Origin of the sequence: Microbacterium sp. NPDC064942 (genome assembly GCF_049545525.1) — a bacterium.
Lineage (GTDB): Bacteria > Actinomycetota > Actinomycetes > Actinomycetales > Microbacteriaceae > Microbacterium > Microbacterium gawkjiense.
In genome coordinates, this window is sequence record NZ_JBMWDR010000008.1 from 1 (window position 1) to 55,943 (window position 55,943).

The 55,943-nt window shown below is 69.7% G+C and carries 52 protein-coding genes, 1 tRNA gene and 1 pseudogene (1 of these 54 running past the window's edge); 25 read left to right on the forward strand and 29 right to left on the reverse strand.

What is annotated here, in order from left to right:
- Positions 1-427: 427 nt before the first annotated feature.
- The 9 genes from ACPEH2_RS12825 to ACPEH2_RS12865 form a co-directional block, all read right to left on the reverse strand.
- Positions 428-1,270 carry a DeoR/GlpR family DNA-binding transcription regulator gene (locus ACPEH2_RS12825; RefSeq protein ID WP_359920562.1) on the reverse strand — a complete coding sequence of 281 codons (843 nt, stop codon included), beginning with the start codon at positions 1,268-1,270 and terminating at the stop codon, positions 428-430.
- A 1-nt stretch (position 1,271) separates the two neighbouring features.
- Positions 1,272-2,018 (reverse strand): triose-phosphate isomerase family protein, encoded by a 747-nt coding sequence (locus ACPEH2_RS12830; RefSeq protein WP_359920559.1) that lies wholly within the window; start codon positions 2,016-2,018, stop codon positions 1,272-1,274.
- 31 nt (positions 2,019-2,049) lie between these two features.
- Complete coding sequence (locus tag ACPEH2_RS12835; protein ID WP_359920556.1) at positions 2,050-2,523, reverse strand: ribose-5-phosphate isomerase; 474 nt, start codon at positions 2,521-2,523, stop codon at positions 2,050-2,052.
- A complete protein-coding gene (locus ACPEH2_RS12840) occupies positions 2,523-4,277 on the reverse strand; it encodes a dihydroxyacetone kinase family protein (protein WP_359920554.1) in 1,755 nt (584 codons plus the stop codon). Before ACPEH2_RS12840 ends, ACPEH2_RS12835 begins: the two co-directional genes overlap by 1 nt.
- A gap of 96 nt (positions 4,278-4,373) precedes the next feature.
- Positions 4,374-5,363 (reverse strand): D-ribose ABC transporter substrate-binding protein, encoded by a 990-nt coding sequence (locus tag ACPEH2_RS12845; protein WP_359920551.1) that lies wholly within the window; start codon positions 5,361-5,363, stop codon positions 4,374-4,376.
- A gap of 55 nt (positions 5,364-5,418) precedes the next feature.
- The gene (locus tag ACPEH2_RS12850; RefSeq protein ID WP_423718848.1) at positions 5,419-6,537 is read right to left on the reverse strand and encodes an ABC transporter permease; all 1,119 of its coding nucleotides are present in this window, start codon (positions 6,535-6,537) and stop codon (positions 5,419-5,421) included.
- A gap of 22 nt (positions 6,538-6,559) precedes the next feature.
- Positions 6,560-8,086: a sugar ABC transporter ATP-binding protein gene (locus ACPEH2_RS12855; protein WP_359920545.1), complete on the reverse strand. Its 1,527-nt coding sequence runs from the start codon at positions 8,084-8,086 to the stop codon at positions 6,560-6,562.
- Positions 8,083-8,736: a DUF2291 family protein gene (locus tag ACPEH2_RS12860; RefSeq protein ID WP_359920542.1), complete on the reverse strand. Its 654-nt coding sequence runs from the start codon at positions 8,734-8,736 to the stop codon at positions 8,083-8,085. The genes ACPEH2_RS12855 and ACPEH2_RS12860 overlap by 4 nt, the downstream gene beginning before the upstream one ends.
- A complete protein-coding gene (locus ACPEH2_RS12865; RefSeq protein ID WP_359920540.1) occupies positions 8,733-9,764 on the reverse strand; it encodes a zinc-dependent alcohol dehydrogenase family protein in 1,032 nt (343 codons plus the stop codon). The genes ACPEH2_RS12860 and ACPEH2_RS12865 overlap by 4 nt, the downstream gene beginning before the upstream one ends.
- Before the next feature lie 220 nt (positions 9,765-9,984).
- Between ACPEH2_RS12865 and tkt the strand changes: the two genes are divergently transcribed.
- The 4 genes from tkt to ACPEH2_RS12885 are packed head-to-tail and all read left to right on the forward strand — an operon-like array spanning position 9,985 to position 15,180.
- A complete protein-coding gene (gene tkt, locus ACPEH2_RS12870; RefSeq protein WP_359920537.1) occupies positions 9,985-12,066 on the forward strand; it encodes a transketolase in 2,082 nt (693 codons plus the stop codon).
- Positions 12,066-13,181 (forward strand): transaldolase, encoded by a 1,116-nt coding sequence (gene tal, locus ACPEH2_RS12875; protein WP_359920535.1) that lies wholly within the window; start codon positions 12,066-12,068, stop codon positions 13,179-13,181. The genes tkt and tal overlap by 1 nt, the downstream gene beginning before the upstream one ends.
- A gap of 11 nt (positions 13,182-13,192) precedes the next feature.
- Positions 13,193-14,212: an NAD(P)-dependent alcohol dehydrogenase gene (locus ACPEH2_RS12880; RefSeq protein WP_423718886.1), complete on the forward strand. Its 1,020-nt coding sequence runs from the start codon at positions 13,193-13,195 to the stop codon at positions 14,210-14,212.
- 29 nt (positions 14,213-14,241) lie between these two features.
- Positions 14,242-15,180: a ribokinase gene (locus tag ACPEH2_RS12885; RefSeq protein WP_359920529.1), complete on the forward strand. Its 939-nt coding sequence runs from the start codon at positions 14,242-14,244 to the stop codon at positions 15,178-15,180.
- 233 nt (positions 15,181-15,413) lie between these two features.
- On the opposite strand, the gene ACPEH2_RS12890 is transcribed toward ACPEH2_RS12885, so the two are convergent.
- Positions 15,414-15,731 carry a hypothetical protein gene (locus ACPEH2_RS12890; RefSeq protein WP_359920526.1) on the reverse strand — a complete coding sequence of 106 codons (318 nt, stop codon included), beginning with the start codon at positions 15,729-15,731 and terminating at the stop codon, positions 15,414-15,416.
- Between the two features lie 104 nt (positions 15,732-15,835).
- On the opposite strand from ACPEH2_RS12890, the gene ACPEH2_RS12895 reads away from it, so the two are divergent.
- Positions 15,836-16,387 (forward strand): hypothetical protein, encoded by a 552-nt coding sequence (locus ACPEH2_RS12895; RefSeq protein WP_359920523.1) that lies wholly within the window; start codon positions 15,836-15,838, stop codon positions 16,385-16,387.
- Here ACPEH2_RS12895 and ACPEH2_RS12900 read toward each other — a convergent pair.
- The 3 genes from ACPEH2_RS12900 to ACPEH2_RS12910 form a co-directional block, all read right to left on the reverse strand.
- Positions 16,376-16,449, reverse strand: a tRNA-Gly gene (locus ACPEH2_RS12900). The genes ACPEH2_RS12895 and ACPEH2_RS12900 overlap by 12 nt on opposite strands.
- 73 nt (positions 16,450-16,522) lie before the next feature.
- A complete protein-coding gene (locus ACPEH2_RS12905) occupies positions 16,523-16,819 on the reverse strand; it encodes a hypothetical protein (RefSeq protein ID WP_064002639.1) in 297 nt (98 codons plus the stop codon).
- 27 nt (positions 16,820-16,846) lie between these two features.
- Positions 16,847-18,019, reverse strand: a complete 1,173-nt coding sequence (locus ACPEH2_RS12910; protein ID WP_423718849.1) for an MFS transporter — start codon at positions 18,017-18,019, stop codon at positions 16,847-16,849.
- A gap of 69 nt (positions 18,020-18,088) precedes the next feature.
- On the opposite strand from ACPEH2_RS12910, the gene ACPEH2_RS12915 reads away from it, so the two are divergent.
- A complete protein-coding gene (locus ACPEH2_RS12915) occupies positions 18,089-18,961 on the forward strand; it encodes a LysR family transcriptional regulator (protein WP_423718850.1) in 873 nt (290 codons plus the stop codon).
- A gap of 51 nt (positions 18,962-19,012) precedes the next feature.
- A complete protein-coding gene (locus tag ACPEH2_RS12920) occupies positions 19,013-20,050 on the forward strand; it encodes a zinc-dependent alcohol dehydrogenase family protein (protein ID WP_423718851.1) in 1,038 nt (345 codons plus the stop codon).
- Here ACPEH2_RS12920 and ACPEH2_RS12925 read toward each other — a convergent pair.
- Positions 20,031-20,639, reverse strand: a complete 609-nt coding sequence (locus ACPEH2_RS12925) for a TetR/AcrR family transcriptional regulator (RefSeq protein WP_217528544.1) — start codon at positions 20,637-20,639, stop codon at positions 20,031-20,033. The two genes, ACPEH2_RS12920 and ACPEH2_RS12925, sit on opposite strands and share 20 nt — an antisense overlap.
- A gap of 61 nt (positions 20,640-20,700) precedes the next feature.
- Between ACPEH2_RS12925 and ACPEH2_RS12930 the strand changes: the two genes are divergently transcribed.
- The 4 genes from ACPEH2_RS12930 (at position 20,701) to ACPEH2_RS12945 (ending at position 25,533) form a co-directional block, all read left to right on the forward strand.
- On the forward strand, positions 20,701-22,722 hold the full coding sequence (locus ACPEH2_RS12930) for a beta-galactosidase (RefSeq protein WP_359920484.1): 2,022 nt from the start codon (positions 20,701-20,703) through the stop codon (positions 22,720-22,722).
- 28 nt (positions 22,723-22,750) lie between these two features.
- Positions 22,751-23,356 (forward strand): dCTP deaminase, encoded by a 606-nt coding sequence (dcd, locus tag ACPEH2_RS12935; RefSeq protein ID WP_217528540.1) that lies wholly within the window; start codon positions 22,751-22,753, stop codon positions 23,354-23,356.
- 85 nt (positions 23,357-23,441) lie between these two features.
- Positions 23,442-23,792 carry a MarR family winged helix-turn-helix transcriptional regulator gene (locus tag ACPEH2_RS12940; protein WP_359920481.1) on the forward strand — a complete coding sequence of 117 codons (351 nt, stop codon included), beginning with the start codon at positions 23,442-23,444 and terminating at the stop codon, positions 23,790-23,792.
- A gap of 70 nt (positions 23,793-23,862) precedes the next feature.
- Positions 23,863-25,533 carry a BCCT family transporter gene (locus tag ACPEH2_RS12945; RefSeq protein ID WP_359920479.1) on the forward strand — a complete coding sequence of 557 codons (1,671 nt, stop codon included), beginning with the start codon at positions 23,863-23,865 and terminating at the stop codon, positions 25,531-25,533.
- 18 nt (positions 25,534-25,551) lie between these two features.
- Here ACPEH2_RS12945 and ACPEH2_RS12950 read toward each other — a convergent pair.
- From ACPEH2_RS12950 to ACPEH2_RS12965, 4 genes and pseudogenes are all read right to left on the reverse strand, one after another.
- Positions 25,552-25,704: pseudogene (locus ACPEH2_RS12950) on the reverse strand (hypothetical protein); the annotation flags it as partial.
- 207 nt (positions 25,705-25,911) lie between these two features.
- A complete protein-coding gene (locus tag ACPEH2_RS12955; protein ID WP_359920476.1) occupies positions 25,912-26,670 on the reverse strand; it encodes a glucosamine-6-phosphate deaminase in 759 nt (252 codons plus the stop codon).
- A complete protein-coding gene (locus tag ACPEH2_RS12960; protein WP_359920473.1) occupies positions 26,667-27,611 on the reverse strand; it encodes a BadF/BadG/BcrA/BcrD ATPase family protein in 945 nt (314 codons plus the stop codon). Before ACPEH2_RS12960 ends, ACPEH2_RS12955 begins: the two co-directional genes overlap by 4 nt.
- The gene (locus tag ACPEH2_RS12965; protein WP_359920471.1) at positions 27,604-28,761 is read right to left on the reverse strand and encodes an ROK family transcriptional regulator; all 1,158 of its coding nucleotides are present in this window, start codon (positions 28,759-28,761) and stop codon (positions 27,604-27,606) included. The genes ACPEH2_RS12960 and ACPEH2_RS12965 overlap by 8 nt, the downstream gene beginning before the upstream one ends.
- 199 nt (positions 28,762-28,960) lie before the next feature.
- Here ACPEH2_RS12965 and ACPEH2_RS12970 point away from each other — a divergent pair, with 199 nt between their 5' ends.
- Together ACPEH2_RS12970 and ACPEH2_RS12975 are read left to right on the forward strand one after the other, a co-directional pair.
- Positions 28,961-31,309, forward strand: coding sequence for a glycoside hydrolase family 95 protein (locus ACPEH2_RS12970; RefSeq protein ID WP_423718852.1), 2,349 nt, complete (start codon positions 28,961-28,963; stop codon positions 31,307-31,309).
- Between the two features lie 59 nt (positions 31,310-31,368).
- On the forward strand, positions 31,369-32,004 hold the full coding sequence (locus ACPEH2_RS12975; RefSeq protein WP_423718853.1) for an NADPH-dependent F420 reductase: 636 nt from the start codon (positions 31,369-31,371) through the stop codon (positions 32,002-32,004).
- 81 nt (positions 32,005-32,085) lie between these two features.
- On the opposite strand, the gene ACPEH2_RS12980 is transcribed toward ACPEH2_RS12975, so the two are convergent.
- Positions 32,086-33,492 (reverse strand): MFS transporter, encoded by a 1,407-nt coding sequence (locus ACPEH2_RS12980; protein ID WP_423718854.1) that lies wholly within the window; start codon positions 33,490-33,492, stop codon positions 32,086-32,088.
- Between the two features lie 191 nt (positions 33,493-33,683).
- Between ACPEH2_RS12980 and dnaK the strand changes: the two genes are divergently transcribed.
- From dnaK to ACPEH2_RS13005, 5 genes are all read left to right on the forward strand, one after another.
- On the forward strand, positions 33,684-35,543 hold the full coding sequence (gene dnaK, locus ACPEH2_RS12985; protein WP_217528520.1) for a molecular chaperone DnaK: 1,860 nt from the start codon (positions 33,684-33,686) through the stop codon (positions 35,541-35,543).
- A 2-nt stretch (positions 35,544-35,545) separates the two neighbouring features.
- Positions 35,546-36,145: a nucleotide exchange factor GrpE gene (locus ACPEH2_RS12990; RefSeq protein WP_363380079.1), complete on the forward strand. Its 600-nt coding sequence runs from the start codon at positions 35,546-35,548 to the stop codon at positions 36,143-36,145.
- Positions 36,146-36,160: 15 nt separating this feature from the next.
- A complete protein-coding gene (locus ACPEH2_RS12995; protein WP_423718855.1) occupies positions 36,161-37,141 on the forward strand; it encodes a DnaJ C-terminal domain-containing protein in 981 nt (326 codons plus the stop codon).
- A 10-nt stretch (positions 37,142-37,151) separates the two neighbouring features.
- Positions 37,152-37,592 (forward strand): heat shock protein transcriptional repressor HspR, encoded by a 441-nt coding sequence (locus ACPEH2_RS13000; protein ID WP_423718856.1) that lies wholly within the window; start codon positions 37,152-37,154, stop codon positions 37,590-37,592.
- Positions 37,593-37,755: 163 nt separating this feature from the next.
- Complete coding sequence (locus ACPEH2_RS13005) at positions 37,756-38,682, forward strand: hypothetical protein (RefSeq protein WP_423718857.1); 927 nt, start codon at positions 37,756-37,758, stop codon at positions 38,680-38,682.
- A gap of 41 nt (positions 38,683-38,723) precedes the next feature.
- Here ACPEH2_RS13005 and ACPEH2_RS13010 read toward each other — a convergent pair whose 3' ends face one another.
- Positions 38,724-39,314 (reverse strand): hypothetical protein, encoded by a 591-nt coding sequence (locus tag ACPEH2_RS13010; RefSeq protein WP_423718858.1) that lies wholly within the window; start codon positions 39,312-39,314, stop codon positions 38,724-38,726.
- 31 nt (positions 39,315-39,345) lie between these two features.
- Between ACPEH2_RS13010 and ACPEH2_RS13015 the strand changes: the two genes are divergently transcribed.
- The 3 genes from ACPEH2_RS13015 to ACPEH2_RS13025 all read left to right on the forward strand — a co-directional run bounded on the left by ACPEH2_RS13015 (position 39,346) and on the right by ACPEH2_RS13025 (position 43,001).
- Positions 39,346-40,557 carry an endonuclease/exonuclease/phosphatase family protein gene (locus ACPEH2_RS13015; RefSeq protein WP_423718859.1) on the forward strand — a complete coding sequence of 404 codons (1,212 nt, stop codon included), beginning with the start codon at positions 39,346-39,348 and terminating at the stop codon, positions 40,555-40,557.
- Between the two features lie 148 nt (positions 40,558-40,705).
- Positions 40,706-41,905: a glycosyltransferase gene (locus tag ACPEH2_RS13020; protein ID WP_423718860.1), complete on the forward strand. Its 1,200-nt coding sequence runs from the start codon at positions 40,706-40,708 to the stop codon at positions 41,903-41,905.
- 1 nt (position 41,906) lies between these two features.
- Complete coding sequence (locus ACPEH2_RS13025; RefSeq protein ID WP_423718861.1) at positions 41,907-43,001, forward strand: glycosyltransferase; 1,095 nt, start codon at positions 41,907-41,909, stop codon at positions 42,999-43,001.
- Between the two features lie 19 nt (positions 43,002-43,020).
- Here ACPEH2_RS13025 and ACPEH2_RS13030 read toward each other — a convergent pair whose 3' ends face one another.
- Together ACPEH2_RS13030 and ACPEH2_RS13035 are read right to left on the reverse strand one after the other, a co-directional pair.
- On the reverse strand, positions 43,021-43,389 hold the full coding sequence (locus ACPEH2_RS13030; RefSeq protein ID WP_359920445.1) for a hypothetical protein: 369 nt from the start codon (positions 43,387-43,389) through the stop codon (positions 43,021-43,023).
- A gap of 26 nt (positions 43,390-43,415) precedes the next feature.
- Positions 43,416-43,547, reverse strand: coding sequence for a hypothetical protein (locus tag ACPEH2_RS13035; protein WP_423718862.1), 132 nt, complete (start codon positions 43,545-43,547; stop codon positions 43,416-43,418).
- A 93-nt stretch (positions 43,548-43,640) separates the two neighbouring features.
- Here ACPEH2_RS13035 and ACPEH2_RS13040 point away from each other — a divergent pair, with 93 nt between their 5' ends.
- Genes ACPEH2_RS13040 through ACPEH2_RS13050 form a run of 3 tightly spaced genes read left to right on the forward strand, consistent with a single transcriptional unit; the run spans position 43,641 to position 47,423 of the window.
- Positions 43,641-44,627: a GlxA family transcriptional regulator gene (locus tag ACPEH2_RS13040; protein WP_423718863.1), complete on the forward strand. Its 987-nt coding sequence runs from the start codon at positions 43,641-43,643 to the stop codon at positions 44,625-44,627.
- Between the two features lie 52 nt (positions 44,628-44,679).
- A complete protein-coding gene (locus ACPEH2_RS13045) occupies positions 44,680-46,893 on the forward strand; it encodes an ATP-dependent Clp protease ATP-binding subunit (RefSeq protein ID WP_423718864.1) in 2,214 nt (737 codons plus the stop codon).
- Complete coding sequence (locus ACPEH2_RS13050; protein WP_423718865.1) at positions 46,890-47,423, forward strand: GNAT family N-acetyltransferase; 534 nt, start codon at positions 46,890-46,892, stop codon at positions 47,421-47,423. Before ACPEH2_RS13045 ends, ACPEH2_RS13050 begins: the two co-directional genes overlap by 4 nt.
- A gap of 228 nt (positions 47,424-47,651) precedes the next feature.
- On the opposite strand, the gene ACPEH2_RS13055 is transcribed toward ACPEH2_RS13050, so the two are convergent.
- A complete protein-coding gene (locus tag ACPEH2_RS13055; RefSeq protein ID WP_423718866.1) occupies positions 47,652-49,085 on the reverse strand; it encodes a DUF222 domain-containing protein in 1,434 nt (477 codons plus the stop codon).
- Positions 49,086-49,347: 262 nt separating this feature from the next.
- Between ACPEH2_RS13055 and ACPEH2_RS13060 the strand changes: the two genes are divergently transcribed.
- A complete protein-coding gene (locus ACPEH2_RS13060; protein WP_423718867.1) occupies positions 49,348-50,178 on the forward strand; it encodes a UbiA family prenyltransferase in 831 nt (276 codons plus the stop codon).
- 59 nt (positions 50,179-50,237) lie between these two features.
- Here the strand turns inward: ACPEH2_RS13060 and ACPEH2_RS13065 are convergent, their stop codons facing one another.
- The 6 genes from ACPEH2_RS13065 to ACPEH2_RS13090 all read right to left on the reverse strand — a co-directional run.
- Entirely contained in the window at positions 50,238-51,359 is a 1,122-nt protein-coding gene (locus ACPEH2_RS13065; protein WP_423718868.1) for an FAD-dependent oxidoreductase, read from the reverse strand.
- Positions 51,352-52,044: a methyltransferase domain-containing protein gene (locus ACPEH2_RS13070; protein ID WP_423718869.1), complete on the reverse strand. Its 693-nt coding sequence runs from the start codon at positions 52,042-52,044 to the stop codon at positions 51,352-51,354. Before ACPEH2_RS13070 ends, ACPEH2_RS13065 begins: the two co-directional genes overlap by 8 nt.
- Positions 52,041-53,159, reverse strand: coding sequence for a type III polyketide synthase (locus tag ACPEH2_RS13075; RefSeq protein ID WP_311861222.1), 1,119 nt, complete (start codon positions 53,157-53,159; stop codon positions 52,041-52,043). The genes ACPEH2_RS13070 and ACPEH2_RS13075 overlap by 4 nt, the downstream gene beginning before the upstream one ends.
- A 77-nt stretch (positions 53,160-53,236) precedes the next feature.
- Entirely contained in the window at positions 53,237-53,929 is a 693-nt protein-coding gene (locus tag ACPEH2_RS13080) for a hypothetical protein (RefSeq protein WP_423718870.1), read from the reverse strand.
- A 61-nt stretch (positions 53,930-53,990) separates the two neighbouring features.
- Positions 53,991-54,563 (reverse strand): nitroreductase family protein, encoded by a 573-nt coding sequence (locus ACPEH2_RS13085; protein WP_359920420.1) that lies wholly within the window; start codon positions 54,561-54,563, stop codon positions 53,991-53,993.
- 43 nt (positions 54,564-54,606) lie between these two features.
- On the reverse strand, positions 54,607-55,943 hold the 3' portion of the coding sequence (locus ACPEH2_RS13090; protein ID WP_423718871.1) for a glucose-6-phosphate dehydrogenase. It continues 28 nt past the right edge of the window; 1,337 of the gene's 1,365 nt are visible here — the last part of the coding sequence; its start codon lies beyond the right edge, outside the window — the gene reads right to left on this strand; the stop codon is at positions 54,607-54,609.

Genomic DNA, 55,943 nt, shown 5'->3' on the forward strand with positions numbered 1-55,943 from the left:
GAGCAACGACCACTGAGCATCCGAGAGCACCTGAAACCGCGTCACGACCTCAGACTCTCAGCGCGCCGCCGAACTATTTGTCAGACACGCCCTAGCGGATGAGGCAGGTGTCCCGTCGCGAACCGGCCACCTTGCGCTCGAAGAACTCATCCAGGTCGGCGCCGTCCAAGCTCGCTCACGACGGGCCGTTACGACGACTCCCGACAAGGTCCTCACCATACTCGCCGCGCATCGCAACCTTGCACGAGATTCCTTCGCCACCACGCGGGCCGAGGAGCTTCGCCGAGCGCCCTGGGCTCGATGTTTCTCCGGCCCTGACCGGGACCAGCAGGGACCGATCAAAGCCGTAGCGCCCCCATTAGGACCGGTAGGGAACCAGTTTCCTCCGCTCGCGTGGCCTGCGACGGATGACGTTCTGGGACCAAACCTAGGCTGCCTGTCGCGGCGATCTGGTCACAACGACGTCGACACCCTGATCGCGGAGCCGTGAAACCTCACGCCGATCGGTCGCGTTGTCCACAATGACCGTATCGAACGCGGTTAGAGGCATGAGCGCGTGAAGCGCTCGCTTTTGGAACTTCGTGTGGTCGACAACCAGAATCCGCCTCGTCGACGAAGCAAACATCGCGCGCTTCACCTCGTTGGTTTCTAGTGACTGGTGGAAGACAACGTCGTCTGTGATTGCCGCCGCCGACATAATGAACAGATCTGCGCGCAGCGCGCCGATCGCGGCAGTGGTGATTCCTCCCATGAAGGCACTGCACCAGTTGAAGTACTGTCCGCCGAGACCGAGTAGCGTGATCCCGCTCGCAGACCGCAGTTCGTCCATGATTGTCAGGGTGTTGGTGATCACCGTTAAAGGACGACGGGTGCGCAGATGAGGTACCAGGTGGAATGTTGTGGTCGAATCATCCAACATGAGAGCCTGGCCCGGTTCGATGAACTCCAACGCGGCCAGAGCGAGCGCCTCCTTCTCGGCGGTCTCGCGGTTCGAACGGTAGACGTCGCTTGACTCAACGAGAGACGTCGACATGGCAGTCGCGACGCCGCGGCTCTTGCGCAGCAGGCCGCGACTTTCGAGCTCGTCGAGATCGCGGTGCACGGTCATCACGCTGATGCCGAACCGCTCAGCGAGCTGCTCTATGCGAACTGTTCCCTCGGCCATGACGACCTCGGTGATTGCCTGTTGCCGTGCCGCTTGGCGGGATTGGCGCGGCTCGGCGTCAATGGATATCTCTGTCATGGCCTTCTCCGCACTGCTGCCGCTCATCTCAAACTAGCGCAACGGCCTCGTCGAGGATGCGCGCGAACTGGCGGGGGTCATGCGCGAAGCGGCCAAGGAACAGCCCATCCACCGCACCCCCGAGTTGAGTGAGCGATCCCGGCTGCGCCGAGCCTCCGTAGATCACCCGGGTCGTGTCGAAGCGGGAGTCATCGTGCAACCGCTTCCGTAGCGCTGTCACGACGGCGACGACATGGTCGGTCGCGGCTGCCTCGCCCTGCCCGATTGCCCACGCCGGTTCGTACGCGACGATGATGTCCGCATCGGAGGTGTCGCTTGCCTGCAGTGCACTCTCTACTTGCGCGACGCAGACGGCTGCGGCGTCCAACGCGCTGATCCGGTCGTGCTCGCCGACGCATAGAACGGGAACGAGATGGTTGCGAAAAGCAGCCGCGACCTTATTAGTGATCGTCTGATCGCTCTCGCCGAAGATAGTCCGTCGCTCAGCGTGACCGACCTCGACGAGCGCACATCCGACTGCGCGCAGGTCCTCACCACTGATGGCGCCAGTGTAGGCCCCTCGGTCGTCCCAATGCAGGTCCTGGGCACCGACGCGCACAGGTGTATCGGCAAACTCCTGTAGTACCTGTGGAAGCGATGGAAGGGAAGGCAGCACAAAGACTTCCACCCTGCGCCCGACCACTGCGGGGTGCCACTTGCAGAGCGCAGCCACCTCGCGGGCCCAGCGCGCCGTCTGCTCAACATCAAGATAGAGCTTCAGACTGACCCCGAGCATTACTGGCCGCGCTGCTACTGCGGAGCCAAGCTCAACCACAAGCGCCTGTTTGCTCGTATTCGCCGATCAGCTTCACCTTCTCGGCAGACGCTGACCCCTCGTCGAACACGTAATCAAGCCACTCCCGCGCCAGTCGCCGTGCGAGTTCGAGCCCGACGACGCGTTGCCCGAATGTGAGGACCTGAGCGTTATTGCTGAGGACGCTCCGTTCAACGCTGAAGCTGTCGTGGGCGGTGACGGCGCGAACACCCGGAACTTTATTCGCGGCGATGGCGACGCCCAATCCTGTGCCGCAGATAAGCAGAGCACGGTCGGCCGTACCGTCCTTGATCCGCTCGGCCGCTTCGATCGCGACACGCGGGTAGGCGGTGTTGCCGTTCGAGTCGACGCCGACATCGACTACTGACTGGACTCGTGGATCCTTCAATAGGTCGGCTTTCAGCGCTTCCTTGTATTCGTAACCCGCGTCGTCCGATCCGACAACGATGCGCCACTGGTGAGTCATTAGTGCTCCTTCTGCATGTGTTCTTCGTATGCCCGCTGCAGTACTCGGGCTACCTCGGACATCGAGCGGGCGAGTGAGATCGCGCCGGGATCAGGGGTGCCGAGACTCCTCTCCATGTGAGGACGAGCGCGGCCCATCCTCGGCAGGAGGTCCGCCGTCGCGGCTGCGGCCACTGCGGCGACCGCAGCCGCATCGGCCCAGGCCGCGCGCAGTGTCGTTCCCTCTGTGACACGCTCGTCGAGGGTGTGGGCGAACGGCACCAGCGCATCTACGAGCGTTTTGTCGCCCACGTCAGCCTTACCAAAGCCCTGAACGGCCTCTCGTGCGGCGTTCACTCCCGCTGCCACCGTCCGCGCGTTCGGTGCGCGGTCGTCGCCGATCGCGTCGCCGATGGCGCGCAGCCCCATGCCCCATAGTGCGCCCGAAGTGCCGCCGGCGCGGTCGGCCCACGCGTCACCGGCGTGAGTTAGCACGGTTCCTGCCCCGGCATCGAGGGCTACAGCGGCTGCCGCCGCCTCCGCGGCGGCACGGGCGCCGCGCTGCATACCGATGCCGTGGTCCCCGTCGCCCGCGATGGCGTCAAGGCGGCCGAGTTCGTCCACGTCACGGTCGATAAGGTCGCGGATCGCCGCGATCGCAGTCGCCACGACACGGCCCGCGGCAGATGATTCAGGCGACGCGCCTTTGATGCTCACCGGCGTGGTCACTTCGCTGTCAACGGCTTCGACGTCCACACCCGATATATCGATCTTCCCCTTGCGGTATGCCGGGGTGTAGGTCGGTGAGGTCCACGCCCTTTCGAGTTGCTCGTCGAGCCAGAAGAGTGTGAGCGACAGGCCAGCCATCTCGAAGCTCGTCGCGTACTCGCCGACTTCAGGGTCGACGATCCCGATCCCTTTCATCGAGAGCTGGCGGGCGACCGCGCGATAGACGACGAAAAGCTCTTCGGCCTTGACCGCGCCCAAACCGTTGATGATGACGCCGACACGCGCGCCCTCGATGTTCGTCACGCTCGCAGGGATCTCGCCAAGGAGCCCGTCGACAAACAGCGTGGCTATTTCGTCAGCAGTACCGAGGGGGCGAACTTCGATGCCCGGTTCACCATGGATGCCCATGCCGATCGCCATCTGCCCTGCGGGAACCGTGAAAAGTGGATCGGAGGCGCCAGGCAAAGTGCACCCGGAGAAGGCGACACCCAGTGAACGCGTGTTCTCGTTCGCGTGCTCAGCGATCTCTGCGACGGTGTTGAGGTCGAACCCTTGCGATGCCGCCCACCCGGCGGCACGGAACACCGCGAGGTCACCGGCGATTCCGCGGCGACGGGCCCGCTCGTCGGGACCAGCGCTGTAGATGTCATCTGTGACACGGACGGTTCGGCAGGGAATCCCCTCGGAGCGCAGGCGTTGCTGCGCTAGGTCAAAGTTCAAGGCATCGCCCGCGTAGTTCCCATAGCTGAGCAGGACGCCGGCGTCGGTCGCGACGGATTTCGCGACGGTGTAAATCTGTTGGCTGCTAGGCGATGCGAACACATTCCCCATAGCGGCAGCGTGTGCGAGGCCGGGACCGACCAGACCGGCGAAGGCGGGATAGTGACCCGACCCGCCACCGATGACGACGGCAACCTCGCCAGCTGGGGTCGCTGTGCGACGAGCGACACCACCGGCCACGCGGCGCACGAGCGCGGCGTGCGCGGAAACGAAGCCCTCCGCAGACTCGTCGGCGAAGTCGGCGGCGGCATTGAGTACGTAGCTCATGATCACTTTCGATGGTCGGGGTGATGCGAGGGGCAGCGCCGAGTGACAGCCGCCCCTCGCTGGCCGCACGTGATTGTGCGACCGGGGGTGTTCCGGTCAGCCGGAATAGGTGAAGGGATCAGTCATCTTGTCGACGTTGTCCTTCGTGATGAGAATGCAGTCGAAGGACTGCTTCTCGGTTTCGGGTGCCGTGCCGGTGCGGATGAACTCGTCGGCCAGGGTGACGGCCTCCTTTGAGAAGACGGCGACCGGCTGGAGCACCGTGTAGGCCAGTTCGCCCGAGCTGACGGCTTCTACTGCGTCGGGAGAGCCGTCGAAGCCGCCAACGACGACGCCCTCGAGCTTGCCGGCTTTCTTGAGCGCTGCGATCGCGCCGAGAGCCATCTCGTCGTTGCCGGAAATGACGCCGTTGATGTCGGAGTTCGCCTGCATGAGCGACTGCATCTTGTCGTGGCCCTTGGTGCGGTCCCAGTCGGCCACCTCTTTGCCAACCGATACGAGGTTGGGATACTGACTGATCACGGTGGTGAAACCATTCGAGCGGGTCTGCGCATTGTTGTCCGAGGGGGCGCCGAACAGTTCGACGAAGTTGCCCTTCTCGCCCATCTGCTTCACCCACTCCTGCGCGCCAATGGCGGCACCCTGAGCGTTGTTCGAGACCAGCTGCGCCTTGGCGAGGCCGGACTCGTTGATCTCTGCGTTCACCAGGAACACCGGAATGCCAGCCGCGTTGGCCTTCTTGACCGCAGCGATCGAACCGTCCGCGTTCGCTGGGTCGAGGATGATCGCCTTCGACTTGTTCGAGATCGCGGTGTCGATCAGGGTGTTCTCAGTGTTCGTGTCGCCCTTGTGAGCCCCAACGGTCGCGTCGTAGCCGAGATCCTCGGCGGCGGCTTTGGCGACGTCGCCTTCTGTCTTCCAGTACGGGTTGGCAGGGTCGTTCACGATGATCGTGATGAGCCCGCCGGCCTCCCCGCTGCCGCCCTCGTTCGAGGTTGCGGGGGCGCTGGACCCGGAGCAGGCGGTGAGGCCGAGGATCAGCGCGCCCGCGGCGACGAGGGCAGCGATTGCCTTCTTACCTACCATTTGTTGCGTCCTTTCTTGATGAATCGGCAGCGGTCGTCGATGCCGAGTTTCGCAGTCAGTCCTTGGCTGCCAGAGGCGAGGACTGGTCCGACGTGTGAGGGGCCGGGGCGGCCGGAGTGGCTGGTGCAGTCGACGCGGCCGGCTTGCGCCGTCGTCCGTACTGCAGGGTGTTGAGCAGCACTGCCACGACGATGACCGCGCCCATGAACACCATCTGCCAGTAGGCGGAGACACCGACGATCACGAGACCGTCGGAGAGGAAGCCGATGACGAATGCGCCGAGCAGCGTCCCGCGGACGTTCCCGCGTCCGCCTGTGAGCGCTGCTCCGCCGATGACCACCGCGGCGATCGCGGTGAGTTCGTATGTGTTGCCAGCGGTCGGCGATGCGCTCGTGAGGGTGGAAGCCAGGATGAGACCAGCGACAGCCGCGCAGACACCCGAGATCACGTAAACCCAGATCTTGACGCTGCGGACGGGGACGCCCGAGAGTTCGGCGGCGCGTTCGTTACCACCCGCGGCATACATCCACCGGCCAAACTTGGTGCGTCCGAGAACGAATCCCAGGATGATCGCGACGATGACCATGATGATCACGCCGACCGGTATACCCAGGATGCGATTGAAGCCAAGCCACTCAAATCCGGTGTTGCCGAGCTGCGAGTCCCCGGCGAGGTTGTTGATTGTGAGCCCATTCGTCATCAGCAACGCGAGGCCTCGGACGACGTAAAGCATGCCCAGCGTCGCGACGAAGGGGGCAACTTTGAACTTCGAGACAAGGATGCCGTTGACCAAACCGATCAGTGCCCCGACGCCGCACGAGAGCAGCATGACCACTGGGACGCTCGGAAACAGCGTGATGCCGAAGATGGTGATCGGCACACCCTGCAGCAGGAAACCGGCGATGATGGCCGAGAAGCCGAGGGTCGATCCCACGGAAAGATCGATACCGCCGTTGAGGATGACCATGAGCATGCCCATGCCCAGCAGCGCGTAGATAGCGACGTGCGACGCCATGATGAGGATGTTCTCGACTGTGAAGTAGTTGGGCGAAAGCAGCGAGAACACCACGATGATGAGGATCAGCGCGAGGAACGCGCGCCCTTCAAGAAGCACCTTCGCGAGCGAGAACTGCTTCCGCTTGTCGATGATCGCGGTGGTTGTGGTCGTCGTCATTGTCGGTCCGTTTCTGGTGCGTTCAGGCCACGGCCTCGCCGGAGGCGGCCATGATCATGTCTTTAGTGGCGTCGGGCCCAAACTCCGCTGAGATCCGACCGCGGCGCATCACGATGATGCGGTGAGCGATGCTGAGGCACTCGCCGACCTCCGAGGTCGAGAACACGACTGCCAACCCGGCGCGGGCACGCTCGGCGAGCAGGCGGAAGACCTCGGCCTTGGCGCCGACGTCGATTCCGCGGCTGGGCTCGTCGAGAAGCATCACGCGCGGCTCCGTTGCGACAATCTTCCCGATCACAACTTTCTGCTGATTGCCGCCCGACAGAGCGCCGATCGGCAACTCTGGACCGGGCGTCTTCACCGTGACCGCCGAGATGAGTTTGAGCGAGCGCCTCTTCTCCGTGCTGCGGGATATGACACCGCGGCGCATGCTGTTATCGAGGCTCGCCAGGGTGAGGTTGGTGCCGACGTCGAAGGTCTGCACCAGACCGTCACGCTGACGGTCCTCGGGAACGAGCCCGATCCCGTCTGCGATCCTCTGGGCGATGGAGTCCTGTAAAACGGATCGCCCGTCGAGGAAGATTTCGCCCGCGGCGACGGGCTCCTTTCCGGCGATTGCTTCCAACAGTTCGGTGCGGCCAGCGCCCATAAGTCCGTAGATGCACACGATCTCCCCAGCGCGGACCTTCAGGTCGAGCCGGTTGACGATCGCGCGCTCGGGGTTCTCGCGATCCAGAACAGTGAGGCCGTTGACGCGAAGCGCGACTTCGCCGAAGGCGTAGCCAGTCGGCGGCGAACCCAAGTCGAAGTTCTCACCGACCATGTTGCGGACGATCCACTCGAGGTCGATCTGGGTGCGCTCACCCTTCGCCGTCATGTTGCCGTCCCTCAGGACGACAGCGTGGTCGGTGACTTCCAGCGCCTCTTCGAGGTGGTGCGAGATGTAGACGATGGCGACACCTCGCGCTAGCAGATCCTGGATAACCCCGAAAAGCACCTCGACTTCGGCGGCGGCCAAAGCGGACGTCGGCTCGTCCATGATCAGGATGCGTGAGTTCGCGGAAAGAGCGCGAGCGATCTCGATGATTTGCTGCTGGCCGACCCGCAGATCGGCCACGAGTGTGCCGGGGTCGATCGGCAACTGAAGCTCGTCCAGCAGCGCCCGGGCTTGTCGAGACTCTTCTGCGAAATCGACCCCGAACGCACCAGCGATCTCTCGCCCCATAAAGATGTTGTCGCGGATCGAAAGGTTCGGAGCGAGGCTGAGCTCCTGGTGGATGATCGAAATGCCTCTGTCGCGGGCCTCGTTCGTCGAGGTGAACACGACGGGCTCTCCGTCGAGGACGATCTCACCGGAAGTCGGTTGCTCGACACCGGACAAAATCTTCATGAGGGTCGACTTGCCAGCACCGTTCTCACCGAACAGCGTCGTCACAGTGCCTCTGCGGATCTCGAAGTTGACGCCTTTGAGTGCGCGGGTGCCACCGTATGTCTTGACGATGTTGCGCGCTTCGAGTACGACGTCGTCGGGGATCGACCGGCCGTTCACTGCGTACTCACTTCGACCGGGGTGACTAGCCAGGCGGCCGGGTTCACCAGCGTGAACGCTCCTGTGACCGTGATTGTGCTTCCGGTCAGGGTGGCCGTGTCGAGGTCAGCGAGTACTGAGGTCTTGAGTTCGTCATTCAAGGACGCGGCGGCATTCTGGTAGTCGATCTGGTTCGTGAACTGTCCGAACGTGATGTCGCCGGTCGCGTCGCGCAGGTCAGTACCGTTGATTGCCGGGCCGGTCTGCACACGAATGAGCAGATCGTCGGAAACACCCTCCACATCCACGGCATAGATGCCGGACTGGCCCTCACCGACGAGCCCGGTGAACTTCACGCTGTAGACGGGGCCGCCCGAACTCTGGACTGCGTACTCTTCGGCGGCGGCATCGGGGTCGACGGCGATCGCATCGGCGAGCGTCGCCGCGTCGACGGCCTTATCGACGATTGCTGATTGGACCTCCGGAAAGGTCTCCGCGCCGAAGGTCGCTGGATCGAACTCAACGGTTCCCTGGGCGAGCGGATCGTCGTTCGAGACGACCTTCGTCCCGAGCACTATGCCGACGATGAGAACCGCGATGACGCCAACCCAGATCCCGCGCCGGGCGCCCACGGAGAGAGTGCGTCCCCGGCGGGTCGTGATGGCGCTCAAAGGAGCACCCGCGATGCGGAATCGTTGGGGCGGATCTGAAGCTTGCGCCCCTCGCCCTTGCGGAACATCTCGAGCGCCTGGGTGTAGTCGTCAAGCGTGAAGGAGTGGCTGATCATCGCGGTCGCGTTAATGGCGCCCGCCTCGAAAAGCTCAACTGCGCGGCCGAAGGAGTTCAGCACCGCCATCGTGCCGACGATGGAGATCTCGTCGCGGTAGATGCGGAACGGCGAGAACTGTGCAGTGCGATCGGCGGGCGCCACCCCGAAGTCTTGGAAGAAGCCGGCAGGCTTAACGCGGGTAAGCGCGTCTTCGATTGCACGGATGTTGCCGGTGCAGTCGATGACGACATCCCACTTGTCACGGTCGGCCTGATCGGCGTTGGTGTAACGAAGCTTGATTCCACATTCCTCTGCCGTCTTCAGGCGTTCCTCGTTGAGGTCCACGATCGTGACGGTCGACGCACCCGCTCGGCTGGCGAGCTGGGCCATGAGGAGACCCATTGTCCCCGCGCCATAGACGAGGACGTGGTCGCCGAGGCGTCGGGGCAGGACGTCCCACCCTCGAATCGCGCAGGCGAGCGGCTCGATGAGTGCCGCCTCGTAAAGGTCGGTCTCCGGCTTCAGTTTGTAAACATTGCCTGCCGGGGCTGTGAAGAACTGCTGGGAAGCACCGTCAGACGCCACCACGCCGAGACCATTCCAGAAACGACAAAGGTTCTGATGGCCGTTGAGGCAGTACTCACACTCCCCACACGTAGTGCTCGGGTTGACGGCGACGTGGTCGCCGAGCTGGAAGTCGAAGACGCCATTGTTGACACCTTCCCCCAGGGCGACGATTGTTCCGGTCGCCTCGTGGCCCGGTACAAGGGGGAACACGGTCCCTTCGAACTCACCGTCAAACACGTGGGTGTCCGTGCCGCAGATCCCGACCGCCGCGGTCTTGATGAGGATCTCTTTGTAACCCGGCTCGGGCATCGCCCGGTCCTCCAGGACCAGCTCACCTTCCGAGGTGAAGACAACTGCGCGCATCATTGCTCCCGTTCCCGTCGCCGTCGACGCATCCCTGCGAGCGACGGTGCTCGATCTCAGTTCCGTACAAGGCCCGAGGCCTCAAGAACAGTTTGCGGGGATCCCCCCGTGTTATATCTGATGTGATCTTGTCACTTCATCCCGTGATATGCAACATTGGATTTCACACCTGAGCGGGGTTGCGCTGATGCGATCACCGCGCCGTAGCGAAAGGGCTCGAATGTCGGAGCTGACGTGGGACGAAGTCGACCAGCGAGCGGTGGATACTGCTCGAATGCTGGCTGCAGACGCCGTGGAGAGGGCTGGCAACGGACATCCAGGCACCGCCATGAGCCTGGCGCCGGTGGCGTACCTGTTGTATCAACGCGTGATGAAGCACGATCCCGCAGATACTCAGTGGCTGGGTCGTGATCGGTTCATCTTGTCCGCGGGCCACTCCTCGCTCACTCAGTACGTCCAGCTTTACCTGGGCGGTTTCGGGCTTGAGCTCAGCGACCTCGAAGCGTTGCGGACCTGGGGCTCGACCACCCCCGGCCACCCCGAGTTCGGACACACGCCGGGCGTGGAGATCACGACTGGCCCTCTCGGAACCGGCATCGCTTCCGCAGTGGGCTTCTCGTACGCGACGCGGTACGAGCGGGGGTTGTTCGACCCTGATGCGCCATGGGGCACAAGCCCTTTCGATCACTTCGTCTACGTCATCGCAGGCGACGGCGACCTCCAAGAGGGTGTCTCTGGCGAGGCTGCATCCCTCGCGGGGCATCAACAGCTTGGAAATCTCATCGCGATCTACGACGCCAACCAGATCTCGATTGAAGGCGACACCGACGTCGCGTTCACTGAGGACGTCGCCGCGCGGTACCACGCATACGGCTGGGATGTCCGAGAGGTCGACTGGTCCGCCAGCGGCAGGTACGTCGAGGACATACCCGCGCTGTTCGAAGCGATCGAGGCAGCAAAGTCGGTCGTCGACAAGCCCTCTCTCATCGTGCTGCGCACAATAATCGGTTGGCCAGCGCCGAACAAGCGCGGTACTGAGTCCGCTCATGGGTCTGCGCTGGGTGCCGCAGAGATCGCCGCGACGAAGGAACTGCTTGGCTTCGACCCCTCGGCCTCGTTCGTGGTCGAGTCGGTCGTTATCCGTCACACCCGCGCCCTTCGGGAGCGGGCGGTGGCGGTCCGGTCCGCGTGGCAAGAGTCTTTCGATGCCTGGGCTGTCGCGAATCCCGAGCGCAGCTTGCTGCTCGATCGCCTCAAGGCCGGCGAGCTGCCGGACGGTGTCTTCAAGGCCATTCCGGTGTGGGAGCAGGGCGCGTCAGTGTCGACGCGGGCGGCGAGCGGCGCCGTTATCAACGCGCTCGCGGGTGAGCTTCCCGAGTTGTGGGGCGGGTCGGCCGACCTCGCCGGCTCCAACAACACGACGATCGAGGGTGCGCTCAGCTTCCTGCCGGAGGGCGGCTCGACACACGACTGGACTGGCAACCCTTACGGACGTGTGCTTCATTTCGGTATCCGCGAGTTCGCGATGGGCGCGATCCTCAATGGGATCGTTCTTCATGGACCGACGCGACCATTCGGTGGCACATTCCTGATCTTCAGCGATTACATGAGGCCTGCGGTGCGGCTGGCAGCACTCATGCGCATCCCATCCATCTTTGTGTGGACCCATGACTCGGTTGCGCTCGGCGCGGACGGACCGACTCACCAGCCGATCGAGCAGCTGTCTTCGCTGCGCGCTATTCCCGGGCTCGACATTGTGAGGCCGGCAGACGCTAATGAGACGGCCTGGGCATGGCACGCGATCCTCTCGCGGCGCTCGGGCCCGGCCGGACTCGCGCTGTCACGGCAAGATCTGCCGGTTCTGACGACGGGTGAGCAAACCGCTCGGGGTGCCTACATTCTCGCCGAAGCGGAGGGCGACCTGCACGCGATCATCATGGCGTCGGGCTCCGAGGTTCGTCTCGCCCTCGAGGCGCGCACGGCCTTGCAAGCCGAGGGGATCGGGGTGCGCGTCGTTTCGGCGCCTTGCCTGGAATGGTTTGAGGAGCAGAGCGAGAGCTATCGCGCAGAGGTGCTGCCCGCCGAGGTAGGTGCGCGGGTGTCGGTGGAGGCAGGCCTTGCCCTCAGCTGGTGGCGTTACCTCGGCACTCATGGACGTGCTGTGTCGATCGAACATTTTGGCGCCTCCGCCGACGGCGCGCACCTGATGACGCGGTTCGGTATCACGGTCGAGGCGGTGGTCGCAGTTACGCGAGCTGCTATCGCCGCCGTGGCGACAGCTGCGTCCACCGAGGTGAACTGATGACCACCCCGACGCACGACTTGGCCGCGGCCGGCGTCAGCATCTGGCTCGACGACCTGTCCCGCCGCCGAATCCGAACTGGCAATCTGCAGGAGCTGATCGAAACCCGCGACGTCACAGGTGTCACGACTAATCCGACGATCTTCCAGGCGGCCATCGGTAACCCTGACGACGACTCCTACGCGTCCGCGCTGGCGTCGCTCGCAGTCGCCGGCGCAGACGCGGACAGAGCGATCTTCGCCCTCACGACCGATGATGTCCGAGACGCGTGCGACGTGTTCCGCCCCGTGTTCGACCTCACTGGCGGAGTGGACGGTCGAGTGTCGATCGAGGTCTCACCTGATCTCGCGCACGACACGAAGGGGACGATTGCGGAAGCGAAGCGACTGTGGGCCGTGGTTGGCCGCCGCAACGCCCTCATTAAGATCCCGGCTACAACGGCTGGGCTCCCCGCGATCACCGCGGTGATCGGCGAGGGTATCTCGGTCAATGTCACGCTCATCTTCTCGCTCGAGCGTTACACCAATGTCATCGACGCCTACCTCGCCGGCGTCCGCTTGGCGCGCGCAAGACGGATCGACCTCACGACGATCCACTCCGTCGCGTCGTTCTTCGTGTCACGGGTCGACAGTGAGGTCGACAAGCGCCTCGTCGGCATCGGGACCGAGGAGGCGTTGTCCCTTCGCGGGCAGGCGGGAGTCGCCAACGCACGTTTGGCTTACGAGTTGTTCACGGACCGCTTTGCGGAACCGGGCGTGCGCAAGCTACTCGCTGCCGGCGCTAACGCGCAGCGCCCGCTGTGGGCATCGACGGGGGTAAAGGATCCCGTGCTTCCTGACACCTTGTACGTCAGCGAACTCGTTGCCCGGTGGACCGTGAACACAATGCCAGAGAAGACGCTCGAGGCGACGTTCGATCACGCCCGCATTACTGGTGACACCATCACACCTAGATATGCCGACGCGCACGCTGTTTTCGACCGCCTCGGGAAGGTCGGGGTTGATTTCGCCGACGTCACGCAGACGCTTGAGGACGAGGGAGTCGCCAAGTTCGTCGACTCCTGGCGCGAACTGCGTCGAACTGTAGATGCTGTGCTCGAAGGGAACAGGTCGTGACTGGACAGACGATGATGGCGAGCGTCCTCGTGCGGGCTCAGCAGATTGAGATGGAGCGGCGGCCGGTCCCACGGCCAGCGCACGACGAAGTACTCGTGCGCGTCACCGCCGTCGGCGTTTGCGGCTCAGATGCTCACTTCTACCACGATGGGCGTCTCGGTGACTGGGTGGTGAGCGAGCCCCTGGTCCTTGGGCATGAGGCTGGCGGCTTGATCGTGGGGGTTGGCTCCGGGGTGGATCCCGGTCGGGTTGGTGAGCGTGTGTCCATCGAACCGCAGCATCCGTCCGCGGGCTCGCGGGAGACCCTTCGCGGCGACTACAACCTCGATCCGCACATGCGCTTCTACGCTGTCCCGGGCACTGATGGTGCGTTCCAGGAGTATGTGACGATCCAAAGCCATTTTGCCCACCCAGTGCCTGACACTGTAAGCGACCAAGCCGCGGCGCTCATGGAACCGCTATCGGTCGCGATCGCGGCGGCGCGCAAGGCTGGGTTCGCGCCTGGCATGCGGGTGCTGATTAGCGGCGCAGGCCCCGTAGGGATCGCCATCACTCAGGTGGCGCGAGCCTACGGCGTTACCGATATCGCGGTCTCCGATGTCGCGACAGCACGGCGCGAGTCGGCCTTGCGTTTCGGTGCGACCGAAGTGTTCGACCCTGCGGTGACTATGCCGGGCGACGTCCTCGAAACTGACGCCTTCGTTGATGCCTCGGGCGCGGCGACTGCCGTCCTCGGCGGTATCTCGACGGTCAGCCCAGGGGGACGGGTCGTCCTTGTCGGAATGGGGGCGACGGAAATCTCTCTGCCGGTCACGACCATCCAGAACCGTGAACTCACTGTGACAGGTGTCTTTCGCTATGCCAACACCTGGCCGACCGCGATCGCGATGGCCGCTCACGGTCAGGTCGATCTGGACGCGATGGTGACAGGGACATTCGCGCTCGACGAGGTGCAGGCCGCTCTCGAGTCGACGCACGATTCCCGCACGATGAAGTCGGTCGTACAGCCGTTCCGCCGTACTGACGGATAGGATCGGCGCCCGGCGGAAGGCCTCAATACATGTCAGATTCGCGCATAGTCGTCGTAGGGTCCCTGAATCTCGACCGCACTTACACGGTGAGGAAGCTCCCGCGCGAGGGCGAGTCCCTCCACGCCGACGATCATCGGACATCGCCGGGTGGTAAGGGCGCCAATCAGGCCGTTGCTGCGGCGCGGATGGGGGCCTCAGTTTCGCTCGTGGGCGCGGTAGGCGCTGACCGCGCCGGCACGAAGCTACGAAACGCCGCAGCCGATGCCGGAGTCGACGTCACTCATGTTCGTGTAGATCAGACCAACCCGACCGGAGAGGCGGTCATCCTCGTGGACGAGCTCGGTCGCAACCTGATCATTGTCTCGCGGGGCGCGAACGATGCCGTCAGCGCGCGTGATGTGACGGGTGCAGGCATTCCGGCTGGTTGGATCGTTAGCGGCTTCGAAGTGCCCGACAGTGCGGTCGTCGAGGCCGCCCGCCGAGCTCGCGAGATCGGAGCCCGCTTCGTGCTCAACCCGTCGCCATTTCGCGCGATTCCCGAGCCGGTGGTGGGTCATATCGACGTCCTGGTGCTCAACGAGCATGAGCTCGAGACTGCGCTCGGCGCCGCGACCCAGACCTCATCCGATGCAGCCCTGCGGGCTGCACGCGATTTGCTCGGGACGGGATTGCTGGTTGTGACTCTAGGTGCCGACGGAGCCGCAGCAGTGTCGGAGGACCACGTCTTCCGCGCCCCGGGACTCGCCGTTTCGGCTGTGGATACGAGTGGCGCCGGTGATGCGTTCACCGGCGTGCTGATCGCCCTTCTGGCTTCGGGGCGGCACCTCGGTCAAGCGCTCGAACGTGCTGTCGCCGCCGCGGCCTATGCTGTCACGCGCCCGGGAACCCAAGGCGCCTATCCAACGGCGGCGGACCTTGACGCCTGGCTTGATCATCGCTCGGAGCTGTCGACCCCGAAGGTGGGATGACGAGCGCCGATCGGGACAAGCCTGCGGGACAGGCCAGTGAAGCCCATGACGGCCGAGTACTCGACCGCAGAGGTGAACTCACTTGTGCCGGCGGCGATGCGTTGGTGAGTGGTGACCTACCAATCGTGAGTCGTCTCCGACGCGATGTACGCCACCGACGAGGCATCTCCTGCCGCGAGAGGCCCGATCATCGTACGGCGCGCGCGAAGCAGGGGGCGAGCGCGCTGCACCCCTCAAGGCAGGTCGGAGTCAGGTATTGCGATCCATACGCTCCCATCACTCTTCAGCCTCAGGGGTGCTTCTTCTGGAGTTACGAATAGCGCGTCCCCCTTGCCGAAGATTCCCCGCTCCGCAGCGCCGATGACCTCGAGATTGCCGCGCTCAACGAGGATGATCCACGGCCCGCTGGACGGCGCCACTACGGGCAAATCTGCTGACTTGATGTGGAGCAAGCTAAACGGCGCCGGCGGGTTGTAAAGTCGCGATCCATCGGACCGCAGTTCTGGTGCAGTGATCTGTGCAGGCTCCTGTTCGAAGGACAGGAGCTTCATGAGTTCTTCGACGTCGATGTGAACGGCTCCACCTGGACCCCGGAGTGCCGGTCCTGTTCGGTGAGTACTCCCTGTACTACTACGACGACGTCTGGGCTCGGTGGATGGCGGGACGCAACGCCCAGAACCAGTCATGGTCGAACTGGACCTCTAAGGTCAAGGGTGGCGACGCCGACGGTCAGAGCTACTGGGGCTTCTATTCGAACAACTCCGCACCCGTGCCGGTGATCAACAACGACAACTCGGCCACGTTCACCCAGAAACTGCAGCGGTTCAACACCACCGTGTTTGCAAGGAACGGTCGAATGGCGGCTACCGTCCCAAAGTACTCAGGCGGGCTGAGCACCTTCAATCCCGAGCAGATCAGCAAAGCCGGTTGGGTCGCCACGGCATCCAGTCCCGGTGTGGGTGGATCACCCGCCGGCGGGATCGACGGCAACATCTCCACCCAGTGGAACACCGGCGGTAATGCATCGTCGCGACGTCAGAGGACTTCGCGTGCGGGTCGACGCGCCAGATCCAGGTCGGGCGAGGTGTCCCCGGGCGACGACTTCGTGCAAATAGAGACGCTGGCCGGACCGATTTGTGGAGTCCGCAGTCCGGACTACCTCAAGAAAGTCCGAACTGGGTCGAGAAGTGACAAGTGGAGGGGCTGACGGGAATCGAACCCGCGCTGTCTGCTTGGGAAGCAGAAGTTCTGCCATTGAACTACAGCCCCGTGCGCCCGGAGGCACCCGGCAAGCCTAGCAAGACCGGGAGCCGTTCGACCGAACGCAGACCGGGAGTGCCGGTCAGTCCGTGGCGGCGGGCGGCTGTCCCGGGCCCTGCGGCGGCTGTCCGGGGTGCGGCGGCTGGCCGGGGTGCGGCGGCTGGCCGCCCGGGTACCCGCCGCCGGGGTAGGGCGGCCCGGGGCGCGGCGCGAAGACCATGCCGCTCTCCTGCATCGCGCGCAGCATCCCGTTCTTCACCGCGGTTCGCTGGATGAGGTAGCCCACCCAGATCATGAGGGCGATGAAACCCAGGTAGAGCACGATCATGAGGATCACGAAACCGGCGCCGAGCCCTGCGTACTGTCCGTAGCTGTCCATGCCCGCACCCTATCGGCGGGTGCGACATCAGTCACGCACGGCGAGCGAGCAGACCACGACGAGCACGCCGAGCCCCGCGACGAGCCCCGCCAGGGCGAGCCACCCACCTGCCGTCCACGCGGCAGCGCCCACCGTGCCGATGACGCTCGAGCCCACGTAGTAGGCGACGCTGTACAGCGCAACCGCGTGCTGCCGCCCCGACCCACCCGCGCGGGCGGTGGCCGCGTTCGCGGTCGCGTGCGCGAGGAACATCCCCGCCGTGATGAGCAGGATGCCGGCGACGATCACCGCCACGCCCGATGCGATCGTCACGGCGGCGCCGACGGTCATCAGTGCGCCGCCGGCGACCAGCGGCATCCGTGTTCCCCATCGGTGGACGAGCGCGCCCGACAGGCGCGAGGTCACGGTGCCCGACAGGTACGTCAGGAACACCACCGACACCGCCGTCGCGCTCAGGAAGTACGGCGCCGCCTCGAGGCGGAACCCGATCGCGTTGAACACGGCTACCATCGCACCGACGACCATCGCCCCGATCGCGTACAGCGGCAGCGCCCGCACGTTGACGGCCTGACGCCCGAGCGTCCGCAGACTGCTGCGCAACGGCACGACGCGGTGCGGCGCGGTCGCCGGCAGCAGCACGGCGAACAGCACCGTGAGCGCCGCCGCCAGCACCCCCATCAGCTCGAGCGACAGCCGCCACCCGACGAGCTCGCCCACCGGCGCCGCGACCAGCCGGCCGGCCAGACCGCCTACGCTCGTCGCCGCCACGTAGGCGCCCGCGGCGACACCGGCGCGATGCGGACCGGCCGCCTCGTGCAGGTAGGCGACCGCCAGGGCCGGGATGCCGCCGAGCGCCGCCCCGAGCAGGAACCGCCCCGCGAGCAACCCGGCGAACCCCGGCAGCAGGGGCGACGCGATCGCGATGACGGCGGCGGCCACCGCTGCGACCTGCAGCATCCGTCGGCGTCCGAAGCGGTCGGCGGCCAGCGCCCACGGCAGGATCGCGAGGGCGAGGCCGAGCGTGGCCGACGACACGACCCACGAGGCGTCGGCGGCGGTCAGGCCGTAGGTCTCGGCGATGCCGGTCAGCAGCCCTTGCGGGGCGTACAGCACGCCGAAGGTCGCGATCCCCGTCGTCCACATCGCCGCACCGAGCCGACGCGGAGCGGCGGTCACGGTGGGGATGTCGAGAGTCGTCACCCACCCCACGGTAGGCATACTTCTCATTCGGATCCAATACCGGTTCACGACAAGCGATACCATTGGCGCATGAGTCGCCTCGCCGCGCTGCTGCCGCACCTGCCCCTGCTCGACGCGCTCGGCCGCGACGAGCACGTCACCCGTGCGGCGCAGTCCCTCGGTGTCCCGCAGCCGAGCGTCAGCCGCGCGCTCCGGCAGCTCGAGGCGCAGCTGGGCGTCGCGCTCGTGGCGCCCGAGGGTCGTGGCATCCGTCTCACCCCCGCGGCGAAGCGGATGCTGCCCGGCGTCCGCGTCGCCCTCCGCGCCGCGCAGGACGCCATCGACTCGCTCGACGAGGCGCGCGCGACCGTCTCGCTCGCCTTTCAGAACTCGCTCGGCGAGAACCTGGTGCCCCGCCTCGTCCGGCGCCTGCGCGAGGAGCGCCCCGACATCCAGATCCGCCTCTGGCAGGGCGCCCGCGACGCGTGCCTCGCCGAGCTCGCCTCGGGGCGCACCGACCTCGCGATCGTCTCGGGGGCCGCCGCGGCGGGCGAGGCATCCGTCCACCTCTACGACGAGCCGCTCGTCGCCGTCGTGCCCGCCGGGCACCGCCTCGCGACCGCACGCCGGGTCACACTCGCCGACGTCGTCGCCGAGACCCACGTGACCCTCAAACCGGGCTACGGCCTGCGCCGCACCCTCGAGCAGCTCGTCGCCGCCGAGGACGCCGACCTGCGCATCGCCTTCGAGGGCGACGACCTGCGCACCCTCCACGGCCTCGTCGCGGCGGGCCTCGGCATCGCCGTCGGGCCCGAGGTGCCGCATCCGCTCGACGGCTGCGTGCAGCGGCTCATCGACGATCCGCGCGCGGTGCGCGACATGGGCGCGGTCTTCCACCCCGGCACCCGGCCGCCCGCCGTCGACGACGTGCTGCAGGTGCTCATCGACGTCGCCCGCGGCTGACCCGCGGCCGCAGCGGCAGAATCGAAACGGACGGATGCGACGGAGGCTGCAGTGCGCGCGATGATCATGGACCGGATCGCCGGGCCCCTCACCGTGACCGAGGTGCCCGACCCGGTCGCCCCCGACGGCGGCGCGGTCGTCGAGGTGCACGCCACGGGGCTGTGCCGCAGCGACTGGCACGCGTGGGTCGGGCACGACGACATCGCCCTGCCGCACGTCCCGGGCCACGAGCTCGCCGGCGTCGTGGCGGCGGTGGGGCGCGGTGTCGAGCGCTGGAACGTCGGCGACCGCGTGACGGTCCCCTTCGTCTGCGGATGCGGCCGGTGCGAATGGTGCCTCGCCGGCGACGCGCAGGTGTGCCCGAACCAGCAGCAGCCGGGCTTCACCCACTGGGGCTCGTTCGCCGAGCGCGTCGTGATCCACGCGGTCGACCGCAACCTCGTCGCCGTGCCCGAGGGGATCTCGCTCGAATCGGCTGCGGCGCTCGGATGCCGCTTCGCCACCGCCTACCGCGCCCTCACCGCGCGTGCCCGCCTGCGTGCGGGGGAGTGGGTCGTCGTCGTCGGCGCCGGCGGGGTCGGTCTCAGCGCCGTCATGATCGCGACGGCGCTCGGCGCGCGGGTCGTCGCCGTCGACCGCTCCGCCGCATCCCTCGACGTCGCGCGCCGTCTGGGCGCGGAGCACGTCGTCCGCGCCGACGGCTCCGACATCCCCGCCGCGGTCCACGAGGTCACCGGCGGCGGCGCGCACGTGTCGGTCGACGCCGTCGGCAGCGAGCAGACCTGCGCTGACGCCGTCCTCAGCCTGCGCCGCCGCGGCCGACACGTGCAGGTCGGGCTGCTGCCCTCGGCATCCGGTCTCTCCGCGGTGCCCATGGCCCGGGCCATCGCGTGGGAGCTCGACCTGCTCGGCAGCCACGGCATGGCAGCCGAGGACTACCCCGGGATGCTGCAGCTCATCGCCCGCGGCACGCTCCGCCCGCAGGACCTCGTCGAGCGGACGGTGTCGCTCGACGAGGCCGCCCAGCTGCTGCCCGCCATGGACACCGCGGCGCCCGCGGGGATGACGATCATCGACCCGCGGCGCTGAACGGCGCCGGCAGGAGCAGCGCATCGAGCGCGACCCGCATCGCGGCGACGGGATCGGTGCCGTCGGCCAGCCAGCGCACCTGGATGCCCTCCCACATCCCGATCACGAGGTCGGCGAGCATGACGGCATCCGTCGTCGTCGTCAGTCTGCCGAGCGACCGGTCGTACTCGATCGCCGCGGCGTACTCGGGGATGACGTCGGCGTACCGTGCGCGCAGCCACGCGTGCGCCTCGTGGTCGGCGTGCGTGGCCTCGGCCTGCACGACCGTGAACATCCGCACGAGTTCGCGCCGACCGAGGTTGCGCTCGACGATCGCGAGGACCGTCGGGATGAAGCCGTCGCGCGCGGCGCGCTGCGAGAAGTCGGTGTCGGCGGCATCCTCCTGCGAAAGGACTGCGGCCAGCAGCGACACCTTCGTCGGGAAGTGGTGCATGACCGTCGTGAGGCTGAGGTCGAGCTGCTTCGCGATCTGGCGCAACGACCCGCCGCGGTAGCCGTGCGTGCCGAAGACGGCCGTCGCGCTCGCGATGATCTCGCTGCGCCGCGCGGCGGACTTCGCGTAGGGGCCCCGGGCAGGCGCTTCGGTCATGACGGCAGTGTAGATCGACTGAAACCGTGCAGATGCACGTTTTTGGGACTAGCGTGGTCGCGTGCAGAACTACCGCTGGGTGAAGGACGGCTCGCAGCAGCCCGGGACGATGCGCTACGGCGCCGACTACAACCCGGAGCAGTGGCCGCGCGAGGTGTGGGACGACGACGTGCGGCTCATGCGCGAAGCGGGTGTCAACATCGTCTCGCTCGGGATCTTCTCCTGGGGCCTGCTCGAACCGCGCCCCGGCGAGTACGACTTCGCGTGGCTCGACGAGATCATCGACCTGCTGTACGCGAACGGCATCGACGTCGACCTCGCGACGGCGACGGCGTCACCGCCGTCGTGGATGGCGCGCCGGCATCCCGAGATCCTCCCGCAGACCGTCGACGGGACCATCCTCTGGCCCGGAGCCCGGCAGCACTGGCGCCCGACGTCGCCCGTCTTCCGTGAGTACGCGCTGCGCCTCGTGCGCGCGCTCGCCGAGCGCTACGGTGATCACCCCGCCGTCGTCGCGTGGCACATCTCGAACGAGCTCGGATGCCACAACCTCTACGACTATTCCGATGACGCCGCCCGCGCATTCCGCGCCTGGCTCGAAGCGCGCTACGGCACGCTCGAGGCGCTCAACGACTCTTGGGGCACGGCCTTCTGGTCGCAGCACTACGAGGAGTGGGACGAGATCCTGCCGCCGCGCTCCGCGCCCACGATCCGCAACCCCGGACAGCAGCTCGACTTCGAGCGGTTCTCGTCGGATGCCGTGCGCGACCACCTGCGCGCCGAGGCCGCGGTGCTCGCCGAGGTGACCCCCGGCATCCCGCGGACGACGAACTTCATGGTCGCGCAGAACGTCCGCGACATCGACTACCCGTCGTGGGTGGGCGACGTCGACTTCGTCTCGAACGACCATTACCTGCGACCGGGCGAGCTCGGCCGCGACGACCTGTCGTTCTGGGCGAACCTCACCGGGAACATCGCCGGCGGGCTGCCGTGGTTCCTCATGGAGCACGCGACGAGCGCCGTGAACTGGCGCGAGGTCAACCCGCCCAAGCGGCCGGGCGAGCTGATGCGCGATGCGCTGACCCACGTCGGGCACGGCGCCGACGCGGTCTGCTACTTCCAGTGGCGGCAGTCGCGCGCCGGCGGTGAGCGGTACCACTCCGGCATGGTGCCGCACGCGGGCGAGCACAGCCGGGTGTTCCGCGACGTCGTGGCCCTCGGCGGGGCGTTGCGCGACCTCGCGCCCGTGCACGGCTCGCGGCGTGAGACCGCGCGCGTCGCGATCGTCTTCGACTACGAGTCGTGGTGGGTCAGCGGGCGCGACGCCCACCCGACCGATGCGCTCGCGTACGACGCCGAGGCGCTCGCCTGGTACCGCGCGCTGCTCGACCTCGGGGTGCGCGCCGACGTGATCCCGATCGGCGCGTCGTTCGACGGCTACGAGGTGCTCATCGCCCCGATGCTGCACGTCGTCCCCGATGAGCTGCGTTCCCGTCTGACGTCGTTCGCGGATGCCGGTGGCCACCTCGTCACGACGTGCTTCTCGGGCATCGTCGATCAGAACGACCGCGTCTGGCTCGGCGGATACCCCGGCGCGCTCCGCGAGCTGCTCGGCGTGACGGTCGAGGAGTTCGTGCCGCTGCTGCCCGGCGAGCGGGTCCCACTCGCCTCGGGTGCCGCGGCGAGTGCCTGGACCGAGCGGATCGTGCACGTCGGCGACGACGTCGAGGTGCTCGATACCTACGCCGAGGGTGACCTGGCGGGTGCGCCCGCGGTGACCCGCCGACGGCTGCGCGCGGGTGGGTCGGCGACCTACATCTCGGCCGACATCGGCCGGGACGGTGTGCGCGGCGTGCTGGCGGGGCTCGGGCTGGCGGCGCTCTCGGGCGACCCGCGGTCGGCCGACGGCCGGCTCGACGTCATCGAGCGCGGCGACGCCGAGGCGCGGTACGTCTTCCTCTCGAACCGCGCCGACGACGAAGTCGTGGCGCCGGTGCACGGCGACGTGCTCGTCGGCGCGGCCGCGGCATCCGGAGTCCTGGTGCCGCCGCGGGGTGTGGTGGTGGTCCGCGTCGCGCGGTGAGGCGCCGGGCGGCCAGTAGGCTGGCCGCGTGCTGCTCAGCGACCGCGACATCCGACTCGAGATCGACGGCGGCCGCATCGGCCTCGACCCGTGGGACCCGGCGATGGTCCAGCCCTCGAGCGTCGACGTGCGGCTCGACCGCTACTTCCGGCTCTTCGACAACCACAAGTACCCGTTCATCGATCCCGCCGAGGACCAGCCCGAGCTGACCCGGCTGATCGAGGTCGCCCCCGACGAGCCGTTCATCCTGCACCCCGGTGAGTTCGCCCTCGGCGCGACGTTCGAGCAGATCACGCTGCCCGACGACGTCGCCGCGCGCCTCGAGGGCAAGAGCTCGCTCGGCCGCCTCGGGCTCATCACCCACTCGACGGCGGGGTTCATCGACCCCGGTTTCTCGGGTCACGTGACGCTCGAACTGGCCAATGTCGCGACCCTGCCGATCAAACTGTGGCCGGGCATGAAGATCGGGCAGTTCTGCTTCTTCCGCCTGAGTTCGCCGGCCGAGAACCCCTACGGCACCGGGCCGTACAAGAACCGGTACCAGGGGCAGCGGGGGCCGACGGCATCCCGTTCGTTCCAGAACTTCCACCGCACCGACGTCGGCACGACCGACGCCGGTGCGAAGGGCAACTGACCGCGGCCCGCACGCGCACGGGCCGCACGACGGCGGCCCGCCCTGGATGCGCGGCGGCCCGGGTGGCCCGGGTTTCGGTCCGGGGATGCGGCTGGCAGGCGCGCCCGCCCGCATCCGTCTTCTGGACGCACTCGTCCACGCCGAGCACCCGCTGTCGGTCAGTGAGATCGCCGACGCGATCGGCGTCGACCAGCCGCGCGCCTCGCGCCTCGTGCAGCAGGCGGTCGAGATGGGGCTCGCGGCCCGCGAGGCCGACCCCGACGACGCGCGCCGCACCCGTATCGCGCTGACCCCCGAGGGCCGTCGCCGCGCGGGGGACTTCCGCGGCGAGCGGCGCGAGCGGCTCTCGCGTGCGCTCGCGGACTTCACCGACGCCGAGCGCGCCGAACTCGTGCGTCTGCTGGGCAAACTCGCGGCATCCTGGCCCCGCGACTGACCCGCTAACCCGGAAACCGTCGTCGGCGCAAGAAGGTGAGCGGATGCCGGGGCCTCAGTAGCCTGGCGGGATGTCCGACAGCGCCCCCGTGTCCGAGACCGCCGCCACCTCCACGATCGGCGTGCGCGCCAAGCCGAGCCTCTGGGTGATCGCGCCCGCCGCGATCGTCGCCGTCGTCTTCAGCGCGTTCGCGATCGCGTTCCCGACGCAGGCGGAGGCGTTCTTCGGCACCATCCAGGGCGCCATCATCGACACGTTCAGCTGGTACTACGTCCTCATCACGGCGTTCTTCGTCGCGTTCTGCCTGTTCCTCGGCTTCAGCCGCTTCGGCGACATCCGACTCGGCAAGGACGACGACAAGCCCGAGTTCTCGACCGGTGCCTGGTTCTCACTGCTGTTCGCCGCGGGCATGGGCATCGGTCTCGTCTTCTACGGCGTGAGCGAGCCGCTCAGCCACTTCGTCGATCCGAAGCCCGGCGTCGAGGGCACGCCGGCACAGCTCGCGCAGTCGGCGCTGACGCAGACCTACCTGCACTGGGGCGTGCAGGCCTGGGCCGTCTACGTCGTCGTCGGCATCGCCCTCGCGTACGCCATCCACCGCCGCGGACGCCCGCTCTCGATCCGCTGGGCCCTCGAGCCCATCCTCGGCCGCCGCGTGCGCGGCGGCTGGGGCAACGCGATCGACGCCATCGCGCTCGTCGGCACCCTCTTCGGTGTCGCCACGAGCCTCGGCCTGGGCGTCCTGCAGATCAGCTCCGGTCTCGACAGCGCGGGGATCATCTCGAACCCGGGCCTGCTCGTCCAGGTGATCATCATCGCCGTCATCACGACGGCCGTGCTCTTCTCGGTGCTGTCGGGGGTGACGAAGGGCATGAAGTGGCTGTCGTCGCTCAACCTGATCCTCGCGGGCCTCCTGCTGCTGTTCGTCCTCTTCACGAACGACACGTTCTACCTGCTGCGCGAGTGGGTGCAGTCGATCGGCTCGTACCTGCAGGACTTCATCGGCCTGAGCTTCAGCGTCAGCGCGTTCCAGGGCGCCGAGGGGCAGGCCTGGCAGGCGACCTGGACCTCGTTCTACTGGGGCTGGTGGATCTCGTGGGCCCCCTTCGTCGGCATCTTCATCGCCCGCGTGAGCCGCGGCCGCACCGTCCGCGAGTTCGTCATGGGCGTGCTCATCGTCCCCACCCTCGTGGGCGTGCTGTGGTTCGCCGTGCTCGGCGGCTCGGCGATCAAGCTCGAGATCGACCGCCCCGGGACGATGACCCAGGCCGACGGGTCGGTGAACGTCGAGGGCGCGCTGTTCCAGCTCTTCGAGAGCCTGCCCGCGCCGCTCCTGCTGACCATCGGCGCGCTCGTGCTCATCGCGCTCTTCTTCGTCACCTCGGCGGACTCGGGCGCCCTCGTCATGGGGATGATCGCGACCGGCGGCGACCCCGAGCCGGGCAAGCCCGTGCGCACCCTGTTCACCCTCATCACGGCGCTCCTCGCGATCGCCCTGCTCATCGCGGGCGGCCTCACCGCCCTGCAGACGGCGGCCATCATCATCGCGCTGCCGTTCAGCGTCGTCATGCTGCTCATCTGCTGGGCGACGGTCGTCGCGTTCCAGCGCGAGCGACGCATCTACGAGAAGGCCGAGCGTGCGCAACTGCTCGAGCACATCGGCGAGCACTACGGACTCGAGGTCGAGTCCGAGAACGAGCGCGGCATCCGACTCCCGTGGGGCCGGAAGCGGGGCGACTGAACCGCCCCGCCCCCGGACTCAGACGGTCTCGAACAGGAGCGCGAACGACGCGTCGCGCGCCGGCAGGCGGTACCGGGGCAGCACGCCCGGGCCGCACGTCGCGGGGCCGACGCCCGACTGCGCCATGTCGATCGAGACGTGCGTCGCGGTCGGCTCGGGCAGCAGCGATGCGTGCGACGTAGTGCGGCGTCGACGGTCAGCACGTGGGCGACGCGCGGCTCGCCGGTCGCGCGGGCCTCGGCCGGCAGGCCGATCCGCTCGCGCTGCCGCGGGCCGACGGCGGCCCGTCGAGCGACTGGGTGGGGGCGTCGCTGCGCAGACGCGTGCGCGGGGCGACGGATCCTTCGCCGGGACCGATCCGGGCGACGTCGAAGGCGGTCATCGCGCGGCCTCCGCCGGGAGCGATGCGGGGCTCAGCCGCGACGCGGCGGCGGCGTCGAGGACGAGCGTCACGCGGTCGTGGCGCTGCAGGAAGGATGCCGGCATGTCGGTCGTCTGCGGTCCTTCGACGGCGCGGGCGACGGCCTCGGCCTTCGACTCGCCCCACGCGATCAGGACGATCTCGCGGGCGTCGAGGATGGTGCCGATGCCCTGCGTGAGCGCGTGCGTGGGGACGAGACCGGCGTCGCCGTCGAAGAAGCGGCTGTTGTCGGCGACGGTGCGAGGCGCCAGCTCGACGACACGCGTGCGGGAGTCGGGGGCGGAGCCGGGCTCGTTGAAGCCGATGTGCCCGTTCGCGCCGATGCCGAGGATCTGCAGGTCGACCCCGCCGGCCCCGGCGATCGCCGCCTCGTAGCGGGCGGCGGCCGCGGCCGGGTCGGCGGCCGCACCCTCGGGCACGTGGACGCGCGCGGGGTCGAGCCCGAGCGGTCCGGTGACCTCGCGGGCGATGACGGAGTGGTAGCTCTCGGGGTGGTCGACGGGCAGGCCGACGTACTCGTCGAGGGCGAACGCGGCCGCGCGCGACAGGTCGAGACCGGCTGCCACGCGTGCGGTGAGCGCGCGGTAGAGGGGCTGCGGGCTGGACCCCGTTGCCACACCGAGGACCGGGGAGGCGAGGTCGGCGACCGAGGCGGCGACGACCGCCGCGGCGACCTCGCCGGCGCCGGCCGCATCGGGGGAGAGAAGGATCCTCACGAGAGCACCTTTCGGGGGGAGAGCGAATCGCGGCGGGCGACCGCGAGGGCGAGGGCGCCGACGACGGGGGGTTCGTCGAGCACGTGGAGTCGGAGCGCACCGTGACGCCGCTGCAGTTCGGTGCGCAGGAGGTCGGCGAGCACGGGCTGGGCGGTCATGACGCCGCCCGCGGCGATGACGTCGGCGCCCCGCGCGCCGCGGCCGCGGACGGCGACGACCGCATCGGCGAGGTGGGCGGCGGAGGCTGCGACGACCTCGTGCGCGAGCGGCGAGCCCTCGGCATCCGCCGCGAAGACCTGCGGGGCGAAACCGCCCCACGCCGCCTCGCTCGCCTCGGCCTGGAACCGCAGCGCCAGGTCGACGTGGTCGACGGCGCCGAACGCGTCGAGGAAGCGCGCCGCGAGCGGGTCGGCCATCGCCGCCGCACCGTCGCGGTCGACGGCGCGCAGCAGGGCGACGGCGGCGCGACGGGCGATCCCGGGCGCGCTCGCGTCGTCGGCGATGAGCCAGCCGTATCCGTCGGCGGTCACCGGTTCGCCCTCGCCGTCGAAGCCGACGATCACCGAGCCGGTGCCCGCGATGACGCAGACAGCGGCCTCGAGCCCCATGGCCGGGGCGAGGAGTACCGCATCGTTCACGACCTCGACGTGGCCCGACATCCGCTCGGCCAGCAGTGCCGTCGCCTGCAGTCGCTGGCGGGTGCTGTCGATGCCGTGCGCGCCGACGATCGTCACCTCGGGCGCGGTGCCGACGGTGTCGAGGACGAGGCGGGCGAGCCGGTCGAAGTTCGCCGCGTGGTCGAAGATCGCGCCCTCGCGCCACACCTCGCTCGGGACGACGCGGTCGAGGACCGTCCCGTCGACGAGCGCGCGCAGCTGGGTCTTCGTGCCGCCGACGTCGACGCCGACGACGGACCCGGTGGTCTCGGTGAGGTCAGGCAAGGTAGACCGCCCCCTTCACGTGGTCGATGATGAGCTGCCCGATGCCGACGAGGGCGGCATCCTCGCCCAGCGCGCCCACGACGACGGCGGGCGGGCGGGGGATGCGGCCCTCGAGGCGCCGGGTGACGCCGTCGACGAGCAGGTCGGTGCGCCGCGGCAGGCGGCCGGCGAGGATGACGACGCGGCAGTCGAGGATGACCGACAGGGCAGCGACCGACATCGCGATGTGGTCGAGCAGACGCTCGGCGTTCGCAGAGCCCGACGCGCTCTCGTCGTCGAGGACGGCCATGGTGGATGCCTCGGTTCCGCCGGCCCCGCCGAGGGCGAGCACCCGCGTCTCGAGGTCGCCGCCGGTCGGACGCGGCTGCGAGAACGCCTGCGGGTCGGTGATGAGGTAGCCGATCTCGCCCGCGGCGGCGCCCGCGCCGCGCACGAGGCGGTCGCCCGAGACGATCCCGGCGCCCACGCCGATTCCGAACACGAGCGCCGCGAGATCGCCCGTGCCCTGTCCCGCACCGTGCGTCCACTCGCCGATCGTGACGGCGTTGGCGTCGTTCTCGACGACGACGGGCAGCCCCGTGCGGGTCTGCAGCGCGTCGCGGACGGCGACGCCGTTCCAGCCGAGCTCGACCGAGTCGCTCACCGCGCCGTCCGCGTCGACGACACCCGGGACAGACAAGCCGATCCCCTGCGCCGGGCTGCCGATCTCGGCCGCGACGCGGATGAGGCGTTCGGCGAGGACGCCGACCCCCTCGAGGCGCGACGACGTCGTCAGGTGGCCGTCGGCATCCTGCAGCTGCTGGGTCTCGGTGTGACGTGTCTCGCCGTCCAGGTCGATGAGGGCGCCGCGGGCGATCGCCGAGGTGACGTCGACGGCGACGACCGTGCGGGCTTCGCCGAGGTGGCGGTAGCGGTGGGTGGGGCGGCCGACGCCGCCGGTGTCGCGTTCGACGCCGAGCAGGCCCTCCTCGACCATGCGCGCGCACAGGCGGTGGACCGTGGCCGAGGCGAGCCCCGTGGCCGCGACGAGCTCGGCGCGACCCAGGGGTCCGGCGGTGCGGAGCGCGTCGAGGATCGCGGTGCGGTTGATGCGGGTGACGTCGGCGTTGGTCGCCGTGCCCCGGTTCCCCGCTGCGCGCACGCCGTTCACGGATTCCCTTCCGGACCTTTTCGTCTTACTCTGAGATAAAAGCAGACGGATGCCGGGGGCGCAAGGTCGCACGCGGCACCGTCTATCGTCGGAACGGTGCCCTCGCGGACGCGCGTCCCGCGCGCGAGGCCCGTTGCCCGTCGCGGCCCCGCATCCCCCCGCTGCGGCATCCGGCCGTCACCGGCCGAGAGGAAACCCCATGACCGAGCACGTGCTGTGGTACCGCCGTCCCGCCGAGACCTGGAACGAGGCCCTCCCCCTGGGCAACGGCGCCCTGGGGGCCATGTGCTTCGGCGGCGTCGCCGACGCGCTCCTGCGCCTCAACGACGAGACCGTCTGGTCGGGGAGCCCCGCCAGCGAGCTCGCCGCCCCCCTGGTGACGGCGGACGAGGCCCGCGACGCCCTCGCCGCCGCCCGCGAGGCCGTCGCCGACGGGCGCGAGGACGACGCCGACCTGCTCGTGCGCCGCCTGCAGCACCGTCACGCGCAGTCCTTCCTCCCCTTCGCCGACCTGCGGCTGCGGATCGACGGAGCGGATGCCGCCGAGCTCACCGACTACCGCCGCGAACTCGACCTGCGCACCGCGACCCACACGGCCGGCGGCGGACTCGACGGCAATCGCGTGCACCACCGCACGTGGATCAGCGCACCCCACCGCGTGCTCGTCCACGAGCTCGAGAGCGACGACCCGATCGACGTGCGCGTCGAGATCCAGACGCCGCTGCGCGAGCTCGGCCGGGTCGAGAACGACGCGGCGACGACCCTGCTCGTTCAGGTGCCGTCCGACGTGACGCCCCCGCACGACGAGGTGGACGAGCCCGTCGTCTACGAGGAGGGCGCCGCCGCGGTGCGCGGCGCGCTGCACGCCCGCATCCTCACCGACGGCACCCTCGTGCGCGGCGGCCGCGTCCTGCGCGCCACCCGCGTGACCGTCGTCCTCGCGACCGCGACGACCTTCACCGGGATGGGGCGGATGCCGGAGGGCACCGAGCGTGCGGCGGCGCGGCGCGCGACCGAGCTCGTGAACGCCGCCGTGTCAGCCGGGCTCGACGAGGTGCGCACGGCGCAGCTGCGCGACCACGCCCGCCTCTACGACCGGGCCGAGCTGACCCTCGCGGCGGCGCCGGAGTCGGCCCAGCTCGACACCGCGGAGCGCCTGCGCGCGCTCGGCGACGGCGGCTCCGTCGACGTGGCGCGCGACCCCGGCCCGGCTGCGCTCCTGTTCCACTACGGCCGCTACCTGCTGCTCTGCTCGTCGCGGCCCGGCGGGCTGCCGGCGACCCTGCAGGGCATCTGGAACCAGGACGTGCGCCCGGAGTGGAGCTCGAACTACACGACGAACATCAACGTCGAGATGAACTACTGGGCCGCGCACACGACGAACCTCAGCGAGACCGAGGAGCCCCTGCTGGGACTGCTCGACGCCCTCGCCGACAGCGGCGCCGAGACCGCGCGGCGGCTCTACGACGCCCCGGGTTGGGTCGCCCACCACAACACGGATGCCTGGGGGTACACCCAGCCCGTCGGCGACGGCGAGCACGACGCCGCATGGGCGTTCTGGCCGATGGCGGGGCTCTGGCTCTGCCTGCACCTCGCCGAGCGCGAGGCGTTCGGTGTCACCGACCGCGCCGAACGCCTGCAGGCGTTCCGGCTGCTGCGCGGTGCGACGGCGTTCGCCCTCGCCTGGACGGCGGTGTCGGACGACGGTGTGCGCGGCACCGCGCTGTCGACCTCGCCCGAGAACGTCTTCCGCACGGCGAGCGGCGCCGCGGCGGCCGTCTCGGAGTCGGCGACTCTCGACGTCGTGCTGCTGCGCGCGCACCTCGACGCGTTCGTCCGCGTCGCGCACCTCGTCGGTCAGGAGGACGACCCGCTCGTCGCGCAGGCGGTCGAGGCCCGCGCCCAGCTGCCCGGGATCCCGGTCGTCGACGGGACGATCGCCGAGTGGCCCGGCGGTCGCGAGGCCGTCGACCCGCACCACCGCCACCTGTCGCCGCTCGTGTTCGTCTACCCCGGCACCGAGCCGCTGACCGAGGACCTCGCCGCCGCGGCATCCCGCTTCCTCGACCTGCGCGAGGACGAGTCCACCGGCTGGTCGCTCGCGTGGAAGATCGCCCTCCGCGCCCGCCTCGCTCAGCCCGAGCGCGTCGCCGCGCTCCTCGCGCTGGTCTTCCGCGACATGTCGGTCGACCGCGGCGACCACTCGGGCGGCTTGTACGACAACATGCTCGCCGCGCACCCGCCGTTCCAGATCGACGGCAACCTCGGTTACACGGCGGGTCTCGCCGAGTGCCTGCTGCAGTCGCACGGCGACGGGATCGCGCTGCTGCCGGCGCTGCCCGCGGCGCTCGGCGCCGGATCCGTGCGCGGCCTCGTCGCCCGCCCCGGCATCGAGGTCGACCTCGCGTGGGATGCCGACGGTGTCGTCACCTCGGCGCGAGCGCGGGCCCGCTCAGCGGGTGCCGAGGGAACGCACGCGTTCCGGCACGGCGACCACCGGATGGAGGCCGTGATCGGCTCGGCGTGGAGCGTGCTCATCGGGGAGTGATCGGCATCCCCCAGCCCTCGTTCGGGAATGCCCACGGTCTCGCGGCGTTCCCTCGAGACATGACACACGTAGGAATCATCGGCGCAGGACACATCGGCTCGGCCATCGCTCGCGTGCTGGTCGCTCAGGGCCACCAGGTCGCGATCGCCAATTCGCGGGGCCCCGAGACCCTCACGGACCTCGTCGCCGAGCTCGGTGAGAACGCGCAGGCCATGACCGCAGCGGATGCCGCGGCCTTCGGCGAGTGGGTCGTCGTCACCGTGCCGCTCAAGGCCATCGACGACCTGCCCGTCGCGGAGCTCGCCGGCAAGATCGTCGTCGACACCAACAACTACTACTGGGAGCGCGACGGGCACATCGCCGAGCTCGACGAGAAGAAGACCACGACCTCGCGGATGCTGCAGGACCGCCTGCCGCAGTCGACCGTCGTCAAGGGCTTCAACCACATCCCCGCCGCCGACATCACGACCGACGGCGCCCCCGCGGGATCGCCGAACCGCCGCGCCCTCGCGACCGCGAGCGACTCGCAGGACGGCGTGACCTTCATCACCAAGCTCTACGACGACTTCGGCTTCGACACCGTCAACGTCGGCGGCCTCGACGAGAGCTGGCGCGTCGAGCGCGACCAGCCGGCCTACGTCATCCGGCAGAACGCCGACGAGCTGCGCGAGAACCTCGCCCGCGCCGAGCGCTGAGCCCCGGCATCCGCTCGCGAGCCGACGCGAACGGCACTCCTCCCCGGTGGATGGATGCCGAACGCGTCGGCTCGCGGTCGTTCAGCGCAGGTGCGCGGGACGGGGGAGCTTCACGAAGAGCATCAGCACGAGTCCCAGCACGAGGACGATCGCGATGCCCAGGATGCCCCAGTAGGTCGCCCCGAAGACGGCGATGAAGAGCGTCCACATGGCCGGCGCGAGGAAGCTCACGACGCGGCCTGTCGTCGCGTAGAGGCCGAAGACCTCGCCCTGCATGTGCTCGGGTGTGACCCGGGCGAGGAGCGACCGGGTCGACGCCTGCGCGGGACCGACGAAGGCGCACAGGAGCAGCCCGAGGATCCAGAACGGCAGCTTGCCGGCGTCGTGCAGCAGGAACACCGCGAGAGCCGTCACGACGAGGCCGCCGAGCGAGGTGAGGATGATCGCCCGCGCGCCGTACCGGTCGTCGAGGCGGCCGGCGACGACCGTCGAGATTCCTGCGACGAGGTTCGCGGCGATGCCGAACAGGATCACCTCGTTCGGCGAGAACCCGAAGGCCACGGCGGCGAGGACGCCGCCGAACGCGAAGACGCCGCCGAGCCCGTCGCGGTAGACGGCGCTCGCGAGCAGGAACCACGCGGTCGGGCGGTGCGAGCGGAACAGGTTCGCGATCGAGCGGAAGAACTCGCGGAACCACGCCGCGAAGCCCAGCGGCGGCGCTCCGGCGGGAGCGGGCGGTTCGGGGACGTTGCGGAAGAGCGGGATTGCGAACACGATCGTCCACACGGCGCAGCCGACCGCGATCAGCCGGTAGGCGAGTCCGTTCGACGTGTCGAGGCCGAACCACTCGACCGCGTTCAGGACGACGACCGCGACGAGGGCCAGGATGCCGCCGATATAGCCGAGCCCCCAGCCGAGACCCGACACCTTGCCGACCGTGCGCGGGGTCGAGACGCTCACGAGCAGCGCGTTGTAGTTGACGCCCGCGATCTCGGACGCGACGGCGCCGAGCGAGACGAGGATCGCGCCGACCCAGAAGAACGACGGGTCGGCGAAGACGAAGAACAGACCGAACTGCAGGAGGGCCAGCAGAGCGGTCGCGATCAGCAGCCAGCGCTTCTTGCGGCCCTTCCGATCGGCGACCTGACCCAGGATCGGCGCCAGCAGCAGGATCGCGAGCCCCGCGATCGTCGAGACGAGGCCGTAGCCGCTCGACAGATCCGCGAGGGCGGACTGCTTGAGCGGGTCGTCGTCGGCGAGGGCCGCGATGTCCGCCGGCAGGAAGGTGTCGGAGACGAGGTAGAGCGACACGAAGACGAAGGTCAGGATGACCGAGTTGAACGGCTGGGTCGCCCAGTCCCACATCGCCCACGACACGACGCTCTTGCGCGCGACGGGGTGCTCCTCGAGGTCCTGGAACATCACGGGCAGGGCGCCGCTGTCGGCGGTGGCGGGGATCTGGGGCGTCCCGCCGCTGGAACGCGTCATGAGGCGCACACTACCCCGACCGCGGTACTTCCCGGTGACGTCCGCTGGTCTGCAAACTTGATATGAGTTGGCTCAAGTTGGTTTGACGCGGTCGAGGTATCGGAGTAGCCTTGAGTCATCGCGGCTCAGGTTGTGGCCAGGACCGCGGAAAGACTTCAGATCTACGCAAACGCCACACGAAGGAGAAACACATGGCACGTGCAGTGGGAATCGACCTCGGAACGACCAACTCGGTCGTCGCCGTCCTCGAAGGTGGCGAGCCGAAGGTCATCGCCAACGCCGAGGGTCTTCGCACGACCCCCTCGGTCGTCGCGTTCACGAAGGACGGCGAGGTGCTCGTCGGCGAGACCGCCAAGCGCCAGGCCGTCACGAACGTCGACCGCACCCTCACCTCCGTCAAGCGCCACATGGGCACCGACTGGAAGACCCAGGCGATCGACGGCAAGAACTACACGCCGCAGGAGATCTCGGCCCGCATCCTGCAGAAGCTCAAGCGCGACGCCGAGCAGTACCTCGGTGACACGGTGACGGATGCCGTCATCACCGTCCCGGCCTACTTCAACGACGCCGAGCGTCAGGCCACGAAGGAGGCCGGTGAGATCGCGGGCCTCAACGTGCTCCGCATCATCAACGAGCCGACCGCCGCCGCGCTCGCCTACGGTCTCGATAAGGGCAAGGAGGACGAGCTCATCCTCGTCTTCGACCTCGGTGGTGGAACCTTCGACGTCTCCCTCCTCGAGGTGGGCAAGGACGACGACTTCTCGACCATCCAGGTGCGGGCCACCGCCGGTGACAACCGCCTCGGTGGTGACGACTGGGACCAGCGCATCGTCGATTACCTGATCAAGCAGTTCAAGGACACCAGCGGCGTCGACGTCTCGAGCGACAAGATCGCCCTGCAGCGTCTCAAGGAGGCCGCGGAGCAGGCGAAGAAGGAGCTCTCCAGCTCGCAGTCGACCTCGATCAACCTGCCCTACCTCTCGCTGACCGACTCGGGCCCCGTGTCGCTGTCCGAGACCCTGAGCCGCGCGAAGTTCGAGGACCTCACGAAGGACCTGCTCGACCGCACCAAGAAGCCGTTCGAGGACGTCATCCGCGAGGCCGGCATCAAGGTCGCCGACATCGACCACGTCGTGCTCGTCGGTGGGTCGACGCGTATGCCCGCCGTGAGCGAGCTCGTGAAGAAGGAAGCCGGCAAGGAGCCCAACAAGGGCGTCAACCCGGACGAGGTCGTCGCCGTCGGCGCCGCCCTGCAGGCCGGTGTCCTCAAGGGTGAGCGCAAGGACGTGCTGCTCATCGACGTCACCCCGCTGAGCCTCGGCATCGAGACCAAGGGCGGCATCATGACCAAGCTCATCGAGCGCAACACGGCCATCCCGACCAAGCGCAGCGAGACCTTCACGACCGCCGACGACAACCAGCCGTCGGTCGCCATCCAGGTCTTCCAGGGCGAGCGCGACTTCACCCGCGACAACAAGCCGCTCGGCACGTTCGAGCTCACCGGCATCGCGCCGGCACCCCGCGGCATCCCGCAGATCGAGGTCACCTTCGACATCGACGCGAACGGCATCGTGCACGTGTCCGCCAAGGACAAGGGCACGGGCAAGGAGCAGTCGATGACGATCACCGGCGGCTCGTCGCTGCCGAAGGAGGACATCGAGCGCATGGTGCGCGAGGCCGAGGAGCACGCGGCCGAGGACAAGAAGCGCCGTGAGGCCGCCGAGGTCCGCAACCAGGCCGAGACCCTCTCGTACTCGATCGAGAAGCTCCTGAACGAGAACGCCGACAAGCTGCCCGAGGACGTCAAGACCGAGGTCCAGGCCGACGTCGACGCCCTCAAGACGGCGCTCGCGGGCGACAACGACGACACCGTCAAGGACGCCTACGACAAGCTGAACTCGTCGCAGACGAAGATCGGCGAGGCGATCTACGCCGCCAGCCAGGCCGAGGCCGCACAGGCCCCGACCGACGCGCCGGCCGGTGAGCAGGCGGCATCCGATGAGGATGTCGTCGACGCCGAGGTCGTCGACGACGAGGACGAGAAGAAGTAAGCATGGCGGACAAGGACTTCGAGGGGCCCGACGACGGCGACGAGGTCGTGGACTCCGGGGCTGCCGACCAGGCGGCCCCGGAGGACGCCGCCGACGGTCCCGACACGCAGCCCGAAGAGCTGACGGTCGACGACATCCTCGGCGCCGCCCAGTCCGACGAGGCCGCGGTGGCCGATGCTCCCGCCGAGGAGCACGACCTCGTCCTCGACCTCAAGCGCGTCCAGGCCGAATACGCCAACTACCGACGCCGCACCGAGGAGCAGCGCGAGGTGGAGATCGCGCGCGCCAAGGGTTCCGTCGCGAAGGGGATGCTGCCGGTCCTCGACGACCTCGACCGTGCCGAGAAGCACGGCGACCTCGAGGAGGGCACGCCCCTCGCCGCGATCGCCGACAAGATCCGCACGGTCGTCGCCCGCCTGGGCGTCGAGCGCTACGGCGAAGCCGGTGAGGCCTTCGACCCGCAGCAGCACGAGGCGATCTTCCAGGCGCCCACTCCCGGCACCACCGAGGCGACGATCCTCGAAGTGGTCGAGGTGGGCTACCGCCTGGGCGACCTCGAGCTGCGTCCCGCCAAGGTCGTCGTCGCCGTCCCGGCCGAGTAAGGGAAGGGAGGGGCAATGGCCAGTCAGGACTGGTTCGACAAGGACTTCTACAAGGTCCTCGGTGTGTCGAAGGACGTCTCGGATGCCGAGTTGAAGAAGACGTACCGCAAGCTGGCGCGCACCTACCACCCCGACTCGAACGCGGGGGATGCCGCGGCCGAGGCGAAGTTCAAGGAGATCAGCGAGGCGTACTCGGTGCTCAGCGACAAGGAGCAGCGCGCCGAGTACGACCAGCTGCGCGCCATGGGCTCGGGAGCGCGCTTCCAGCCCGGCGCGAGCGGCGGCGGGTTCGAGGACGTGTTCAGCAGGTTCTCGACCGGAGGAGGCAGCCAGCAGGCCGACTTCGACGACCTGTTCGCGATGTTCGGGCAGCAGGGCGGGGGCCGCTTCGGCTCGGGCCGCTTCGGGCAGCCGAGCGGCGGGTTCCGCGGCTTCGGCGGTCCGCAGCGCGGTGCCGACGTCACCGCCCGCACGACCCTCGACTTCACCACGGCCGTGAAGGGCGACACGATCACCCTGCAGGGCGAGGACGGCAGGCCGATCAAGGTCAAGATCCCCGCGGGGGTCTCGGACGGCCAGAAGATCAAGCTGCGCGGGCGCGGCCGGCCCTCCCCGGACGGCGGCGAGGCGGGCGACATCGTGCTGACGGTGGGCGTGCGCCCGCATCCCGTCTTCACGCGCGAAGGGCTGAATCTCCGCATCCACGTCCCCGTCACGTTCACCGAAGCGGCCCTCGGCGCCACGATCGAGGTGCCCACGCTCGGCGGCGAGGTCGTCAAGCTGCGCGTGGCCCCCGGCACCCCGTCGGGGCGCGTGCTGCGCGTCAAGGGGCGGGGCGTGCAGACCGCGAAGGGCACCGGCGACCTGCTCGCCGAGGTGCAGGTCGCGGTCCCGACGCACCTGGACGGACCGGCGCGCGAGGCGCTGGAACGCTTCCACGAGCTGGAACCCAAGGAGAACCCCCGCGCCGATCTGATGGCCAAGGCGCGCGAGTGAGGTGAGAGGCATGGCGAACGAGCAGGTCGACGAAGAGGCCCCGATCCTGGCGATCGCGGTCGCGGCCGAGCTCGCCGGCATGCACCCGCAGACCCTCCGCCAGTACGACCGGCTGGGACTCGTGGTACCGGCGCGCACCCGTGGCGGGTCGCGCCGGTACTCCCTGCGGCACGTCGCGCAGTTGCGCGAGGTGGCTCAGATGTCGGCCGACGGCGTGAGCCTGCCGGCGATCTCGCGCATCATCGAGCTCGAGAACGAGGTGCGGATGCTGCGCCGCGAGGTCTCGGGACTGCAGGCGCGCCTGCGCGACGAGCTCGCCGCCCGCCGCGGTGCCCGCGTGTTCGCCGCCGGCGCGACCGGCTCGGTCGTCACGCTCCGTCAGGGAACGCGCGTGCGCCGCGCGACCGACGTCGTGCTGTGGCGTCCGCATCCGTCCCCCTCCGACGACTGACGCTTCCGGCGGTCGCCGAGGGGTCGCAGATGGTCGCCCGACGGCGTCTGAAGCGACCATCTGCGACGTCTCGAGGCTTCTCCAGGGTCCGACGGGCGGGCGGATGTCCACAAGGGGTCGACGGGCGGGTGGGTGACGGTGATCGCGGCGGGATCGTTGGCGGATGCCGAGTGTCCTTCCCCCGGGTCTCCCCGACCGCTTCCTCGTCGCGCACGCTCTCGACGCCGGCGTCACGCGCCGTCGGTTGCGGCATCCGTCCCTTGCGGCGCCGTTCTACGGTGTCCGTTCCCGTGAAGAGGCTCACGACGTCGAGGCGCTCGCCCTCGGCTATCTGCCCAAGCTGCGGGCCGGGGAGCATTTCTCGCACGCGACGGCGCTCGTCCTCGCGGGAGGGTGGGCTCCCGATCGACTCCGGTCCGCCCTCGATGTGACCGCGATCCCGCCGATCGTTCGGGCTCGCGGTGCGGGAGTGCGCGGGCACCGTTCCCAGGCGGCCCGCCTCCGGCTGGTGGACGGGATGCCGGTGGTCGAGCCGGCGGTCGCGTGGTGCCAGGCGGCATCCCTTCTCAGCGACCGTGAGCTCGTCGTCGCGGCGGATGCGCTGCTCCGTCGCCACCACCCTGTGCTCACTGTCGATGCGCTGGAGGCCGCGGTCGCCGAGCGGGACGGGTCGCGCGGCGTGCGGCGATTGCGACGTGCGCTCGAGCTCACGGAGCCGCAAACCGATTCCGTCGCGGAGACGTTCCTTCGGCTGGACGCGCGGGAGGCCGGGCTTCCGCCGTTCGAGGTGAATGCCGAGATCCGGGACGCGCACGGTCGGTTCCTCGCCTACGGCGATCTGGTCCACGCGCCGACGAAGGTGCTGCTCGAGTACGACGGGGAGCAGCACCGCCTCGATGACCGTCAGTACGCGCGCGACGTGGATCGGTTGGACGACCTCGCCGCGGCGGGGTGGCGGGTCATCCGGGTGAACCGTTCGCATCGCGGCGCCGCCCGCCGGTGGGCACTCGAGCGCACCCGCGCCGCCCTCCTCGAGCGGGGATGGCGCCCCGAGGCGTCGCAGATGGTCGCTGCGCGTCGGCGAAAGTGACCATCTGCGACGTCTCGGCGACGGGACGCGGATGCCGGGGGTCAGGCGGGGTCGATGCGGAGGGTGCCGGGGCCCTCGCCGACGGTCAGGTCGTCGACCAGTCGCAGCGAGCGGGCGAGGGCGTCGACGGCGGGGATGACGGTGCCGAACCGCTCGCGGTCGGAGATGACCGCGGTGAGTGTCACGAGGTGGGTGCCGGTGTCCCACGTGTAAGACGCGAACGGGGTCTGACGCGGGTTCGGCGGCAGCGGCATCTCGAGCTTCTCGCCGACACCCAGGGGTGAGCCGGTGAACGTGACGGTGTCGTCGTACTCGATCGGCATGCTCGCCCGCATCGTGCGCAGCTGCGGCGTGAGCTCCTGCACCTGGGCCATCGCGACGAGCAGCTCGGGGTTGTCCTTCCACACCCACGCGAGCAGCCGCCCGTCGGCGCGGCGCATGAGGGCGGGGATCGCCTGGCTCATCGCCCACGCCGCCACCTTGCTACCGGGCTGCTCGCGGCCGAACGCGGCGTTCGCCTGGGCGAGCAGCATCCCGATCGCCTTCTTGCGGGCGCGTCGTCCACGGAACCCGAAAGACCCGGTGATCGGGACCCATCGCGCGGGGTCCGCCTGGGCAGAGATTCGCGTCATGCCGACAAGCGTAGGTTGCTACCATCCGCCTATGCTGCGCGTCCCCCACGCTCGCAGCGCCGTCGCAGTGATCGTTGCGATCGCGCTCGCCCTCACCCTTCCCGCCTCGCCCGCGTTCGCCGCCTCCGTCCCTCCCAAGGCCGGCCTCGTGAACTACGTCGGCGCCTCGACGACCTCGCTGACGGTCGACTGGGCCGACATCCCGGGAGCGACGAGCTACTACGTCTACGCCGGCACGAGCCACGCGCAGGTCACGCGGCCCGAGCACCCCGTCAACCAGAAGACCACGACCTCCAAGGCGACGGTCACGGGGTTGAAGCCCGGGGTCGCCTACTTCATCCAGGTGCGCGGGGTGTCGTCGGCGGGCATGGGTCCGCGCTCGTCGCCGGTCGCGCACGAGACGATCACGGCGCAGGCGACCCTGCCGGCGTCGTGGCCGAGCTATCACGCGGTGAGCTGGAACGTCTGCTCCAACGTCTGCTCGGGCATCGCCTCGCGCAAGACCGTCATCGACAAGCGCATCGCCGAGCTCGCCCCCGACATCGTCGCCCTGCAGGAGGCGTCGAAGTACACCGCCGCCCCCACGGGCTACCGGTTGGCCTACAACGGGCAGAACGACATCCTCATCCGCACCGGCCGGTTCGCCCCCGTCGCCGCGAAGTCCGGCGGCGCGACCTCCGGCGCGACGCTCTTCCCCTCGACCTACGCGTCGGCCGGCAAGGGGATGTCGTGGGCCGCCGTGCGGCACAGTTCCGGCGCTTATCTGCTCGTCGTCAACACGCACCTCGTGGTCGGCACCTCGGCATCCGTCGTCCGTCAGCGCGAGTACGAGGCCGGCAAGCTCGCCGACGCGATCTCGGCGACCCTGACCAGGCTGAACAAGACGCATCGGTCGCTCACCGACTGGACGAAGGCGCCGGTGATCGTCCTGGGCGACTTCAACACGCACAAGTCCCGCACCGGCGACAAGACCATGGCGGTGCTCGAGCAGCGCGGCTGGCACGACGCGTACGACCAGGCGCGCGTGCTCAGCCTGCAGCACTACAACACCGCGAACCCGACCATGTCGCTCACCCCGTTCGTCAGCGTCACGTGGGGCGACCACGTCGACAAGGTGCTCGTGCGGCCGTCGCGGTCGGTCGTGTTCCGATGGGCGAACGCGGGCAAGACGGCGGGCGGAAAGTGGATCGGGCCGCTCGGGTCGGACCACCACCCGCTCTCGGTGCGCCTCGGTCTGCGCTGATCCGGGGGCGGGGCGCGCCGGGCTCCCAGCGGAGGAGTTCCCGGCCCCCGGCTAGAATCGAGGCCCGGCGCCCCCGCATCCCTGCGCCCCACCGGTGGGACCCACCACTCCCGCCATCGACGCACAGATTGGCCCGTACCCCGTGACCATGACGCCCCCGGACCATCCCGCTTCTGAACGCGGACCCCTCACCATCGTGATCGCGGCCGACACGTTCGCGCCCGACGTGAACGGCGGCGCACGCTTCACCGAACGCCTGGCCGCCGGGCTCGCCGAGCGCGGCCACCATGTGCACGTCGCGACGCCGAGCGTCGGGCACCGCAACCACGGCGTGTTCACCGAGGAGATCGAGGGGCAGAAGCTCACCGTCCACCGCCTGCCCGGCTGGCGGTATCGGCCCCACGACTGGCTGCGTTTCGTGCTGCCGTGGAGGGGCAAGCACTACGCGCGGCAGATCCTCGACACGGTGGACGTCGACGTCGTGCACAGTCAGTCGCACATCGTCATCGGTCGTGCGCTGACACGCATCGCGAACCAGCGCGGCATCCCGGTCGTGGCGACGAACCACATCATGGCCGACAACATCCTCGACTTCACGCTGCTGCCGAAGTTCCTCTACGACATCTTCCTCAAGATCGCGTGGGCCGATGCGGAGCGCACCTTCAAGATGTCGCGCGCCGTGACGACCCCCACGCGCAAGGCCGCGGAGTTCCTCGAGAGCACGATCGACATCCAGGGTGTCATCCCGATCAGCTGCGGCATCCGCCAGAGCAACTACACACCGGACCTCGCGCCGCGTGAGAAGCGCCGGCGCGTCCTGTTCGTCGGACGCCTCACGACCGAGAAGCACGTCGAGGTCACTCTCGAGGCGATCGCGAAGCTGCCCGACCTCGACATCGAGTTCGAGATCGTCGGGGGCGGCGACCAGCGCAAGAACCTCGGACAGGTCACCCAGCGCCTCGGCCTCGAGGACCGGGTCACGTTCCGCGGCCGGGTCTCGGAGGAGGAGCTGCGGGCGGCCTACACGCGGGCGGACGTCTTCGTCATCGCCTCGGTCGCCGAGCTGCAGTCCATCGCCACGATGGAGGCCATGGCCTCGGGCCTGCCCGTCATCGCCGCGAACGCCGTCGCGCTGCCGCACCTCGTCCACGACGGCGAAAACGGCTACCTCTTCGAGCCCGGGAACGTCGACGAGCTCGCCGAGAAGATCCGCACCGTGCTCACCGCCGACCAGGCCGAGTACTCGCGCATGCAGCACGCGTCGCTCGACGGCGTCGTCATCCACGACATCGAGCGCACCCTCGACACGTTCGAGAAGCTCTACCGCGGCGAACCGCTCGACGTCTGACATGCGTCTGTTCTTCGACGCGCGCTACATCCGCACGGACTTCCACGACGGCATCAGTCGCTACTCGGCCGAGCTCGCGCAGGCGGTGGCGGATGCCGCATCCGCCCACCGCACCGAGGTCACCTTCCTCATCCACGACGAACGGCAGCGGGCGTTCCTGCCGAAGGGTGCGATCACCCTCACGATCCACTCGCCGACGTCGGCCACGGAACCGTTCGCGTCACTGCTGCTGAACCGGCACCGACCCGACGTGCTGTTCTCGCCGATGCAGACGATCGGGTCGGCGGGGCGGCGGTTCCGCCTGATCCTCACGCTGCACGACACGATCTACTACCGGCACCGCACGCCCCCGCGGGCGCTGCCTTGGTACGTGCGGCTGGGGTGGCGGCTGTTCCACCTGTCGTACTGGCCGCAGCGTTTCACCCTCAACGCCGCAGACCTCGTCGCGACGGTGAGCGAGACGAGCGCACGCCAGTTCGCGCGGGTGCGGCTGACGAAGCGACCGGTCGTGGTGATCCCGAACGCGCCGCAACGGCTCGCCGAACTCCTGCCCGAGGGGACGACCGTGGGCGCGGGGCCGGTGCGGAACCTCGTCTACATGGGGTCGTTCATGCCGTACAAGAACGTCGAGACGCTGGTGACGGCGATGCGTCAGCTGCCCGACCACACGCTGCACCTGCTCTCGCGCATCACTCCGGAACGTCGCGCCGAACTGACCGCCCTCGCCGGCGGAGCCTCGGTCGTGTTCCACGACGGGGTGACGGATGCCGCCTACGCGGCGCTCCTCGCGGACGACGCCGCCCTCGTCACGACGAGCCTCGACGAGGGGTACGGGCTGCCGGTGGCCGAGGCGCTGGAGCTCGGGGTGCCCGCCGTCGTGACCGACATGCAGATCTTCCGCGAGGTCGCCGGCGACGGTGCCCTGTACGTCGACCCGCTCGACCCCGAAGCCGTCGTGCGCGCCGTGCGCTCGCTCGACGAGCCCGGCGTGCGCGAGCGGCTCATCGAGGCGGGGACCGCCCACATCCGCACGTTCGACTGGGGTCGGTCGGCCCACATCCTGCTCGCGGCCGCGCGCGACCTCGTCAGGCGCTGATCAGACGGGGCCGCCGGGGTCAGTACAGGGCGGACGCGATGCTGGATGACGCGAAGCTGAGCACGGTGCCGACGATCTGCGCGGCGGCCAGGCCGATCGCGATGCCTCCCAGGAGGCGGCCTGCGACGTGTCGTCGTGCAGCGAGGATGCCGAGGACGAGCGCGACGACCGCGATGAGGCAGGTGAACAGTGCGAACGCGGCGTTGACGACTCCGGCGAGCGTGTAGTTCGACGACGTGTAGAGCGAGATCGAGACCGCTGGCCACAGTCCGCCGAGCAGGATCGGCACGGCGCCGACGATGACGGCGGCGACGGCCAGGCCGCGACCGCGAGCGGGTGGTCGCGGGCTGTAGGAGGGCGGGTACGGCGGGGGGACGGCGGTGCTCATGGGGATCCTCTCGCGAGGACCCGAGTCTAGGGGAGCCGGGGAGCGCGCGGGCAGGTCGGCTGCCGGCGGTAGCCGTCGGTGGCGACGAGGCGGATCGTGCCGATGACGGCGGCGACGCCGACGAGGGACAACAGGATGAGGAGGAGTGCGGCGGTCATGGCAGGAACGCTATGCTTGGCGGCATCCTGCCACGAGTGGCCGTGAAGCCACTGCCCGCAGGAATCCTGCCATCGCGTGACCGGAGGTCGCCCATGATCCGTACCGTCGCCTGCATCGTCCAGTCCGGGTTCGCTCCGTTCGAGTTCGGACTCGCGTGCGAAGCCTTCGGGCTCGACCGCAGCGACGAGGGAATCCCGAACTTCGACTTCCGGATCGTGACCCCGGATCCCGGCGCCGTGCCGAGCAACCTCGCATTCTCCATCAACGTCGGTGAGGACCTGGCCTTCGCCGACGAGGCGGATGTCGTCGTCGTCACTCCGATCCCGCGCGAGGCCTGGGCGAGCGTCGACGCGCGCGTGCTCGAGGTCATCCGGCGTGCAGTTGACCGCGGCGCGTGGGTGCTGACGGTGTGCAGCGGGGCGTTCGCGGTCGCGGCGTCGGGCGTGCTCTCGGGGCGCCGCGCGACGACGCACTGGCGATACGCCGAGACCATGGCGCGCATGTACCCCGACATCGAGGTCGACCCGAACGTCCTCTACGTGCAGTCGGACCGCATCATCACGAGCGCGGGGACGGCGGCCGGGCTCGACGCGTGCCTGCACCTGCTGCGGATCGAGCTCGGCGCCGAGGCGGCGAACACGATCGCGCGGCGGATGGTCGTGCCGCCGCAGCGCGACGGCGGGCAGGCGCAGTTCATCGCGACGCCCCTGCCGGTGTCGACGTCGCTGTCGCTCACGCCGGTGACGGACTGGATGCTGGAGAACCTGCGCCGGGACCTGTCGGTCGATCAGCTGGCGGCCAAGGCGCACATGTCGCCGCGGACGTTCGCGCGCCGCTTCAAGGCCGACTACGGCACGACGCCGGCGGCGTGGCTGGGGCGCCAGCGGATCCTGCACGCTCAGCGGCTGCTCGAGCAGACCGACCTGGGGCTCGACGCGATCGCCTACGAGTGCGGGTTCGGCTCGGCGGCGGTGCTGCGGCAGAACTTCTCGCGGGTGCTCGGCACGACGCCGACGGCGTACCGCGCGCGGTTCGCCTGCGCGGACGATCTCGTCGGAGCCGGTGAGATGGCGTCGTGATAAACTTGAGTCACTTAGGCTCAAGTTTGGACCGACCCTTCAGGAGCAGATGATGAACGCACAAGCCGCCCCCGGGCAGGACGATCAGGGCAGCGCCCTCGAACAGTTCGGCGTCAACCTCACCGACCGCGCCCGGCAGGGCAAACTCGACCCCGTCATCGGTCGCGACGGCGAGATCCGACGGGTCAGCCAGGTGCTCACGCGCCGCACGAAGAACAACCCCGTGCTCATCGGTGAGCCCGGCGTCGGCAAGACCGCCGTCGTCGAGGGGCTCGCGCAGCGCATCGTCGCGGGCGACGTCGCCGAGTCCCTGAAGGGCAAGGAGCTCATCGCGCTCGACATCTCGGCACTGGTCGCCGGCGCGATGTACCGCGGCCAGTTCGAGGAGCGGCTGAAGAGCGTCCTGAAGGAGATCACCGAGTCCGAGGGGCGGGTCATCACCTTCATCGACGAGCTGCACACGCTGATGGGTGCCGGCGGCGGCGAGGGGTCGGTCGCGGCATCCAACATGCTCAAGCCCATGCTCGCCCGCGGCGAGCTGCGCCTGATCGGGGCGACGACGCTCGACGAGTACCGCGAGTTCATCGAGAAGGATGCCGCGTTGGAGCGCCGCTTCCAGCAGGTGTACGTCGGCGAGCCGAGCGTCGAGGACACGATCGCGATCCTCCGCGGGCTCAAGGAGCGGTACGAGGCGCACCACAAGGTCGCGATCTCGGACGGTGCGCTGGTGGCCGCCGCGGCGCTGTCGAACCGGTACATCCCGGCGCGGCAGCTGCCCGACAAGGCGATCGACCTCATCGACGAGGCCGCGTCGCGCCTGCGCATGGAGATCGACTCGGCGCCGCTGGAGATCGACGAGCTGCGCCGGCACGCCGACCGGCTGAAGCTCGAGGAGCTCGCGCTGAAGAAGGAGAAGGACGACGCCTCGAAGGAGCGCCTCGCAGCGCTCCGCGACCAGCTCGTGAAGGTGCAGCAGGAGCTCGACGACCTGCAGGCGCGCTGGGAGCGCGAGCGGGCGTCGTTGAACGCCGTCGGCGACTACAAGACGCGGCTCGACGCGCTGCGGGTCGAGGCGGAGCGGGCGCAGCGCGAGGGCGACCTCGAGCGGGCGTCGCGGCTGCTCTACGCCGAGATCCCCGCGCTCGAGCGCAAGCTCACCGAGGCGGAGTTGGCTGAGGGTGCCGTCGGTGACGGAGCCGAGCGGATGGTGGGCGACCGGGTGACCGAAGAGGACATCGCGGAGGTCATCGCGGCGTGGACCGGCATCCCGGTCGGAAAACTGCTGCAGAGCGAGAGCGCTCGACTGGTGCACCTGGAGTCCGAGCTCGGCAAGCGGCTGATCGGGCAGAAGGCGGCCGTGAAGACGGTGTCGGATGCCGTGCGTCGCTCCCGCGCCGGGATCAGCGACCCGAACCGGCCGACCGGCTCGTTCCTGTTCCTCGGGCCGACGGGTGTGGGCAAGACCGAGCTCGCGAAGGCGCTGGCGGAGTTCCTGTTCGACGACGAGCGGGCGATGGTGCGCATCGACATGAGCGAGTACGGCGAGAAGCACGCCGTCGCGCGGCTCGTCGGTGCCCCACCCGGGTACGTCGGGTACGAGCAGGGCGGTCAACTCACCGAGGCGGTGCGGCGCCGGCCGTACTCCGTGGTGCTGCTCGACGAGGTCGAGAAAGCGCACCCCGAGGTGTTCGACGTGCTGCTGCAGGTGCTCGACGACGGACGGTTGACCGACGGCCAGGGGCGGACGGTGGACTTCACGAACACGATCCTCGTGCTGACGAGCAACATCGGGTCGCCGGTGCTCATCGATCCGACGCTGACGGACGAGACGAAGCGCGAGCAGGTGATGACGATGGTGCGGCAGGTGTTCCGCCCCGAGTTCCTGAACCGACTCGACGACGTCGTGATGTTCTCGCCGCTGTCCGAGTCGGACCTTGCGCAGATCGTCGAGCTCGCCGTGGATGCGTTGCAGCGGCGCCTGCGCGATCGTCGACTGACGCTCGCGGTGACGCCGGACGCGCGCGCCTGGCTCGCCGAACGCGGGTACGACCCGCTGTTCGGTGCGCGGCCGCTGCGGCGGCTGATCCAGTCGGAGATCCAGGACCGGCTCGCGATGGCGCTGCTGTCGGGCGGTGTGCACGACGGTGACGTGGTGCGCGTGGACGTCGCGGTCGACGGGTCGCAGCTCGTGCTCACGAGCAGCGGTCCGGCGCCGGCCGAACCGGGCGAGGATGACGTGATCGAGGCGGAGCTGCTCGACGGATGACCTCGCTCGGGGCGGGGGTTCTGCTGCGTGAGCCGGCGGTGACGGATGCCGCGGCCCTCGCCGACGCGTACCGCCGGAACCGCGAGCGCCTCGCGCCGTGGGAGCCGGTGCGGGCGGAGTCATTCTTCACCGAGCCGGGCCAGCGGGCCGAGCTCGAGGCGGTGCTGCGGGACCGCGATGCCGGGGTCGCTGCGCCGTTCGTGCTGGTGGCGGGGGAACGCCTCGTCGGTCGGGTGAACCTGTCGGGCATCGTCCGCGGCGCGTTCCAGAGCGCCAACCTCGGGTACTGGATCGACGGCGGGTTCGCGGGTCGCGGCGTCATGACCGCGGCGGTGGATGCCGTGGTGCGCGCCGCCGCCGAGGAGTGGGGCCTGCATCGGGTGCAGGCCGGCACGCTGCTGCACAACGCGGCGTCGCAGGCGGTGCTGCGGCGGTGCGGGTTCATCGAGATCGGGATCGCGCCGGGGTACTTGAAGATCGCGGGGCGCTGGCAGGACCATCTGCTGTTCCAGCGGATCCTCGGGGGCTGAGGCGGTGGCGGGCTGACGCGGTGGCGGGCTGTGGCGGTGGTCGGCTGAGGGCTGTGGCGGGCTGAGGGCTCAGAGCGGCGGCTAACGGGTGAGGGCGCTCCGACGTGCACCCCGTGCGCGGCGCGCCATCCGCGCGCAACGCGCTCCAGGTGGGGGTGAGCGGCCAGGCGTGCGTCCGACCCTTCTGGGGCGATGCGTGCAGCGCGGCGCGCAGGGCGCCCTCTTGTTTCAGAAGGGTGCGGGTTCCGCTGGTGCGGTCGGCGGCGGTGGCGGTGGCGGTGGCGGTGCGGCAGGGGTGAAGGCGACGGCCGGGGTGGGTGCGTCTTCGCGATAGGTCCTGCCGAGGGGGGAAGTCCATTCCAGGACGCCACCCTTCAGTTGTCGCACTCTCCACGCCGTGAACTGCTTCATCGAATGGTGCCGTTGGCACAGATGGGCGAGGTTCGAGAGTTCGGTTCGTCCGCCGAGCGCGTGATCGTGCGTGTGATCGACTTCGCAGCGGATGGCGGCGACGCGGCATCCGGGGAACCGGCAGTGCTGGTCACGGGCTTGCAGGAACCTGCGCATCCCGGAGGGGACACGGTACGAATCGGTCGAGACGGTGACCCCGGTGGCCGGGTCGTGGAACAGCCGCTCCCAGATGCGGGTGCTGCCGGCGAGCGTGCGCGCCGTGGCGGGGTCGATGGGGGAGCGCCCGGCGAGGTCGATCGGTCCGTCGTCCTCGCCGGTGAGTGTCGCGGCGGGGATGAGGATCTGCACACGCGCGCGGATCGCGCCGAGCGGACCGGCGGTGGTGTCGCGGGTGTCGTCGAGCACCGGTGTCCCGGCGAGGAGGAGGTCGGCGAACAGGTCCGCGCGGACCTGATCGGTGGAGCGGTTGTCCGTGGCGACGATTGCGGCAGCGTCCTCGCTGTCGGCGCTGCCGTGGCCATCGCCGACGTCCGCGCGCGTCGCGGCAGCTTCCCCGAACGCGGCACCCGCTCCGCCATGCGCGGCGGCGCGCTCGTCGCGGGTGTCGATGATCGCGCGCGCCTGCTGCGTCAGCCGGTCGTGGATGCCCTCCGCAACCACCGTCGGCAACGTCGCGATCACGTCGGACATCCCGTCTCGTCCGGGCACGATCCGGACGCACCGCCCAGCAGCGGCCTCCTCGTGTCGTTCCGCGAACGAGCGCGGGTGCATCCGGTGCGCGAGGATCTCGAGCTCGCCTCGCACCCGGTTGGGAGTGTCCCGTTCGCACCGGGTGATCGCGGCCTGCTCGAACTCGGTCCACATCTCCGGCGGCAGGCTCGTCCCGGTCTCGAGAATCGCGATCGCGTGGCCCCGCACAATGCGGCCTTGCTCCCACGCCTCGACCGTCGCGGGGAACCCTTCGATCAGGGTCCGTGCTTCGCCGATCCGGCGTTGCACGGTCCGATCGGTGACCCGCATGACTCCGCCGACCTCCGCCGCGATCGACCGCAACGCCATGTCGTGCACCTGCACGCGGGCGTTGCGCTGCGCGATCTGCGCTTCGGCCAGACGGCCCGCCGCAGCGAGCATACGCAGCTCGTCGATCTGCGCTGCGGCGATCCGTCGAGCCGCGGAGTCGACGCCAGCGACGACCCCCGCCAGAGCAGCGAGATAGTCCTCGCCATCGGGGGTTTCCGCCGCATCCGTCATACCTGCACTCTGCCACCGGCCACCGACATCCACCCCGGAAAAACGGGCCCAGAACACACGTTGTGCACACCCCAGGGATGAGAGTCCTCTCATCCTCGCGGCGGCGCGTCCTCCGTGACCGAGGTCAATGCGCCGTGCCCCGCAGCTCGTGCGGTTGGTTGTGGCATCCGCCCGACCGTGGGGGACGATCATCCTCCGAGCCCGCGCCTCGCGCTCCACTGCCGGAGGTCCGCCGCACAGATTCGGCGTGAAAGGATCGAGCATGCGAACCGCGCGGGCCCTGTGGGGCGCCACCCACCCCGGGCCGTCGCTCGTGGTGACCGCGCTCTCGCTGGCCCTCGGCCTCGCCGCCGGGCTCGAGCCGTGGCGCCTCGTCGTTCTCGTCGTCGCGGTGTTCGCGGGGCAGGTGTCGGTCGGCCTGTCGAACGATGCGATCGACCTGTTCCGCGATGCCACGGTGGGCCGCTCCGACAAGCCGCTCGTCCGCGGCGACACCCGCGTGCGCACCGCGTGGATCGCGGCGTTCGCCTCGCTGGGTGTCGCGATCGTGCTCTCCGCCGTCCTCGGCTGGGGGATGCTGCTCGCCCACGTCGTCGCGCTCGTCTCGGCGTGGAGCTACAACGCCGGGCTCAAGGCGACCACCGCGTCGCTCGCGCCGTTCCTCGTGAGCTTCGGCATTTTCCCGTCTCTCGCCACCCTTTCGGTACCCGACCCGCAGCCCGCGGCGCTCTGGGCGACCTTCGCGGGAGCGGTGCTCGGCGCCGCCGTGCACCTGACGAACGTCCTCCCCGACCTGGACGATGACCGCCGCACCGGGGTGCGCGGACTGCCGCATCGGCTCGGAGCTGCGGCATCCGTCGTCCTCGCCGTCGCCGGCATCGTCCTCGCCGCGGTCGCGGTGCTCGTGGGCAGCCTCGCCGAGGGCGCACCGGCGGCCGCGATGATCCCGTTCGCCGTCGTCGTCGCGATCATCGCGGGTGCGGTGCTGCTCCGGATGCGGCGCCGCGGCCCCGACCGCACCGGATTCCGGCTCGTGATGGCCGCCGCGCTGGTCCTCGCCGCGCAACTCGTGGTGGGCTCGAGCCTGTCCTGACCCCGGGGCGGGGGTTGCGGGGACCCAAGATGTCGCGAAGCGGCCGCGCGGCCGACCCCTCAGCGGCTCGCGCGGTCGAGGCCCATCGCGTAGGCGTGCGGGACGAGCCCGCCGGTCGCGGCGAGCACCGAACCCAGCACGCGCGAGCGCAGCGCGTGCACCGCGCCCGAGACGGGTCGGCCGAGTGCCATGTTGACTGCGGCGAGGCGGCCGGCGACCCGTGCGGAGCGGACGCGGGCACGCTCCCACTCCGCGAGGTCGACCTCGGGCGCCGACCCCGACCGGATCCAGGCTGCGAGCAGGGGAGCGAGGGTCGCGGCATCCAGCAGTCCGAGGTTCATGCCCTGGCCGCCGATCGGACTGACCTCGTGCGCCGCGTCGCCGATCACGAACACGCGGTCCCGACGCATCGCGGGCGCGAGCACCCGCCGCACCCCGAACTCCGTCGCCTCGGTCACCGCCTCGGCAGCCTCCGCCTCGCCCCGCTCGCGCATAGCCCGGCGCAACCGATCCGCCCGCGACGCGGCACTCCCGCCGGCGTCCCACGCGACGAAGCGACGCCGTCCGCCGGGCAGCGGGAACGACTCGAGCACGCCGCCGGGGGCCAGGTGCACCACGGCGGTCTCGGCGTCGGCGCGGGGCGGCACGGCGGCATCCGTCATCAGATACCGATCGGCGTATGCAGTCCGCCGCAGCGCTCCCGGACGGTAGACGAGGTCGCGCGAACCGACTCCCCCCGCGACCACCACGATCGGCGCGATCCGGTCTCCGCGGTCGGTCTTGACCCGCACCCGTGCGCCGTCGGGCGCGACCCGCGTCACCGTCGTGCCCCTCTCGGGCTCGGGCGCGTCGCCCCGCAGCGCGCGTTCGGTCTCGGCCTGGGGCAGGGTCGCGACGTACGGATGCCGCACATCCAGGCTCCCGAAGTCGACCACCCCGATCGCGCGTCCGTCGCTGCGCGCCTCGCCTCGGCGCACCCGCACGGCGCTGCTCAACAGGCGCTCGGTCGCCCCGCCGGCCTCCAGCGCCGCGAGGACGGGAGCGTGCACCCCGATCGCGCGCGAACCGCCGCCCGCCGCCTCGCGCCGCTCGACGATCGCGACCTCGACGCCGAACCGCGTCAGCTCGGCCGCCAGCAGCGTGCCGACGGGACCCGCCCCGACGACGAGGACCTCAGCCATCGCCGTCCGCCACCGCGAGCAGCCGGAACGGCGCCGGCGACGCGACGCGCCACGGCGCCCCGAGCGCCGCGGCGAGCTCGTCCGCGCGATAGCTCCGCCGGATCGAGCGCAGTCCGTCGGTCCGCAGGAACGTCCCCCGCTCCAGCGCCGTGATGCCTATGCCGTAGAGCGCATACGCCAGTGCGCCGCGCTCGATGTCGGCGTGCAGCACCGCCCCGGTCGCGAGCGCGCGCGTGTCGGCGGCGAAGCCGGCGAGCTCCGCATCGCTCAGGTGGTGCAGCACGTGGTTCGACAGCACCAGGTCGAACCGCTCGCTGGCTGCGCGGAGACCGGCGGCATCCGTCGCGGCGAACGACACCCGCGCGCTCTCGCGCTCCCGCGCCACCTCGAGCGCCCGCGGGTCGGGGTCGATCCCGAGCCACTGCACGTCGAGCCCGTCGCGCACGGCCCACGCCGCGAGGCGCGCGAGCACGTCGCCGCCGCCGCTGCCCACGTCGAGCACCCGCGCCGGACGACCCAGCCGCTGCAGCCGGGGGCGGATGCCGCGCCGCCAAACCCGGCCCCACCCGCCGATCGCGCGGTTCACGAGGTCGAACCTCCGCAGCGTCTCGGCCAGCATCACCGGATCGCAGTCCGGATCGTCCATCAGCTCGCGGAGGGCGGTGTCGCGCACGGCGAGGTTCACGCGGCCCCCGTCCGGAACGTCAGCCGCGCGGCTTCGAGGGTGAGCCCGGGCCCGAAGGCGAGCGTCGCCACGCGGTCGCCGTCGTCGAGGCCTGCGGCCAGGAGCGCGCCGAGGATGAAGAGGATCGTCGCGCTCGACATGTTGCCGTAGTCGCGCAGCACGTCGCGCGACACCGTCAGGGCGTCGGCGGGCAGCTCGAGCCCGGCCTCGACCCGGTCGAGCACGCTGCGCCCGCCGGGGTGCACCGCCCACGTGTCGACGCCGTCGTCGCCGAGGAACGTCTCCACCGCGCCGCGGATCTCGCGCCCGATGATGCGCGGCACCTCGGCCGACAGCACCATCTCGAAGCCGGTGTCGCCGATCGTCCAGGCCATGTCCTTCTCGCCCTCGTCGGTGAGCACCGTCGCGAACCGGTCGAGCTCGAACGACGCCCCCGTCGCGCGCGACGGGTCGGCGCTCACGACCGCCGCCGCCGCCCCGTCGGCGAACACCGATGCCGCGACGATCTCGTCGTGGTCGGCCGGTGTCCGCACGTGCAACGAGCACAGCTCGGCGCAGACGACGAGGACCACGGCGGTCGGGTCGGCCGCGCACGTCTGAGCCGCCGTCCGCAACGCCGGCACCGCCGCCGCGCACCCCATGAACCCGAGGTGCGCGCGGGCGACCGTGGTCGGCAGCTCCAGGTCGCGCACGAGGCGGTAGTCGGGACCGGGCGCGAACATGCCCGTGCACGAGACCGTGACGACGTGGGTCACCTCGGCCGCGGTGACGGATGCCGCGGCGAGCGCCTTCCGCGCCGCCTCGGCGAACAGCGGGGGTGCGAGCCGGATGTAGGCGTCGTTGCGGGCGCCGGTGGAGGGGGCGAGCAACGAACCGGCGTCGGTGACCGTCGGCATCCGCTCGTCACCGGCGGGCGCGGAGGCCGCGGCAGCTGCGGCCAGGTCGTCGAGCACGGTGTGCCGGGTCTCGATCGCCGAGGCATCGAACGCGGCGCCGATGAGCCGCCGCGTGAGCCGGTCGGCACCCGGCTGCCCCGCGAACAGATCGCGCACCTGATCCTGTCGGAGACGGGCCTCGGGCACGGCGGTGCCGATGGACAGGATGCGGGTGGTCATGCCTCACCGTAACCGGCGCGCGATCGGTCGAGGCTGCGGGTTGACCATGACCCGGTCGTGTGTGAACCGGCGAAGGATCACCTGCTGCCGACCCACACCTCCACGCCCGCTCCCGTGAGGGTGAAGTTCAGGGCGGTGCCGAGCGGGTAGGCGACGCGCGCCGCGTCGGGACTCTGCTCGCTGACGACCGCCGTCACCGCGACGGGGAACGGCGCCGAGCCGCACACCGACAGGCTGTCGTCGGCGGCCTCGGCGGGGCTCACGACACTGAGGCACTCGACGTCGGGACGGTCGACGTTGCCGGCCGTGAACGCGAACACCGAGTAACCGCGGAAGTCGCTGTACCGCCGCACGGCCGACGAGTCCTCGGGCGCACTGCCGCCGTCGATGACGGCGAGGGTCGCGACGCGCTCCGCGCCGGGGTAGCGCGGGGTGTCCTCGGTGACCGCCCGCCTGATCGCGACCGTCGCCGTCACGAGCGCGGCCGCCGCGACGACCGCGCCGGCCGCGACGAGCCACCGCGGCGCACGCCGGCGGGATCGCTCCTGCGGCGGCGCCTCCGCGGCGGCGCGCTCGGAAGCGGCGGGCGCAGCAGGAGCGACCTCGTCCCCAGCCCCGGTGTCGTCGCCCGCGGGCGCGTCGCGCCGCGCGGCGCGGGTCTCGAGCTCCCGCAGGCGCGCCAGGGCGGCGGCATCCTCTGCGATGTCGGGGGTGCGCCCGTAGGCGCGCTCGCGCAGTCGGGCGAGCTCGGCGGCCTCGTCGTCGTCCATCGGGATCACTCAACCAACACATCGACGGGATGCGGGCCGAATCGGCCTTCGCCGCGCCGGATCAGTCGTCGACGAGCAGCGAGTCGGCGACCGGACGCCGCTCCCGCGGGGCGTTCTCGCGCGCCTGCAGTTCCTCGGATGCCGCGTCGAGGTCGCCCACCGGTCCGACGGCCATGACGGTCAGGGCACGCTGCGTGTCGCTGAGGCCGAACGATTCGGCGATCCGGTCGGCGTGGAAGCCGCCCATCTGGTGCGTCCCGAGGTCGTTCGCATGCGCCTGCACGGTGAAGTGCGCCGCGGCCTGGCCGACGTCGTACGCGGCCCAGCGCAGCGCCTTGCCGTCCTGCTCGGTCGTCGCGACGAACACGACGAGCGCGGCCGCGTCGGCCGCCCACGAGCGGTTGAACCCCATCAGGCTGTCGACGACGGCGGCGTGGGATGCCGACCCCCGCCGCGCGACGATGAACCGCCACGGCTGCGTGTTCGACGCCGACGGCGACCAGCGCGCCGCCTCGAGTGCGGACCGCAGGGCCTGCTCGTCGATCGGGGCGGACGCGTCGAAGATGCGGGTGCTCCAGCGCTCGCTGAGCACGTCGAGGAGGGGGGCGTCGGTCGTGGCGGTGCGGTTCGGCATCAGTCCATTCCATCACCGCCTCCCTGGGTGCGGGGTCGATGCGTCAGGACGTCGGCCAGTCGGCCGGGCCCGCCGTGCCCGCGGCGTACTCGTCCATCGGCACGCGGCCGTCCCGCCACGCATCGATGACCGGCTGCACGATGTGCCAGCAGTCGACGGCGGCGTCCCCGCGCACCGAGAGCATCGCGTCGCCGTCGAGGATGCCCGAGAGCACCTCGGCGTACGCCTTCAGCGACCCCTCGCCCAGGTGGGCCTCGAGGGTCGTCCGCTCGAGCTCGAGCGGGTCGGCCTCGCCGTTGACGTTCAGTCCGAGCGAGATCGAGTCGGGTCCGAGCGAGAAGCTGAGGACGGTGGGGCCGGGGTCGCCCGTGAAGCCGCGCGGCAGGTGCCGCACCGGGTGGAAGCGCACCTCGACTTTCGCCTCGGCGTGCCCCAGGCCCTTGCCCGAGCGCAGCGTGATCGGCACGCCCTGCCAGCGGGCGTTGCGCACCTCGACGGTCATCTCCGCGAGGGTCTCGGTGCCGCGCGCCGGGTCGACGCCCGGCTCGTCGACGTACGACGGGAACTCGCGTCCGTCCACGGTGCCCGCCGTGTACCGCGCCCGTCGCGACGAGGCGACGGGGTCGTCGCCCCAGACGGCCGTCGCGCGGAGTGCCGCGCCCGTCGCGTCGCGGAGGTCGCGCTCGTCGAGGGATGCCGGGGGCTCCATCGTCACGAACGCCATCACCTGCAGCAGGTGGCTCTGGATCATGTCGGTCAGCGCGCCGGCCTTGTCGTAGTAGCCCGCACGGCCTTCGAGACCCAGCGGCTCGTCGAACTGCACGAGGATCGACGCGATGTGGTCGGCCGACCACGCCGGTTCGATGAGCCGGTTCGCGAAGCGCACCCCGAGCAGGTTGAGGACCGTCGAGCGGCCGAGGAAGTGGTCGACGCGGAAGACCTGGCTCTCGGGGACGAGGTCGGCGAGGGTCGCGTTGAGGCGTTCGGCGCTGGCGGCATCCGACCCGAAGGGCTTCTCGAGCGCGAGGATCGTGCCCTCGGGGATCGTGACCGACCGCAGGGCCTCGCACGCCTTCGCGGCGACGGCGGGAGGCACGGCGAAGTAGAGCGCGGGGCGGCCCTCGGCGGCATCCAGCAGCGTCTGCAGCTGAGCCGGGTCGGTGATGTCGGCCTGCGTGTAGGTCGTGTCGGAGAGCCGGTCGAAGGCGGACTCCGCATCGGTCGCGGCGAACGCCTTTCGGACCGTCTCGCGCCAGGCGTCGTCGGTCCACTCGTCGACGCCGGCGCCCGCGAGGCGCACGCTGCGGTCGGGCTCGCGCGCGAGCAGCTGCCCGAGCGCGGGCAGGAGCAGTCGCGAGGTGAGGTCGCCGGAGGCGCCGA

Bases quoted from the DNA above. Each gene is read 5' to 3' on its own strand.
- ACPEH2_RS12825 (WP_359920562.1), bottom strand. From the start codon at position 1,270: ATGAGCGGCAGCAGTGCGGAGAAGGCCATGACAGAGATATCCATTGAC.
- ACPEH2_RS12830 (WP_359920559.1), bottom strand. From the start codon at position 2,018: ATGCTCGGGGTCAGTCTGAAGCTCTATCTTGATGTTGAGCAGACGGCG.
- ACPEH2_RS12835 (WP_359920556.1), bottom strand. From the start codon at position 2,523: ATGACTCACCAGTGGCGCATCGTTGTCGGATCGGACGACGCGGGTTAC.
- ACPEH2_RS12840 (WP_359920554.1), bottom strand. From the start codon at position 4,277: ATGAGCTACGTACTCAATGCCGCCGCCGACTTCGCCGACGAGTCTGCG.
- ACPEH2_RS12845 (WP_359920551.1), bottom strand. From the start codon at position 5,363: ATGGTAGGTAAGAAGGCAATCGCTGCCCTCGTCGCCGCGGGCGCGCTG.
- ACPEH2_RS12850 (WP_423718848.1), bottom strand. From the start codon at position 6,537: ATGACGACGACCACAACCACCGCGATCATCGACAAGCGGAAGCAGTTC.
- ACPEH2_RS12865 (WP_359920540.1), bottom strand. From the start codon at position 9,764: ATGCGCGCAGTTGTCTTCACCTCGGAAGGTGAGCTGGTCCTGGAGGAC.
- tkt (WP_359920537.1), top strand. From the start codon at position 9,985: ATGTCGGAGCTGACGTGGGACGAAGTCGACCAGCGAGCGGTGGATACT.
- tal (WP_359920535.1), top strand. From the start codon at position 12,066: ATGACCACCCCGACGCACGACTTGGCCGCGGCCGGCGTCAGCATCTGG.
- ACPEH2_RS12880 (WP_423718886.1), top strand. From the start codon at position 13,193: ATGATGGCGAGCGTCCTCGTGCGGGCTCAGCAGATTGAGATGGAGCGG.
- ACPEH2_RS12885 (WP_359920529.1), top strand. From the start codon at position 14,242: ATGTCAGATTCGCGCATAGTCGTCGTAGGGTCCCTGAATCTCGACCGC.
- ACPEH2_RS12890 (WP_359920526.1), bottom strand. From the start codon at position 15,731: ATGAAGCTCCTGTCCTTCGAACAGGAGCCTGCACAGATCACTGCACCA.
- ACPEH2_RS12895 (WP_359920523.1), top strand. From the start codon at position 15,836: ATGGCGGGACGCAACGCCCAGAACCAGTCATGGTCGAACTGGACCTCT.
- ACPEH2_RS12905 (WP_064002639.1), bottom strand. From the start codon at position 16,819: ATGGACAGCTACGGACAGTACGCAGGGCTCGGCGCCGGTTTCGTGATC.
- ACPEH2_RS12915 (WP_423718850.1), top strand. From the start codon at position 18,089: ATGAGTCGCCTCGCCGCGCTGCTGCCGCACCTGCCCCTGCTCGACGCG.
- ACPEH2_RS12925 (WP_217528544.1), bottom strand. From the start codon at position 20,639: ATGACCGAAGCGCCTGCCCGGGGCCCCTACGCGAAGTCCGCCGCGCGG.
- ACPEH2_RS12940 (WP_359920481.1), top strand. From the start codon at position 23,442: ATGCGGCTGGCAGGCGCGCCCGCCCGCATCCGTCTTCTGGACGCACTC.
- ACPEH2_RS12945 (WP_359920479.1), top strand. From the start codon at position 23,863: ATGTCCGACAGCGCCCCCGTGTCCGAGACCGCCGCCACCTCCACGATC.
- ACPEH2_RS12970 (WP_423718852.1), top strand. From the start codon at position 28,961: ATGACCGAGCACGTGCTGTGGTACCGCCGTCCCGCCGAGACCTGGAAC.
- ACPEH2_RS12975 (WP_423718853.1), top strand. From the start codon at position 31,369: ATGACACACGTAGGAATCATCGGCGCAGGACACATCGGCTCGGCCATC.
- ACPEH2_RS12980 (WP_423718854.1), bottom strand. From the start codon at position 33,492: ATGACGCGTTCCAGCGGCGGGACGCCCCAGATCCCCGCCACCGCCGAC.
- dnaK (WP_217528520.1), top strand. From the start codon at position 33,684: ATGGCACGTGCAGTGGGAATCGACCTCGGAACGACCAACTCGGTCGTC.
- ACPEH2_RS12990 (WP_363380079.1), top strand. From the start codon at position 35,546: ATGGCGGACAAGGACTTCGAGGGGCCCGACGACGGCGACGAGGTCGTG.
- ACPEH2_RS12995 (WP_423718855.1), top strand. From the start codon at position 36,161: ATGGCCAGTCAGGACTGGTTCGACAAGGACTTCTACAAGGTCCTCGGT.
- ACPEH2_RS13000 (WP_423718856.1), top strand. From the start codon at position 37,152: ATGGCGAACGAGCAGGTCGACGAAGAGGCCCCGATCCTGGCGATCGCG.
- ACPEH2_RS13005 (WP_423718857.1), top strand. From the start codon at position 37,756: ATGCCGAGTGTCCTTCCCCCGGGTCTCCCCGACCGCTTCCTCGTCGCG.
- ACPEH2_RS13010 (WP_423718858.1), bottom strand. From the start codon at position 39,314: ATGACGCGAATCTCTGCCCAGGCGGACCCCGCGCGATGGGTCCCGATC.
- ACPEH2_RS13015 (WP_423718859.1), top strand. From the start codon at position 39,346: ATGCTGCGCGTCCCCCACGCTCGCAGCGCCGTCGCAGTGATCGTTGCG.
- ACPEH2_RS13020 (WP_423718860.1), top strand. From the start codon at position 40,706: ATGACGCCCCCGGACCATCCCGCTTCTGAACGCGGACCCCTCACCATC.
- ACPEH2_RS13025 (WP_423718861.1), top strand. From the start codon at position 41,907: ATGCGTCTGTTCTTCGACGCGCGCTACATCCGCACGGACTTCCACGAC.
- ACPEH2_RS13030 (WP_359920445.1), bottom strand. From the start codon at position 43,389: ATGAGCACCGCCGTCCCCCCGCCGTACCCGCCCTCCTACAGCCCGCGA.
- ACPEH2_RS13035 (WP_423718862.1), bottom strand. From the start codon at position 43,547: ATGACCGCCGCACTCCTCCTCATCCTGTTGTCCCTCGTCGGCGTCGCC.
- ACPEH2_RS13040 (WP_423718863.1), top strand. From the start codon at position 43,641: ATGATCCGTACCGTCGCCTGCATCGTCCAGTCCGGGTTCGCTCCGTTC.
- ACPEH2_RS13045 (WP_423718864.1), top strand. From the start codon at position 44,680: ATGAACGCACAAGCCGCCCCCGGGCAGGACGATCAGGGCAGCGCCCTC.
- ACPEH2_RS13050 (WP_423718865.1), top strand. From the start codon at position 46,890: ATGACCTCGCTCGGGGCGGGGGTTCTGCTGCGTGAGCCGGCGGTGACG.
- ACPEH2_RS13055 (WP_423718866.1), bottom strand. From the start codon at position 49,085: ATGACGGATGCGGCGGAAACCCCCGATGGCGAGGACTATCTCGCTGCT.
- ACPEH2_RS13060 (WP_423718867.1), top strand. From the start codon at position 49,348: ATGCGAACCGCGCGGGCCCTGTGGGGCGCCACCCACCCCGGGCCGTCG.
- ACPEH2_RS13065 (WP_423718868.1), bottom strand. From the start codon at position 51,359: ATGGCTGAGGTCCTCGTCGTCGGGGCGGGTCCCGTCGGCACGCTGCTG.
- ACPEH2_RS13075 (WP_311861222.1), bottom strand. From the start codon at position 53,159: ATGACCACCCGCATCCTGTCCATCGGCACCGCCGTGCCCGAGGCCCGT.
- ACPEH2_RS13080 (WP_423718870.1), bottom strand. From the start codon at position 53,929: ATGGACGACGACGAGGCCGCCGAGCTCGCCCGACTGCGCGAGCGCGCC.
- ACPEH2_RS13085 (WP_359920420.1), bottom strand. From the start codon at position 54,563: ATGCCGAACCGCACCGCCACGACCGACGCCCCCCTCCTCGACGTGCTC.